Genomic DNA, 57,671 nt, shown 5'->3' with positions numbered 1-57,671 from the left:
GTCAACTACCCAAATTACGAAGCGTTTTTACAGTTCTCCCGCAACACTGTGCGCGCGATGTCGGGGCCTTTCCCCGCGCCGCTGAAATGTGTTGAAGCCGTTGCGGCTTCCATCACGCACAAATTTGACGATGGTATTAAATTTGAGCGAGAGCTGTTTCTTGAGTTGGTCCAAACCACAGAATCTAAAGCCTTACGTCATGCCTTCTTTGGTGAACGTGCCGCCAGCAAACTGCCCGATGTACCGGAAGACACTCCGGTTCGCCCGATTAAATCGGTTGCCGTGATTGGTGCCGGCACCATGGGCGGTGGTATTGCGATGAACTTTGCTAATGCGGGCATCCCAGTGCAAATTCTGGAAATGAAGCAAGAAGCATTGGACAAAGGATTAGCAACGATTCGTAAAAATTACGAAAACACGCTGAAAAAGGGCAAATTGACCCAAGAGAAATTTGATCAGCGGGTTGCGCTGATCACTGGTACTTTATCTTATGAAGCCATCGGCCAAGCGGATATCGTAGTAGAAGCCGTATTTGAAGACATGGGTGTGAAAGAGCAAGTATTCAAAAAGCTCGATGAGGTCATGAAACCTGGTGCAATCTTGGCATCCAACACCTCCACACTCGACGTCGATAAGATTGCCAGTTTTACCAAACGTCCGGAAGATGTGATCGGAACGCATTTCTTCAGCCCAGCCAATGTGATGAAATTGCTGGAAATCGTCCGCGGCAAAAAAACGGCAAAAGACGTACTCGCTACGACCTTAGCATTGTCCAAAAAAATCAAAAAAACGGGCGTAGTTTCTGGTGTCTGCGATGGCTTTATCGGCAATCGTATGATCGAACAATATAGCCGCCAGGCAGGCTTCTTGTTGGAAGAGGGCTGCACTCCGGAGCAGGTTGATAAAGCTGTCGAAAAAATGGGTTTTGCAATGGGCCCGTTCCGCATGGGTGACTTGGCTGGCAATGATATCGGCTGGTATATCCGCAAACGTCGCTATTTGGAAAAGCCAGAAGTAACCTATTCCAAAACGGCAGATCTGCTGTGTGAGTTAGGGCGTTATGGTCAAAAAACCGGTGCAGGCTGGTATGACTACAAACCGGGCGACCGTAAAGCGTATCCATCGCAAATCGTCAACGACATGATCATCAAGCATTCAGCCGATCTTGGTGTAGAGCGCCGTAAAGTCAGCGATCAGGAAATTGTTGAACGCCTGATTTACGCCTTGGTGAACGAAGCTGCACACATTCTGGAAGAGGGCATCGCTACCCGTGCTTCAGATATCGATATGGTCTACTTAACCGGCTACGGCTTCCCTCTGCATCGCGGTGGCCCGATGTTCTACGCTGACACCGTTGGTTTGCCAAACGTCGTCATGGCGATGGACAAATACGCCAAAGGTCGTCATGGCGATGCATGGAAAGTAGCGCCGTTGCTGGCAAAACTGGCAGCAGAAGGAAAAAGCTTCAACGGTTAAATGGTATTGAGTAGTTCAACTGTATTTTTAGTTGAAATTTCGGCTTAAATTTCAACTGAGATAAAAAATGCGCAGCGTAAAACCTGCGCATTTTTTTGTTTTTACAGAATCAAGTCAAGATCGTTGTGGGTAGATTGTTTGTCTGCAATACAGTACTGATACATGTCTTGATGGTTCTGTAGTTTCTCTATCTGTTACAGCTTAAAACTAGTTTGCGATACATATACTCCCCGTGGTTTTTTAAAAATATGCCTGATTGTCCAATGATTATATGGACAATAAAATATACCTACCCATAGTATATGTTTCATGCAAAGAAAGAATGTTGAAGATTATTGAGCTTCCCCAACTTGTTTTGATTGCTTAATTGAACGTTGGGGATCTGTTCTTGACTTGGCTTAACTACGGATGGCGCGCTTCTCAAACAAGACTAATGCGCATGCGGCAGCAATAACAAGACCTGGCGATGCAGCAAGCATCACGCCACCAACACCCGCACCAGTGGCGAGAATTGCCCCGGCAATCAATGGTCCGCCGACTGCGCCCATGCGCCCGATAGTCAACGCCGTGCCGACACCAGTCGCACGGATATAAGTTGAGTATAGTTTGGGTGCCAGCGAATACTGAACCAACTGAGCACCCAAAGCGCAATATCCCGCTAAGCCGCCAGCCAATACCATCACGGCAAAACTATCAGACAATCCCAAGGCTGCAAGTGACAGCAACATACCTGTATAGGTCAATACAACCACCATCGCGGGGCGGGTGCGATCGAGCAGGCGACCAGTCAACAGGGCACCTGCTGCACCACCGAGATTAAAAAATATTTGTACGATACTGGCGTGTGAGCGATCGATTCCTTGCCGCATCAGCAGAGAGGGCAGCCAATTTAATAGCAGATATAAAGTGGTGATCGTAAAAAAGAATCCTAGCCATAGTAGGGTAGTTGAGTGCCACATTTTGTGCCGGAACAGGTCACTAAATGCGGTTTGCGTAGTAGCTTGACGTTGTCCCCGACTAAGGTTCTCTTTTTGAAATGCACGAGATTCCGGTAACCAAATGAGTAATGCTATTGCGACGATAATTGGCAATAAGCCACCGATATAAAAAAGGCTACGCCAGCCATAACCCAGATTTAACATGCCAAACAGAGAGGCTAGCGCGCCGCCTAAAGGTACGCCGCAATAAGTCATGCTGACAGCTGTACTGCGATACTTTTCCTCGAAGGCTTCCGACGATAATAAGATCAGGACTGGTAGCGCTGCACCCAAACCTAGCCCCGTCATTAAGCGAGCTGCCAAAAAACTTGAATAATCCCAGGCATATACAGAAGCGAGTGAAAATACACCAAAAAGAATGACTGAGATGACCAGTATCATTTTGCGGCCGATTTTGTCCGCCAGTCTGCCGCCAACAAAACCACCGGGCAAGAGACCAAGCAAGCCAGCGCTGAACATCCATCCCATTTGTGCCGGGCTTAACTTAAATTCTGCACCGATGCCAGATGCGGCAAGACCAGTGACCTGTAAATCTAGTCCTTCTAGTAAAGCGACTATAAAACATAAAGCTATCGTTCTCACACTTCCTTGCCTGAAATTCGAGTTGGTGGTCATTTTGTCTCCTTTGGACGGCGCTTTTTGCGCCTTATATTTTGTGGATGTTTTTGTGGATATTTATGCGTGTAATTTCAAAAAACTTTTATTGCTGTTTCTGTCGTTGCCTCTACTGCTACTTTTATTTCTGTTGCGGGCTGTCGCTATACTTCGCTTAACTTGCAAGAATGCAGGGCGCATCATCACTGTCATACATCTGGTCAACCAGATCAGCACGGTTGATGAGTACGGCACGCTGGTTAATTGACCCTTTATCGGTAATTTCGCTTTTATTCAGTGATGGTGCTTCCTCCATCAGCATTAAGCGGGCAATACGAGAGGCCGATCCAGTCGCGTTTTCATTTAAACGTTTTAGTAAGTGATGGAAATAAGCGCGAACCGCCGGACTGGAAAATACCTCAGATGCATGTGCATCGGCAGTTAAACCGGCTAAAAGAATGCAATTATCCAGGCGTGGAAAAATGAACAGACCTATCGTGTCCCGGTTGATTCCAGTCACAACAACGTCTTGTATATAAGGCGCTCCCTCGCTAATCACCTTTGCCCTAAGCGGACCGACACTGACAAAAGTACCGCTACTTAACTTAAAATCTTCAGCAATCCGACCATCAAACATGAGTCCAATTTCTGGAGCTGCCGGATCGACAAAACGGACAGCGTCACCGGTCCGGTAAAAGCCTTCTTCATCAAAAGCGTCTGCGGTATTTTGGGCTGCCCGCCAATATCCCGGCATTACATGCGGCCCTTTGAAGCGCACTTCAAATTTGTCACCCAACAAGACAAGTTTTACTTCACAACCGGGCGCAGGTAATCCGACGTAACCTGCCATCATTACCGGACCTGTTGTGAAGGTACATGATGGCGACGTTTCGGTCATTCCCAGTCCGGCCATCATCCGTATCCTCTCGCCACAATGTTGTGCAGTCACGCGGTCAAGACGATTCCATGCAGCTTGAGAGAGTGCGGCTCCGGCAAAGAAAAATAATCGCATGCGTGAATAGAAGCGTTTACACAATGCACTATCTTTTTCCAGTGCCTCAGTTAACAGCTCCCATCCTTTTGGCACATTAAAAAATACGATAGGAGAAATTTCACGCAGATTGCGCAATGTCTTATGGAAGTCTTGCGTGGTAGGTTTGCCATCGTCAACATAGTAACTACCACCATTGTATAAAGCGATACCAAAATTATGGCTACCGCCAAAAGTGTGATTCCAGGGTAGCCAATCCATCAATACAGGGTCTTGCTCACCAAAAAATGGAAACGTCTGCAATAGCATTTGCTGGTTACTGCACAGCATGCGATGTGTGGTAATTACAGCCTTGGGTGAATTAGTGGAGCCAGACGTGAACATAAACTTAGCGATGGTATCTGCAGTCACTGTTGCAGAAACCCTATCTATGCTATCGATTGGCGTTGTCAGTAATGTTTCAAAGTGACAAGTCTCGCGTCCAGCAACTGAACCCTGTTCCAGCACGATGACAACGTCTTCAGGCACAGCACTAAGAATTGCTTTACTAAATAAGCTGCCACTGCTGGCATACACCATGCCGGGCGTGACATGCTGCACCAGCTGCGCCAATTTTCCAAGATCGGTTGCGACGATAGAGTAGGCCGGCGATACCGGGCAATAAGCGATCCCTGCCAGCATGGCACCCATTGCCAGCAGCAAGTGCGGCGCATCGTTCGCTGACAATATCATTAATGGACGTTCTGCCGACAGACCAGCATTGAGCAAGGCTTGTCCAATATGCCGCGCCTGGCGGAATACCTCGCAATAAGTCAGTTTGATCCAATCTCCGTCAGCTCCTCGAGTCGCAAGCAAAATCCGATCTGGGTACTGTTCTGCACCTCGTATCAGGCAGTCACTCAGACGTTCAGGATATTTTTGTAAAGGTTCTGTGGCGTTAATACGCCATAGTCGATCAGACTCTTTTTTTACTGTTGCAATTACCTCTGCCACCGCTACCGGGCGGTACTGCGACAAGTCCAGGTGACTGGCATGTGTCGCATGCTCTCGAACGACTTGGTTCATCGTCATCTCCATTTCAGATCGGATAGTGACGACTACCAGTCTGAATGGTAATCCAGCGCAGTTCGGTGAACTCATTGATAGCAGCTGTGCCACCAAAGCGACCGTAGCCACTTTGCTTTACACCACCAAACGGCATTTGCGCCTCATCATGAACTGTGGGTCCGTTGATATGGCAGATGCCTGATTCGATACGTCTTGCCATTGCAAGGGCGCGCGTAATGTCACGGCTGAAGACTGCCGCAGAAAGCCCATAATCGCTGCTGTTTGCTACTTTAATCGCTTCATCGTCGCTACCGACGCGTAATATTCCTACGACTGGACCGAAAGATTCTTCTGTATAAAGTCGCATGGCCGGCGTCATGTGATCTACAACGGTTGCCTGTACCACATTGCCCTGATGGCGCAATGGTCCGGTAGGTAATATCGCGCCGTTAGCAACGGCGTCTTCTACTGTTGCGACTACGCGATCTGCTGCATGCACATCAACCATGCCGCCCAGAATCGCCTCTGCATGTCCAGATACTTCCGCATGCAGCGTCAAGGCCTTTGCCGTCAGTTTTTGTACGAACAGATCGGCAATCTCATGTTGAACAATAATTCTGTCGGTGGACATGCAAATTTGCCCTTGGTTAAAAAAGGCACCGAAAGCAGCTGCTTCAACTGCTTCGTCAACATCCGCATCGTTTAAGACAATCAGGGCATTTTTCCCACCTAACTCCAGTAATACTGGCTTTAAGTATTTAGCCGCTTGCTGCGCGATGATTTTCCCGACCCTTGTAGAGCCGGTAAAGTTGATACGCTTTACCGCAGGATTGGCAATCAAGCGCTCAACGATCGCTGGGGCATCCTCAGGTGCGTTGGTGATGACATTGACGACACCTTCTGGAAAACCAGCCTCCTGAAAGACTTGTCCGATTAGACTGTGTATCGCCGGACAGATTTCCGATGCCTTTAATATGACAGTATTACCACAAGCCAAAGGCATGGCGATGGCTCGCGTTCCCAAAATGACGGGTGCATTCCAAGGAGCAATCCCAACAACAACGCCACAAGCCTGACGTATTCCCATTGCCATGCTGCCCGGAACATTCGATGGAATGATGTCGCCTTTAATTTGGGTCGTCATTGATGCTGCTTCACGCAACATGCCCGCAGCGAGGGCTACATTGAAATGGTACCAACCGGGCATACCGCCCGCCTCAGCAATCGCTCTGGCTACAAATTCGCTTGCGTACCCCTCCATCACATCCGCTGCTTTGAGTAGCAAACGTCGGCGCTCCGCTGGCAGCATGGCTGACCATGCCGGAAAAGCGGATGCCGCCGCAGTTACTGCAGCATCTGCATCTTCTGGTGTGGCTGCGGATGCGATGCTGGCCAGCTCGCCGTTCGCTGGATTCATCCGTTGATAGGTAGCTTGAGTTGAGGCGGCACGAGTCGCCCCGCCAATGAATAGACGAACATTGAACATACTGAAATCTCCTCGGCAAACAGCCCGGTTGGTCTCGCCTGTATCGACAATCTGGCAGACGTACTGTCTGCCAATATCTGTCTGGCGTTATATATTTTTGAATTGTTTTGAATTGTTTTAAATTGTTTTAATCGTTTTAGACGTGCACTGCTGATCTTTTCAAATCACACTTAGCACATGTCTTCAAGCACGTTTATACGTTTGCAAACCCGGTTTAATCGTTTTTTCGTCCAGGAATTGTTTTAAACCTTCCTGGCGACCTTTTTCAGGGTCACGATGATTAGACTGATCGACTTTTGCATACAGATAGTCTTCGTTTTGCTCCCAATTGAGTTCACGACAACGTTTAAAGCCTTGTTTTGCAAAACGTAAAACCACAGGATTTTTAGCCAATAGTTTTTGTGCGAGCTCAATCACCGCCTCGCGTAATTCTGCACGTGGCACACTTTTGTTCACCAATCCCATTTCAGCTGCCTGCTTACCAGTGAAAGTATCGCCGGTCATAATGTAATGCAAGGCGTTACGATGCCCCATCGTGTCAGCAACCGCTTTACTGACTAAATTCCCGGGAGGAATGCCCCAATTTATTTCAGACAGACCAAAAACAGCCTCATCTGCAGAGATCGCCAGATCGCAGGCAACTAGCGGCGAGAACGCTCCGCCAAAACACCAGCCATTGACCATGGCGATGGTCGCCTTGTTATACATGCGCAATAATTTCCATTGCCATTGAGAGCAATCTCTGCGCATTCTTTCTTGGACGATTTCTGGCTGGCCATCGGTTTCGCGGAAGTATTCTTTTAAATCCATACCTGCTGACCAAGCGTCGCCTTCTCCAGTTAATACCAAAACATCGACGTCAGAATCTAGCTCAAGCGTATCGAGTACATCGATCATTTCGCGATTAAGTGTCGGACTCATTGCATTACGCTTGCTTGGACGGTTTAATGTGACCCAAGCGATACCATCCGCTACATCAACTTTTACAGTGCTCCAGCGCGTGTCATAATTTGCCATAATTTCTCCTCTGTTTTTATAAGGTTTAATATCAGGCTACCTGATACTTAACTTATAATATAACTATTCCAAAACAAATAACAAGAAATATTTGAAATTTTTTTACAATGAAAAAATTGACGACAATAACGACAGCAACGACACCTACAACTGATGTCAAACCAATAGGAATCGCATATCTCATTGGACGGATTGATCATGTGCTGAATCGACGGCTACGCGACAGTCTTGCTGTTTTAGGCCTGACAGCACCGCAATACACAGCCTTGTCGGTATTAAACGCACAAAGCCAATTATCAAACGCACAGTTGGCGGAGCGATCCATGGTGTCACCTCAATCAGCGAATGAGATGGTCAAGACGATGGAGAGTCGAGGATGGATAGAGCGCCAGCCAGATGCTAGCCATGGTCGTATCATTCAGATCAGCTTGACGGAATCTGGACAAAGTTTATTAAAAAACTGTGATATTGCGGTTGCAAAGCTAGAGGTTGCGATGCTTGCAGAACTCGGCGCAGATGAATGTACTGCCTTGCACGGACAGTTAAGAAAATTGTTACGGTCAATAGGGTCCATGATGATAGACCCTGCTCATATGTAAAAAAATAAATAAATCTCAAATCCTATGTCAACACACCGTAGTTCAGACCTTATGTAAATGCGTCAGCGCTGGCGTGGACTTGCACCAGGTTTGTAAAGAGGATCAGCTTTTTTACAAACTTAATGCTTAATCCTTTTCATCAAAATTGGTCATTCATTTGCTTTAAATATTGTCTGAACCAGGTCAGTGCAGGGTCTTTTTCTTTATAGCGATGCCACTGTATCATTTCTATCAGAGCAGGAATCTTGAACGGCAAGGGCACCGATTTGAGCGGTAAATAGTTCATATATTCGTCAGCTAGTTTTTTTTGTACTGTGGCAATGCGATTGGTACCGATAAGGTAGCGTGGCAGACAATTAAAACTGAGAGTAAATATCTCGACCTGTCGTTCTATTTTCATTTGCGCTAAGAACACATCGCCATGTGTGAGTCCGCGTGGCGTACCAGCTTTCACAACGACATGCCCCATACTGCAATATTGCTCTAATGAGCATTCATTCCCGACATACGGATTGTCTTCTGATACGAGGCAAACATAGCTGTCTTCAAATAAAACTTCTGCAGGATGTGTGGAAGAAATCAAACTCTTTGGCATGATGAGCAAATCAATTTCACCTCTATCCAGTGCCTCACTGTGAGTATCTGTCGGTGGCACCATATCAAATGTGATCCCTGGGGAAATTTGTTGTATTTTTCGCAGAGCGCCACTCATCAATACGGTCGATATGTAATCCGACATCATCAAAGTAAAGTTTCGTTTTGCTGTAGCGGGATCAAAATGTGGTCGCAGATCTATCGTCGATTGCACCTGCAACAAAATATCGCCTACCGAACTGGCAATCATGTCCCCCAATGGAGTGGGTACCATTTTTCTGCCGACTAATACCAATATCTCATCATCAAAATACTCACGCAATCTGGCAAGTGCGCCACTCACACTAGACGGGCTTAAATGCAACAACTGACTGGCGCGCGTAATACTTTTTTCTTTTAGTAAAACATCCAGCGCCACCAGTAAATTCAGATCTAGTCCTTTGAAATGCATGTGTATTCCTTCATTGATGAGCATTCGGTTATACCGAAAGTATAGTTCGAAACAAACGATTTCACTGAAACTTCACACTCAACTAAAGTTCGTCAAAGCGATCAATTCGTCACAAAAATAAAGATTGTGCCGACGACATCCATAAAAATGACAACGAGAGACAAATGAGATTAATCACCTACGTTTATGAAGAGCGGATGGAAATCGGCGCTCTGTTTTCTGGCGACACTTGCCTTGTCAGGCTACAGGCTGCTTTCTTCCAGCAGCATGGTAAATCAAGCTTACATTTGGCAACAATGCTCACTTACCTGGCTGGAGACAAGCTCGCGTATGAAGCCGCAATCTCAGCAATGGAATATGGAATACAAAATTCTGCCTCTGAGTTAGTGCTCAACATCACCGCGGTAAAAATGCTGGCGCCAGTTCCTACACCGGAATCGATACGGGAGTTCATGAATTTTGAACAGCACGTCATCAATGCAACGCGTAAATATGGAATGAAACCATGGCGTGCAAAACTTGATCTTTGGATAGAGAAAACCTTTGGTCGTCAACATACGCTGGCTTACACCAGCAGTCTGCCTTGGTATGAGCGGCCGGTTTATTACAAAGGAAATCGTTTTTCTGTCGTCGGTAATAACGCGGATATTGTGATGCCGTCTTACACCAACGTATTTGATTACGAACTTGAATTCGGTATTTATTTATGTAAGCGCGGGTACGATATCAATGTCAATCAGGCTCGCAGCTACATCGGTGGTTACACGATTTTTAATGATTTTTCTGCCCGTGATATTCAAGGTCGAGAAATGGGCGGACGTTTGGGCCCAGCAAAAGGAAAAGACTTTGATACCGGCAATTGTATGGGGCCAGTATTGGTCACGCCGGATGAAATTCCTGATCCCTATGCATTGACAATGAGTGCCCGCATCAATGGCGACGAGGTATCGCGCGGCAATAGTCGTGACATGTATTTCAGCTTTGAAGAAGTGCTTGCCTATGTGTCGAAAAGCGAGACTTTGTATCCGGGAGAATTTTTTGGTTCTGGCACCTGCTCTGGAGCGCAGGGCATGGGATGCGGTCTCGAACACGGTCGCTTTCTGAAGGCGGGGGATGTGATTGAGCTGGAGGTTGAACATATCGGTATATTGCGCAACAAAATCGTCGCATAGGAAAAAATAGAGCAAGAATTTGCGGTGACTCGTAGAGGTACAAAGATGCCCTCACCGCATAGAAAAATTAAACAATGGAGACAAGTATGAAAACAGTAAAACATTATTTATTAGTTGTAGCGGCAGTGGCAATACAGCTATTTAGTGCCACCACCATGGCACAAACACCCGTCGTGTTTGGTTATACCGGGATTTCTGATTTTGCCGCCGCATTTGTTGCAAAAGATAAAGGCTTCTTCAAAAAACGTGGGGTGGATGTTGAGCTTCAATTGATCACCTTAACGTCTAACATTCCGCCTGCACTGCAGTCAGAGTCAATACAGATTGGCGGTATCGCGCCAAGCACCTTGCTCATGGCGACATCGAGCGGCCTTGACTTGGTTACATTTGCAAGTGCCTCGCTTAGTGACAGCAACGCAAAAAATCCTGGGCTACTACTTAAAGCGGGCTCTGACATTCGTACTCCCGCAGATTTCGTCGGTAAAAAAATTGGCGTTCCAGGTCTGAGTGGAGCCTTGCATGTATTGATACGAAAATGGTTTTTCTACAAAGGAGTCGATGCGAAAAAAATCAACTTTATTGAAATTCCATTTCCACAGATGAACGACGTACTGAAAGGTGGAAACGTCGATGCGGTCGTGGTCGCAGATCCTTTCATGAGCCGGATCGAGCAAAGCGGGGTTGGATCAGTCTATGCCAATCTTTCAAAAGATCTGCCTGACGGTTTCTCAGTAGTGGTATATGCAACTACACGTCAGTGGGCCAAGAAAAATCCAGTTGTTCTCAAAAATATTAATGACGCTCTGGCAGAAGCGGTTGAGTTTGCTTTAGCGAATCCGCAGGCAACCCGCGGCATCATCGGGAAATATGTAAAGGTTCCACCACAAGTTCTGGAGACGCTACCCATACCCAAGTTGAGCACTGAGATTACAGCGAATCATCTTAGTTTTTGGGTGAATGCAATGCGTCAGCAAGAAATGTTCAAGACGCCAAATAAAGAAGCCTACAAGAACACGCCTGATCTTGCGTCCATCATTGTCCGGTAAGTTTGCGTTGAATTGGAGACTTCATCATGAGTGCATCAGTTCTGGCATTGCGTACCAATGCGGCTGTCAATTATCCGGCTGCCAGCAGCCAAACCTCAGTCAATACAGAAAATAACCCAGCGCCAACTATTCTTAGATTCAACAAAGTTTCATTAGATCTTGGTGGCCGCCGCATTATCAACGAACTCGATTTCTCGATGGCGAAGGGAGAATTCGTTTGCGTAGTCGGCCCCTCAGGTTGTGGAAAGACGACTTTGCTGCGCTTGATGACGGGGTTGATTACGCCGAGTTCCGGGCAAATATTACGCGGCGATAGCGTGATCACCGGACCGTCCAGAGACGTTGCCATTGTTTTTCAGGATTATGGCAAAGCCTTGCTGCCATGGCGTACTGTCGCGGGAAACGTGGCCTTAGCTTTAGAGGCGATGGGAATGCCGAAGGTAGAGCGTTCTGATCGGATCATGCGCTTACTTGCCAAGGTGGGTTTATCCAAACATGCCGGGAAATATCCTGCAGAGTTATCCGGTGGCATGCAGCAACGAGTACAAATCGCACGTTGTCTTGCGCAAGAGCCAGCCATCCTTCTGATGGATGAACCCTTTGGTGCGCTTGATGCGATGACTCGTCAAGGTTTGCAAGATGAATTGTCCGACATTGTTGCAGAGACTGGCACAACAGTGCTGTTTATCACCCACGACTTGGAAGAGGCGATTTACTTAGGGGATCGCATCATCGCCTTGCGTGCTAATCCGGGGCGTAGCCAAACCAGTTTAGCGCAATCACTATCCGTGTCGCTCCCTCGTCCCAGAGACCAGTTGACAACGCGAGAGGATAGTAATTTCTTAAAGCTACGTCGTGAATTGTTTGATTTTATTCAGGAGCATCACGAATGAAATCACAGTCACAACAACTCAGGCAGCAGTTAGCGTTTCTACGCGGATGGGTAGTTCCTTTTTGTTTACTGATTATTGCTGAAACGGCGATGCGGCAGTCTGGCATACAAAGCGATGCCCTTGCAAAGCCGAGCGATGTCATCGTTGCTTTAAAAAATGCAAGCAATGAGGGAGATTTGTGGCGAGCGACAAAACAAACGCTTGGTGCCGCATTGGCAGGTTTGGCGTTGGGTGGTGGTGTTGGTCTGATGATTGGGTGTTGGTTCGGCTTATCGCCCATTTCTTCGCGTTTAGGTGCTTTAACTGTGCAGTTGCTTATGCCCATTCCGTCGGTAGCATTGATACCCATTGCAATGATGATTTTTGGCTTTGGGTATCGGATGGAAATCATCGTCGTTGCATTCACTTGCTGCTTTCCCATGCTGATATTGACTAAAAATGCTGTAGGTCATGTTGAACGTCAATTATTGGATGTCGCAAAAGTCTTGGGACTATCAAGCCATGATCAGGTGAGAAAAATTATTTTTCCGGCGGCATTGCCACGAATTTTTATCGCATTTCGACTATCAGCAGGAATAGCGCTGGTGGTAGCAATCACGGTTGAAATTGCGGCGAATCCTTACGGACTTGGTTACGCAATGATGTCGGCACAACAGAATCTACAGCCTCAATTAATGCTGGCACTGTTGGCGTGGATAGGCTTGATTGGCTGGGCGATGAATGCATTTCTCGTTCGCTTACAACTCCGTCTTTTCTCACCTCGCATGATAAGAGCAGCAGGATGAATCATTTATCAAACTCATCATTCCGGCTCTTGTGCCATATCGGTAGCGTGTCTGTAACCATAGCCTTGCTTGGTCTTTGGGCATTGATTGCCGAGAAACAGTGGATATCTCCCGTATTTTTACCCGGACCTGCAGCCACATTTTTGTCGCTACAAGATGCCTGGATCAATGGTGATTTACCAGAACTGACACGTGGCACCGTGACGAGGATGTTTTACGGTTGGTTATTAGCTTCTGTGTTCGGCATTGTGCTCGGTACCTTGATCGGTGTTTCTGCAACGATGCGCGCATGGTTGCAACCCTCGTTTGAGTTTATTCGACCACTGCCGGCCTCTGCTCTGGTGCCGGTGGCAATCGCATTGTTTGGTTTATCACCTGCCATGGTCTTATTCGTCATCACCTTCGGCGCGATCTGGCCAGTGTTATTGGGGACGATACATGGGTTCGCAAGTATCGAGCCAAGATTAAACGAGGTATCCAGAGTGCTTGGCCTGTCTCGCTTCGCTTTTATTGTCAAGATTGGCTTACCGAACGCATTAGTTGATGCACTAGCGGGTATGCGGATATCACTAACCATTTCACTCATCCTCGCAGTTGTCGGTGAAATGTTGACATCGCAAAGTGGCTTGGGCACAGCTATTTTGTTGGCTGCACGCTCGTTCCGGGCGGCAGATTTGTTTGCAGGAGTATTGCTACTGGGTGGCATTGGACTAGGAAGTAATTTTCTCTTGTATTTGCTTGAACAACGCCTGTTGATCTGGAAAAGATAAAGCCTGATGCAATGACAAGCAGGCAAAAAATCAATCAACTAATTTTATAAATCAAATTTATCAATTATTTTGGGAGAACATCTTGAATAGTATTACAGCACCCATTCGTCACTTTGTAGACATTTCGATTCATCTGGAAAATGATGTGATTTCTGATCCGCCAGGTCTGGGGCCTAAGATTAATTACACCAATCATGAGATGAGTTTTGAGCAAATTTCTCCCTTCTTCCCAGGTCTTAAAAAAGAAGATTTACCTGATGGTGAAGCCTGGGCCGTGGAGGATGTACAGCTCAATACTCATAATGGTACGCATCTCGATGCACCATATCATTTTCATTCCACGATGAATGAGGGGGAACGTGCCTTATCGATCGATGAAGTTGACCTCAACTGGTGTTTTCAACCCGGTATTAAATTAGATTTTCGTCACTTTCAAGATGGTTATGTAGTCACTGCCCAAGATGTTGAGGATGAACTTACACGTATTGGACATAGCTTAAAACCATTGGACATTGTTCTGGTCAACACCGCTGCCGGTGCACGTTATGGACAGCCAGATTATGTGCGTTCTGGATGCGGGATGGGCTTTGAGGCAACCATGTATTTGTTGGAGCGCGGCGTGCGTCTGACCGGTACCGATGCATGGAGTTGGGATGCACCGTTTGCTCACACTGCTAAAAAATTTGCAGAGACTGGTGATGCCAGTCTGATCTGGGAAGGGCACAAGGCAGGGCGACTAATTGGATATTGTCATCTGGAGAAATTAGGCAATCTGGCCGCACTTCCCGCCAGCGGATTTATGGTTTCCTGCTTCCCGGTAAAGATACGCGGTGCCTCGGCTGGCTGGACGCGCGCAGTCGCTATTTTTGACAATAATTTGATGTCATCAGTCCCGGCCAAACCAGTCTTGGTGACGACCGGTTAAAAAATAGGGCGGATATTTTTATACCGCCCACCCCAGAAAATTTCTTTCCCCAAAAATCAATTGGCTTCATTAAATGAAGCCGGGGATTTTGCCGCAAAAAATAGAGTTTTACTCAAGTAGTGACGGAGGAATGTGCATTAGAACAATGATTTTATTGATTTACCAATTATAAATAAGACGGAGACAAACATGAAAAAAACGACACTCATCACATTACTTGCAGCACTGTTTTCGGGTTCTGCATATGCACAATCGAGCGTTACCGTGAGCGGATTAATTGATGCGAATACTGGCATCACACAATATGCGGGTCAAAAAAGTACAGCCGCCATGAACAGCGGTGGCATGAGCACATCGTACTTGAGTTTTTCAGGTACTGAGGATTTGGGTGGTGGTTTGAGGGCAGGTTTTGATTTGTCCGCTTTCGTCCGTAATGACACAGGGCAGAGCGGACGCTTTTCAGGAATACCTAATGTCGCAGACGACACGCTTTTTTCGCGCCGTGCCGTGGTAACTTTGAACGGCACGTTTGGCGAAGTTCGCCTGGGACGCAATAGCACCCCTTATTTCATGTCGATGATCATATTCAATCCAATGGGAGATTCTTCCGCTTTTGCACCTATATTTTTGCATACCTACACTGGCGGGCAAAATCCCTTATTGGCACCGCCGCTCAATACGCCGGACAGCGGTGCCTCCAATGCCGTGCAATATAGCACTCCCGATTTATCTGGTTTGAAAGGCTCGTTTCAGTACAGTTTTGGAGAAGTAGCAGGCAACAATAGCAAAAATCGCATTAGTGCAAATATGAATTACATCAAAGGGCCGCTTGGTCTGAGCATTGCGCTGGAACAGACCAAAATTCCACTGGCACTCGCCACCGAAGACAAGCAGCAATCCTTGATGCTTGGGGCTTTTTATGATTTGGGCATTGCCAAACTGTATGCACAATTCGCCCAGACTAAGCAGGAATTTACTACAGCCAATTCTGACCGCCGGTTTAATACCAGTCAGCTAGGTGCTGCAATACCGATCAATGCAGAGGGGAAATTGTTAGTATCTTGGGGACATACGTCGATCACATTGCCAGCAACTGGCGTGTCCGCGTATTCTCCTACACCAGTCGCAACACTTCCAGCCGGCACCGTTACATCTGGAGTTAATCCGACCCGCAATACCACCTCTATTGTGTACGATCATTTTATTTCTCGACGCACTGATCTCTATGCGGTATTTCTGGTAGACCAGTACACCGGCCTCGAAAATGGAAAGACTGTCATGTTAGGTATCCGTCACCGTTTCTAGGAAGTTGATTTAGGTCAACGCACCCAAGTCTAAGTACCAAATGCGCAGCCTAAAACCTGCGCATTTTTTTGATCATTATTTCGGTGTTTAAGCTTGGTGCTAGTAATATTCTGGTCTGTGACGGAGTATTGATAGCTGCCCTAAAGTTCTAATAAAATCTCTAGTCAGAGTAGGATTGATATGGCTTAGTACGCATATACTCCCCATAAAATATTGATAATATGGCTGATTGCCCAATAAATATATGGACAATAAAATATACTCATCCATAGTATCTATTTGAAAGAATATAAAATGATTTAATAATTCGAGGCTCAACAAAAACAATTGAAGTCTGCGTATCGCATTAAGCTAGAAAACGAAGTAGATTTAGACAGCGATTTTTAGATGACTTTATATTGGTGTAAAGCCTGAGCAAAGCTCTACATTGTATTTATTTACCTTGAAGTTTGATCGGGTGTGGCCTGGCATGGTGTGATACTTCAGGAGATATGTATTATTTAGTAATAAAATATCAAAAAGGCACGAATCAGATTACACTACGCAAATGATGATCGCTGCAAAAAAAGTACCTCCCAAATTTATGAAGAAATTCTTGTTTCAATTGAGTTGTGCTATTGGATTTGCTTGCCTTAGTGCCAGTGCATGGTCTGGTATAAAAGAGGCGCGGACTGCTTATGCGCAAGGAGATTTCGCTTCAGCACTGACGCAAATCAAGCCACTTGCTGAGGGCGGAGACGCAGAGTCGCAGTTTTTTTAGGTGAGCTTTACGAAAAGGGCGTTGGTGTTGTTCAAGACAATAAGCAAGCGATGGTCTGGTACACAAAAGCAGCGGATAAGGGAAATGTAGATGCCCAGTTTAAGTTGGGTTCACGCTACTCCGCACGTGGTACATCTACAGATATCAAAGCAGCAGTCTTATGGCTTCGTAAAGCATCATTGCAGGGGCATGCGGATGCACAGTTTGAACTGGCTAAGCTATATTCAGCCAATCCTAGTCCGGTTCATGACGATAGTGCCGCCGTTTTATGGATGCGGAAAGCGGCAGAGCGGCAGCATGGTCAGGCTGAGTTAGAGCTAGGGAAATTTTATGCTAGTGGTAAAGGTGTTTCTAAAGACAGTAGGCTAGCTACGATCTGGTACCGGAAAGCAGCAGAATCTGGTCTGTCAGAAGCGCAATTTTTGCTTGCCTCTGCGTTAGAAACAGGATCAGGTATCACACAAAATATACCCGTTGCCGTCGAATGGTATGTCAGAGCAGGGAACCAAGGTGACTTAAAATCTCAGATCAGATTGGCGAAGTTATTCAGTACAGGTCAAGGGATATCCAAAGATGAATCTCAAGCGGCGGGCTGGTATATGAAAGCGGCTGAACAGGGAGATGCCGAATCACAATTTCAAATCGCAAACCTGTACGATAAAGGTGAAGTGGTTCCGCGTAATTTTGCTGCGACATTGAACTGGCTTAAAAAAGCAGCAGAGCAGGGGCATCTTGCAGCGACCTGCAATCTGGCATCGATCTATGCCAAAGGCAGAGGCGTCATCGCCGATCCTCCCGCGGCGGTTTCTTTGTATAGAAAAGCGGCAGATCAGGGCTACCCAGAGGCGCAATATAATTTGGGCTGGATGTATGCAAACGGATTGGGGATTTCAACCGATATCGTGCAGGCACACATGTGGTTTAACCTGGCTGCGACTGCTGGCGATAAAGATGCTCTGAAAAATCGACAACTGGCTGAGACCATGATGAGCCGAGCACAACTAGAAACAGCACAGGCACTTGCCAGAGATTGGCTTGCTAAACGCCGATGAAACCCATTGCCAACTTCGTCAATATCTGTTGGGCATTATTAAACTGAAACTTGATTAACTCACGGCTGGCGTTGATTGTCGGCGTAAAAACACTTTACGGGATTACATACATTATGTTTGACGTTAAAAAATTATTGCAACCGATTAGCGGCCCGACAACCGTTGGGGAGGATTTATCATTTTCCCGCGAACTCGATGCGATCATGGAGGCCCGACGCTTTGAGGATTCGTCTCTCGATCAGGGCGAGTGGTTGACAGAGATTAAAACGGCGGACTGGCCCTTCGTTGTCAAGAATTGCGCTGCTTTAATCGAAACAAAGAGTAAAGATTTACGACTAGCTGTTTGGCTGACGGAGGCAAGTACCAAAATTCATCACTTTGCTGGTCTGGCCGACGGGTATTTATTAGTCGCTGGTTTGTTTGATCAATATTGGGAAGGCATGTATCCGGTTCCAGATGAGGGAGATCAGGAACAACGTATCGGCAATTTGTCTTGGATATTGTCTCGTTCAACGCAATTAGTAAGAGAAATTCCAATTACCGAAGGCCGTGATACTGCCTATTCTATTGTTGACTTTGAGGCAGCACGTGCGCGTGCAGCCAATGCAGAAAAAATTGCGATGGAAGGTGGTCGTCCGGAGGAGGGACCGAAATTGGCAGATATGGAAAGTGCCAGACGTAAAAGCTCAAGAGCATTTTATGAGAAATTACTCTCAGATGCCCAGCGGACTTTACCCGCATTACAGCAGTTGGAGCAATCAATCGATGCCAGATTGGGCGTAGATGGTCCGGGGTTCTCTGCTGCCAGAGAAGTACTGGAAACTGCTTTAAAGTTGATCACTCGTTTTGCGCAAGAGTCTGGAGTACAGACCGGTACTGCGCCATCTCATCAGGAAGATACTGAAGTGAACAATGAAACCTCACAGTCAGTGCCATCATCGTCCGTTCTTGCTATGAATGGAGCGATACAGACCAGGGCGCAAGCATTAGCGCAACTACGTGCAGTAGCTGATTTTTTCAGGCGCACTGAACCGCATAGTCCGGTTGCTTATCTTGCAGATAAAGCGGCACACTGGGGTGATATGCCTTTGCATACATGGTTAAGCACAGTCATCAAAGATGCTGCATCGCTTTCTCATGTGGAGGAGTTATTGGGTTTGAATTCACAAGCGGATAATAAGGGGTAAGCAATTAAATCAACCCGGAAGACTGGTTGGTTAGTGTGGGGTTGAATCAACCTCGCAAAGCTTTACTCCTGCAATACAACAAAAAATATAGTCGCTACTTTTTACAAAATTCCATCAAAACTCCTAATTGGAATTTTGTAAAATAAAGCATCGTTAAAAAAAGCAGGAGAATGTTCTCCTGCTTTTTTATTTGCTACTGAGCGATGCGGAATTCGATACGCCGATTTCGTGCTTTACCATCAGGTGTGTCATTACTTGCGACCGGGCGGTCAGGGCCTTGCCCGGAGGTACTGATCAATTCTCCGGCGATACCTTTTGACGTCAGGTAAGTTTTAACTGCTTCTGCCCGTGCGCTACTCAAGGCGATATTACTTGCTCTTAAGCCTTGATTGTCAGTGTGTCCGATTACTTCCACTTTTTTATCTTTAAGTTTTAACAAAGGTACGGCAAGCTCATCCAGAATCGATTTGCCAACTGGTGTCAGTGTCGCTTTTCCAACTTCGAACTCAATGATGCGATTACCAAGCGCGGCGTCTAGCACATTTTGTTCCGACGCAGAAACCCGAAGACCATTGTTAACAGTGTAAGTAGGATTTAGGCTAGTAGCAATATTACTGGCAATTTGTTGACGTTGGGCTTCGTTCGAGACCTCACCTTTGACGCTTACGGAACTACCATCAATTTTGAGCTGGCCGCGGCTGATCATTTTTAAATTCGGATTGATGAGTTTTTGTACGTAAGTATTCCAGTTAGCAGGTAATACGACAGGTCCGATCGCAATTTGATCAACCACATTCTCTGCACCATACAACTCGCGTACGCGAGCCAATATGCCAGCCTTGGTGGTTTCGTCAGGGACAGTGCCACTGACCAGTATTTGTCCTGGCTTTGGTGTGGCGACAGCAGGCGCTGCTTGCTGTCCCAGCGGTTGCGTCGGTTGTTGAGCCAAGGCGACATTCGATAAAAGCAATAAGACGATGTACAGATAACGCATAGCGTTAAGTTCCAATAAAAGTTGAGCGAAATGAATCGAGGGCCGATTTGAGAGACAGATCAGGTTGAACCAGATAACTGGAAAACTTCTTTAAACCAAAGTCAGCGTTGACCTGATCTTCTACCCACTGGGTATCATCAAACGCGATATGGTGCTCTTCACCGATTTGAGGATCGAGTATGGCGTGCAAAGTACGTGCCGAGGCGCCGCTAAATCCTAATATCATCGCAGGATGTTTTTGCAATTGAGCAAAAAATAACGCTAGCTCAAAATCTGCCCGCAATAAAAACGGGGTGATGATATGCATCCAGAATGCGGCAACCATATACCGATACATGGCATCTTTTGGCAACGGTAATACCAGACTTTTTTCCAGTCGGGTTGTATTGCTAGTCATGACTGGTTGTAACAGCAAGCCCAGTGCTAACAGTAGTTGACGGACATTTCCTTTAAAACCGCTGAGTTGCAGCATATTGTCTAAAGCCCCTAAGGTCTGCATCTCAAGAAAATCAGAGAATGCAGCCTCATAGGCATTACTGCGAAGTTCCAGATCAACTCTGGTCGAGGAGAGATTTTGCAGCGGTATCACGGGGTCAGGAGCGGTCACGATGCTGATGCCCTGAGCTGTTAGCCGATTCCATAGTCGAGACAAAATAACCGGACTGGAGCTGACAAATTCAGCAGGGTCTTCGATTTCCATCGCACTCATCGTCAAAAACGGGAAACGTCTTTGTGCCATATCACTACTGGCGATGATATGTCCTGCGATTGCCCGTTTTTTGCGTGGTCCGATAAAGGCAAAATCCAATGGCTTTGCCTCATCGTAGCCAATTTTCCAGCGAGGATCTGCAGACAGCAGAGTCATTGTTTGCGCTAACCAGTCATCCAGTACATCGATTAGCGGTATATTATCTGCTGCCTTAATAAAATCGCCCCGGCTTGGAATTTTTCCAAAATAGCCTACTTTTGTTTGTGTCGTCGTATTACTCATTTGCTTACTCCCGCAGCTACAGGCGTTGCGCCCACCTCTGTTGTCGTCCCATTAGCAGCACCTGCGACAGGCTCTACAGGGGCAACTGGTCCACCAAGCACCGTATCAGGTAGCTTCATCCCTCGGAAGCCTTTCGCCTGCGGATTACTGCTGTCTGCGGATGCATCTGGCTTACTGATAATTTTGAGGTCAACCGCCACATTGACATTGCCGTTAGCCCAGCTGAGTTCAAATATTCCGCCGTCTTTTTTCTTATTGACCGCGGAATCAATCAAACGTTTGAAACCAAATTTACCCGGGAAATTCACAATTTCGATGACTTTGCCATCAAAGCTTGTTGCCGTAATACGCGCACCCGGCGTGCCTTGCGCGTTTGGCCAGACCAAATTAGTCCATTGCGCCTGAGTATTCCTATATCGCAACTGCTGACCATCAATTTCTACTGTGTATTCAGTGGTTCCCGGCGCTGCCATCGGTAGAATCTGAAATACCCATTGACCCTCGTTACCGTTTGCTGTAGGTACTCCTCCTGCACTCAGTGGTGCGACCCAACTTGCAAAATTATTCGACACAGCGGGAGATACGGTAATTCCCATGTTGGCCCAAGTTCTGGCAGAAAGTGTATCGCCACGACGCACAACCAATGGTCCCATTGATGCATTAACGAATTTTGCGATGGCACCTTCACTGCCAAATATTTGACCGATTTCAGGAGCGCTGGCTTCAACTTTGGAGTCTGTCGCAAATGGGTATTTATTCGATAATGTCTTTTGGAATGGCTCATATACCTGAGCTAGCCAGATTTTATTCATCTCGGCTTCGGTCGGTTTGATGATCACGACAAAGGTTTGCATTAGTGGTCGTACTAGCAGCGGACGTAAAGTTTGCTTTTGCGTGTCGGTCATACCGATCAGCATTTGTTCATCCACATACTTCAGCGTGTCTGCCAACTCTGAGCCGTTACCATCCAGCGTCTGTTGCATTAACTGTTTGGCACCTGGTCCGGTATCACCTTGATTTTTTAACTGGTTAAAGCGACTGCGCAATTTGGATAGATTATCCATATAGCCGCGCATTAAAGAGGCATCTTTATCTTTGACCACGACCAGTTTAGCTATGCCTGAAAACTCTTTACCAATTGGCCCCATTGGAATATCCGATTTAGGTGCGTTGATATCCAGATTGATATTCATTTGCGATGGCTTTTGACGAAGAATTGTTTCTTTAAACCAGCCAATAAAACCACGCTGCGCACGCTGTATTCCCTCATCAACCAAGGATGGATTATCCCAAGAAGTTTCGTTATAGACAGTCGTAATTAATTTATTGATAGGCGAGGATTGCGGATCACCCAAGCGATTCATTGCATTGACTGCCGCATCGAATCCATTGAGATCGGCAACTGTCACGCCCTGCATAAATTTTTGCCATTCTTTGGCATATTCAGTTTTATATTGGTTGACCAGCGCTTTTTGAATTTGCTCTGGGCTACCTTCTAACGTTAAATCGTCTTTTGCTGATGTTTTAAGCACCCAATCCGCACTTTGCAGTTCTTTATTTGCGGCATCTTTAAATGCTTCAGAAATAAATTTACTCCATGCTTCCCTCGTAAAAGTTCCTGGAATCGCATAACTACCGACAATCAATTCTTTGTCTTGATCACCAACGATACGAGCGACAGTTACCGCTGGAAAGCGAGTTGAGGCACGAGCTTTTACGTCAGCATAGACACGATCTCTGGCAGGCATACCTCGTACGACACGACGTAAATTTTCGCGCGATTGATCAACCAGCGAAAGCTTATTATCGATCGTTGGCCATGACGGATCATTGATCTGCGCTAAGTAAAAACTAATTACACGTTCAGCGCTACGGATCATCTCGTCTTTGCTCATCGTGCCGCGGTTACTTTCTAACCATGATCGCCAGAAACGCGTCAGTTGGTCATTCAGATGACCAGGCTCCGCGTGCGATCGATCACTAAGCATTAAGTATGTCTTAAGGGCGTTATAGGCATCTTCTACGTTGGTAGGTGATGCATCCTTATATGGATGAGCAAGACTATTTGCCGGGGTTGCCGCGATGGCAGTGGCTCCCGCTACTCCAGTTGCAGTAGTCGCAGAGCTGGAAACAGCACCGGACTGCGGAGTTTTGGTCATTGGTTCTAATTTGTCATTAGATGCATTCATTTCGGTCAGGAACGCTTCTAAATTAGAACCAACGGGTTGCAGCATGACCTCTTTAATCCCAGAGAAATATTCTTCTCTCAATTTCCTCTCAAGGAGATCACCTTGATATAGCCCAAATCCCAAAGATAAAGGCCGATCGGTGCGATATTTTGTCAGCTGCTCAATTCGCTCCTGCAGCACTTCTAGGGCTTCAAACCGAGATTGCAGATCGAGTTTTTTGTCTTGTAATTTGATCGCCTTATCCAGATCTGCCTGCACGTTCATAGTCAATTGACGATTAGCCACATAAGACCAACTCCATGCGGCAAGAGATAGTCCGACCAGCGCTGTAGCGGCAAAAAATGCTGCATAGCGAAGACGAGTTTTTGTTCTGCTAGCGTATTGCGCAACGAGATTTTTATCGGCAAAAATCACTTTACGGAATAAATCTAATAAGAAAAATCCGTGTTGTGAAGTGATTTCGATTTTTTGAGGACGTACAACTTTGAGGTTAAAGCGGTCTGCAATACGCTCTGATGAGGCGCTGACTGCGCTTCCTTCTTGCAATGCGCTTGTCAAATAAAAGCCACGGAATACCGGTTTAAACTGAAATGGATTTTCTTCAAAAAGAGTGGCGATGAACGCTCGTAACGGATTTTTGATTGATGAAAATTCGATAGGGAAGGTAAAGACCCCTGGTGGCATTCTATCGCCACGATTCATCGACATATTTGCCAGGCTCATTTGTTTTAAGCCATCATACAACTCATCAAAACTTTCATCAAAAAAGTTGAGTACATCCTGATTCGTATTTTTTTGACTGTAAGGTAGCGTTGCACCCCAGACACGGTCTTTTTCACTACGCTCCGTATCCAGAAAAAACTCACTAAAGCCAGCGATTAAATCTGCTTTAGTAAAAACAATATAGACCGGTGCAAATACTTCCAATTTTTCAGTGAGCTCTTGCACGCGCTGGCGCAAGTTCTTTGCGAGATTGATACCAAACTCTGGACGATTATTAGTAAGTTCTGTAATGCTGACTGCGATAATAATGCCATTAATAGGAGCCAGTTTCCGGTGTTTTTTTAAGAGTGATAAAAAGCCAAACCACTCTTCGCGATCTTCTTCATGCACCGCATATCGTCCTGCGGTATCTAAGATAATGCCGTCAGTTGTAAAAAACCAATCGCAATTGCGAGTGCCGCCGATTCCTTGTACTACTTTGCCATTTTTATCCGCAAACGGAAATTGCAAACCTGAATTAGCAATTGCCGTGCTTTTTCCTGCGGCAGGATTGCCGATGATCATGTACCAAGGTAGTTCATACAGTGCGGCTGATCCAGACATCAAACCAAGTTTAGATGTTTTGATAGTGGTGATCGCTTCCAGCATGCGCTTACGTATCGTCTCGACCTCGCTGCTTTTTAAACCGGAAGCTGGGTTCTGCGCCTGATTGGTTTGTTGCTGCAACATATTACCGAGGCTCTCAGCCTCTCGTTTGGCTTTCCAGCGTCGATAGAGTATGGCCAGCAACCAGACAATCAGTGCGATACCCAATAAAATGCCAACCCAAATAGCACCAATTTCAAGGCTGCTTGCACCTATCAATAAGAAGGCGGCAAGTGCCGCAAAACCAATAAAAACCAGGGTGCGGGTACTCGTTAAAAATTGCCAGATTCGTTGCATCATAAGTCTATCTTGTTAAGAAGTAGTGTTAAGTTTTAGTTAAACTCAAGCGGCATTATTCGCCATAGTATTTTTTAAAGAACTAACCAGAGCGACGGCACGTTTGTGACTGTCGTTATTACTGATACACACAGCAATTCCCGAGTTATTGATAACTTCATAGTGTCCCAAAACCAGAGAAAGTAAGCCTGCGGTCGGTCCTATGGTTCCGCAGCTTGCAGCAATTTTCATGTATTGCGTGCTTGGCTCCAGATGGGGCAAGGCTTGGGCTCCAAAATCCATTAATTCCATCATTCTGCTGGGGCGTAGATCTGTGTCTGAAGCGAGCAGTGTTATCTGCTCTGCTGTAACGCCGCTTATTGTAAGAGCTTGTTGGGTTATCTCAATCGTCGTATCGTCAGGCTTAAGGCCAGCATTATCAGCAGATTTTTTTAGTACATTTTGTAAAACCCGGCTTATTTTGGCGCTAATTTCTGGGTTAAGTAATTGTGTTTGTTGATGGTCGCCCAACAATAATGCTGCTGCAGCTTCTCCTGGGATGAAGAGATTGTTTCCTTGCTGATCCACTAATTTTCCAGCACTCTCCCAGCTTTCTACCGTATTTGAACCAATGTGCGACTCACAGGCAATGATGAGGCTAAAGCATGAATGTGATTGCTGGAAAGAATCCAGCATAAGTCGATCAACCGTAGCCAGTACTTTGGTTGGGGAAGATTGACGTTCTGAACGTAAACTCAGCTTTTCAACTGGCCATCCTTGCAGCGTCACCAGATGACTAAACCATTCTGTTACCTGATTACTTTGCTCTGTTGACCAACTCTCTGGCAATAGTGCTATGAGTTGCATTGTCGGTAGCGCAACTGCATCACGCTTGCCTTCGGCTGCTGCTAAATATTTTTCAAGTAAAGTGTGTTGAGTCGATTCTTGCGCAAGTTCAATCACTACTTCACTACCGATAATGATTGCCCGCAATTGCTCTTCAGTCCATTCTTTATTCGAGCGTTGATGTGTACTTGACCATTCGTTAAATGCTGTAATTTGATTAATTACATCAATAGAGGCGATGCGCCCTGAAAGTATTGGGTAGCCTTCAGAATTGGTCAATTCAGGATCAAGCTTAAAAGCTTTTTTACTAGACTTTAAGGTCTCAGCCAACTCTTCTGCCGAGTTGCCGCATGAACTCCTGATAGCGGAGGCTATGATCGCGATTGATAAATTTTTCTCGGAATCAATTCTGTTATCTTGAGCCGAGTCCGTGCCAGCAGATGTGACATCAGAAGTGGGGGATAGATTGACTGTAGTTTTGGCCATTGCAAACGTAATTAATTTACTGATCAGCCAGATACCGATGAGTGCACCAACTGGCATGCCAATAAAATACAGCGCCAGTTCTGAAGAGCTTGGCATGCGATTGCTGGAGCGCCAATAGTAGGCCACTGCCAGCCACACCAGCGCAAAGGTTCCGATAATCACTAAACTACGACTAAGCCAGCTACGCATCAAACTATGTTCCCTATACACATATATTAAAAATTAATCTCATTAAATCAGATCAACGGTCGCTTGCTGGCTCGCAATCAATACTGCACCGCATCCGGTTTTATCACCATCACGTGCAACAGGTTTTCCATCTACGATAAATGTCTGATCGCCACTAACGATAGTGGTTGTCCCGTGACCTTTAATTGGACAAGACACTTTGTCACCAAGCCTTGCAATTGGAATCCCGCCGCTATCACTTTGCGTTGACGCTTCGATCACTACACCGTTATGGGAGGTTTTATCACCCAGGCGAATTACTGGTTTTGACATATTTTCTCCATTTCAATTTATTTTTTCAGGACATTAGGTAAATGTAATTCGGCATGTCCAAAATCCATCATTTTCCAACGCCCACCCCAAGTCAATCCTACTGACTCTGCGACTTCCCCGAATAATTCATACCCTTTCATTGCCCAGGGATCTTTTTCAGAAATCACCAATTTCCCATCGCGGAAAAATGCGCAATCCGCCGCCAAACCATATTGATGATAACTTTGGAAAGCAGAGGCATTGGTCACATTTGCCCCTAGTTTTGCGAGCATATTTTGCCGCTCTGGACTACGATAACCCTCAATGATTGCCATGTCGTAGCCATGTTTTTCCTTCATAATTTTAAAAGCCATTAACAAGCGCTGTTTGAAGTCGCTATTCAAAAGCTCCCAATTGCGGCTTGCACTGCTTAGCATTGGTCTTTCCAGCAATACCTCTTGCGTAGAAAAGATTGCCGGTGGCAGGGGAGCTGGCGCTACAAGTTGCTCGCCTTTAAGCAACTCAGCGATTTGCATATTGACTTCGCGATCAGTTGACTCATATCCGTCCAATGTATTTTGATGACTTAGCATCAGTGCTACTAACGGCGGTATTGCAATAATCGAGATGGCGGCGACGCAAATCAGGTAATGCCGCTTTACCGCTGTTATTGCCTGATTAAATTTTGTCCTTGTTGCGCTTCCCAAAGTAAGCGATTTCTCAGTTGCATTTTGTTCCAGCCTGGAAAATCGTTGTCCTATCAGCAACCCGACGCTCGCTATTGTTGCTGCAAATACTTCGCGTCCCGCAGGGAACAACAATAACCAAGCGGCAAAACAAGCGAGCAAAAAATACAAACCAACGATTAAAAAAAACACGATTACCCTGTCATAACAACATTTATTTGCGGATTACTACTTATTTATATTACATTGCTAATTAAATAATTGGTATTATGATCATGAAAGAACGTAATTTACCATGTATTTACTTTTTAGTAATGCCGTAATTATAACTAATTGCGAGGTAATTTTGTCATTTTGTTACAAGGAGTTTAATTTTGGGCAGTCCTGAAGAAGCAAAAAGTAGCTCGTCAAAGCCTAGTTTGTTATCAACTAGTACCAGTGCAGATAGCGCCAATGTGCAAAGTAGCCGTATTTTGTCTGGACTTGAAAGTAGTGGGCGTATAAACCAAAGCGTAGCCCGACCGAAAAAGCGTCGCAATTGGAGTCTGGGAATTGGTGCTGTTGCTATCGTAATTGCTGGTATTGCTGCTTTTTTTATATTTGACGATTCAACTGAGCCAACACAGGCAGCTCGACCAAGTGATCAACTTGCCACTGCAACGACCGCCACTGTAAATCCTAAAAATATTCCTGCTGCCAGTGCTGAGCCGGCTCCCTTAGCTAATTCCGCCTCTACTGCGCAGACAAATCAAGCTAGTGAACAAGAGACAGGAAAAATCTCTGGCTTGGCCGCGCTGATCGTGAATGACAATGGCGAGCAATCTAAAGCAAATAGTCTCGATAGCATGCTGGCAGCCACAGCTACTGGCACGGCATTAGTTTCAGCGACCAAGAATAAATCAGCTTTGTCAGATGAAAAGAAAAAGAAGAGCTCTGCATCGACCAAAATACTTGCATCGAATGACAAGCAAGAAAAATCAAAATCGGTAGATAAGGCCAAAAAAATAGCAACTTCTACAACGAGCGCTTCATCAGACAAAGTTAAGTCATCATCTCGGTCTTCTAGTCAAGCTGCAGACAGTGATGTCGCTCTGATTGCTGCAATCGTCGCTCATGACAAAGCTTTGCCAGTGCCCGCATCGGATAACAGTAAGGCGAGTTCGGATAAAATTAAAGTGGATGAACGTAGCCGGGATATCGTCGAAAGAAAACCCGGCGATACGACCGAAAGTCTTCTGCAACGCTGTAAGAATCTGGGTTCTTTGGAAGGTGGATTATGCCGCTCTCGTATATGCGCAGGGCGCTGGAGTTCAGATGCAGCGTGCGCCCCTTTTGGCAATGCAGCAAAGGTATCTGAAGCCAATTAATTTAAATGCAAGTTAGTAGATTAATTTGTTCCGAGACATAACCCATATTAATTCTTTGATCGTTAATGTTTGCTGCTAGCAAGTCAAAAAATTATTGGGCATTCTAATTTAAAAGTTTATCAAACCAAATAAGGCTGAACCAGTTGCGTCAGCCATGTCATCCAGCTTTGTGTACGTTTGGGTAAATGGCGGCGGTTGGCGTAAAGCAGGGATAGCGGCATTGCCTCTGCCGTATAGTCGCCTAGGACTTCGATCAAACGACCTTGCTGAATTAGTTCTCGTGTGCCGATTTCCGGTGCCTGAATGATGCCAAAACCAGCCAGGCAGGCTGCTTGATAGGCGTCGCTGTTGTTGACAGTGATGGTGCCCGACATGGCAATCGTTTTTGTTTTGCCGCCGTCCGTGTACTCAAAACCAACTGGCTTGCCACCAAAGTTGCTGGTGTAGTGTATCAATTTGTGCTGCGCCAGATCTTCCAGCTTATGTGGCGTGCCGTATTCTTGTAGGTAAGCTGGGCTGGCGCAATTAATCTGCCGCAAATTTCCCAGCGGACGGGCGATCAATGCGCTATCCGTCAGATTGCCGACCCGCATTACACAATCAAAACCTTCCCTTATCAAATCAACCCGGCGATCGGTGCTGCTTAACTCGACCTCCAAGCGCGGGTGTAGTTGTAAAAATTCTGGCAGATGCGGAATAACGATATTTCTGGCGAAGGCACTCGGCAAATCCATGCGCAAACGTCAGCTGATCTGGCCTTCACCTTGCTGGAATAGCGCTTGCAGTTCTTCCATATCCGCCAGCATGTCTTTGCTGCGTTCATAGAATAGGACGCCATCCTGTGTCATTTGTACGTTACGCGTGGTGCGATGTAGCAAGCGTGTGCCGACCAAGGTCTCCAGTTGTTTTACCGCCGTCGAGATACTCGCTTTGGGCAATCCCAGACTATCTGCCGCCTGAGTGAAACTGGCCAGTTCTGCCACTCGAACATAAATTTGCATAGCCTCTAAACGATTCATCCGCTGCTTTCTTTAGTTTTTACGCTTGTTGACCCTAATCAACGCTGTTGACTGCTATTAGTCGTTTGATGGTCACTTGATTGTTCGCATTAAACGAACAGTGCAATCATTTAACTGGGCTTTATTTGAATAATTCTAATCTATAAACTCGCTTCATCCCATCTGAGATGGGCAAACCCAACCGGAGCAGAATCATGAGCACAATCAATCAAGTACCCACTGGCCAAACTAACGACCAGTCAAGCAGCCACACAAGCGCATTAACAACCACAAAAATCGCTCTCATTACTGGCGGTAGTCGCGGCCTTGGCAAAAGCGCCGCCTTAAAACTGGCACAACAAGGCGTTGATATCATCCTCACTTACCAAAGTAAACAAGCAGACGCCTTAGCTGTCATCTCTCAGATTAAAGCAATGGGTCGTAATGCCGCCGCTTTGCAATTAGATGTGGGTAAGGCCTCGACGTTTGCGGCCTTCACAAATCAGGTCGAACAAACACTAGAACAACAATGGCAGCGCAAGCAGTTTGATTTTTTGCTCAACAACGCTGGCGTCGGCTCACATGCGACTATTGCAGATACGACCGAAGCGCAATTCGACAATCTGGTCAACATACACTTTAAAGGCGTATTTTTCTTGACCCAGCATTTGCTACCGCTGATCGCTGACCACGGACGCATACTCAACGTATCAACAGGTTTAACCAGATTTGCACTGCCAGGCTATGCCGCATATGCCTCGATGAAAGGCGCTATCGAAGTGCTGACTAAATATCTGGCAAAAGAACTGGGTGCACGCGGCATCGCGGTCAACGTCATCGCCCCCGGTGCAATTGAAACCGATTTTAGCGGAGGTGCAGTCAGAGACAATGCGCAGCTAAACAGTTTTGTTGCTAGCCAAACTGCACTCGGAAGAGTAGGGCTGCCAGACGACATCGGCGGCGCAATCGCTGCGCTATTGTCTGAGAATAGTGGCTGGGTGAATGCACAGAGGATTGAGGCTTCTGGTGGGATGTTTTTGTAGGCGACTAAACACCTAGTCAAAAATCGAAAAGAATACCTAGTGTTTGTGGCTTATTGGCTTGTTAATTTCCGCAAAAATTAACAAGCCAGTTTCGTACAATAAAAACGAAAGCTAAATAACACTTAGATCGACTATATTCAGTCTCTCCGAAAGTTATAGCATTTAAATGTAAGCGGGATTAAATGTCAGAGAGCATAAAATTATGCTTGTCTACTAAAATCCATGACCCAGTTTGTCTCCCAAGTCTCGCCAGCGTCTGCAGAAAATGCCTGCTCCCAGCGCGGCATATCCGGTACGGGTTGAGTCCACAGAAATCTAAGTCGAATTGCTTTCCCATTAAAAGTATCCTCGGCGTAAAACCTGCCGATACCATTCTCAAATTGTCCGACCACCGGCACATCCAAATTACCAGGATTACGTCCGTCTAGCCACCAGATTGACCATGTTCCGCTTGCTGGGTTATATGAACGTATCGTTGCTGCGTGATAAGTTCCTTCTGGTAGAACGAGAATATTGTCGTCAAAATTGCCTAGCCCGCCAAGAATTTTTTGAGTAATGCATGAGCCAGTAAATTCAAGCCATTCATTACTGTTTGCTAGTCGTTCTTTAAGGCGTCTATGCGCAACATTCCAGCGACCAATGAAGAAGTCAAAGTCAGATGCATTTGAAGTAGTAATCAGAGTTTCCATCTCTTTCCATTCATAAATTTATGTTCCACAATGGGAGCAAATGTAGGCCTAAAAACCATAGAATATAGGTAATATAGGACAAAATTAGCCCTATTAATCCCATCTTATTGATTTCAATTTTATATATGGCACAAGCTGCAACTCGCGTACTCGCAGCACTAGAATTACTGCAAACGTACGGCCAACTAAGCGGCGCGGAAATGGCTGAAAAACTGGGATTAGATCGACGCACGTTACGACGTTACATCGTGACATTAGAAGAAATCGGTATTCCCATAATGACTGAGCGTGGCCGATATGGCGGGTATTCGCTGATGCCTGGCTACAAGTTACCACCGATGATGTTCACCGATGATGAGGCATTAGCCTTAGCGTTGGGATTACTTGCTGCGCGCAACTTGGGCTTCTCTGGAGCCGTACCGGCCGTAGCCAGTGCTCAAGCGAAATTAGAACGGATCATGCCAGTCAAGCTGCAACAACGTTTAAGAGCAATTGATCAATCAGTCCAACTTGATTTGGTGAGAGCTACTTCACCAGAAGATAACGCGGCACTAGTGACATTGAGTGCTGCGACGATGGAGTTGCGACGGGTTCATCTGCATTATTGCTCCGCGCAAGCTCATCATAGCGAGCGCAATTTTGATCCTTACGGCCTAGTGTTCTATTTAGGTTTTTGGTATGTGATTGGTATGTGTCATTTACGCGCCGGAATACGGACTTTCAGGCTTGACCGCATTAGTGCCGTAGAGCTTTTAAGCGATATTTTTCAACGACCTGTCAGCTTTAATGCATTGAATTATTTACGCGAATCTATGGCAATAATACCGCGTACATTTTCTATTAATGTATTGCTGAAAACTGACCTAACAACAGCACGTGATCATTTGTTTGATGCGATTGGTTTATTGGAGCAGACTGACTTTGGCGTCTTATTGCATAACCAGTCCGACAATTTAAATTGGTTCGCACGACAATTAGTGTCGCTACCTTTTGAGTGGGATATCCAAACTCCAGTAGAGCTGCGTGACGTGGTAATCGCGTTGGCGAAACACATATTGAAATCTGTTTAGTCACAACATAACCAGACAGTATGACTATCGCTAATAATTCGTGAGCATATGTCATTTAAGCGGATAAGTTTGTTTTCAATCAATCGATAAAAATTTTAAAAATGCTTTCTAATCAAACAAAATCCCTACAAGCCATGCTAGCTCTGCATCTTGCCGTATTTTTATTCGGTAGTGCAGGCGTATTGGGCAAGGCTTTGGCGGTGAGTTCTTTGTTGCTGGTATTTGGACGTACTTTGTTTGCCGCCTTGAGTTTGCTGCCCGTCCTGTTGGTGCAGCGGCAGTTGTCCTTACGCGGCATTCCTAAAACCGTGATCTTGTGCGGGGTGTTGCTGGCGGTGCATTGGCTGAGTTTTTTTGCGTCGCTGAAGGTGGCTCCGGTCGCTTATGGTTTGATGGGTTTTGCGAGTTTTCCCCTGTTTGTGGCTTGGCTAGAACCTTGGTTGTTTAAAGAAAAGCGGCTTGGTAGTGATTGGATCTCGGCGCTAGCGGTGGTGATCGGTATGGCGGTGATGGTGAGCGATTCAGGACCGTTGGTAGATGGTTTGCCAGGGCAGGGCGATGCGGTGCTTGGTTTATTATTGGGTGTGGTATCGGGTTTGAGCTTTGCTTTACTGGCGCTGGCAAACCGGTGGCAGGGCGAAGACATTCCGCCTTTTAAACTGGCATTTTTGCAAAACAGCGTGGCTTGTCTGAGCTTGTTACCATTTGTGATTTTTTACGACGCCGTCCTTAATGTGTCGATGGGCGTCTGGTGGGGATTGATTTTGCTTGGCGTGGTGTTCACCGCCTTATCGCATGGTTTGTTTATGTTTAGTTTGCGTCATGTGCCTACCCGATTTGCGAGTTTAATGACTTCGCTGGAACCAGTGTATGGAATTATGCTGGCATTTTTTATCTTGAATGAGGTGCCGTCAGTGCAGGCAATGATCGGTTGTGTGATCGTCTTGCTGGCGACGACGGTGGCAACTTATTGGCATTCTCGCGTAGATTTTTCTGATATAAATAAGAGAGAATTTTAATATACTCCCCATTAAATATTAAAGATATTGGCTATAGACCAATGATCTTATGGACAGTTAATATATACATACTGGGAGTATATTTTACCTATTGCATAGTTTGAATGTTGGTTGAAAAAAAGCGTGTCGCTCTTAATAGAGCCGACACGCTTTTTGTAATATGCCTTCCAGCATGATCAACTGATCAATTACGAACGAGTAATAGGCAAGCTCAATTCTTCGCCAGGTAGTGACATGTGTTTTGCCAGCTCTAATTTGGCGATCGCATTCCGGTGCACTTCATCCGGGCCGTCGGCCAGACGCAAGGTACGGTTGCCTGCCCATTGCGCTGCAAGTGGGAAGTCGCCCGATACGCCGCCTGCGCCGTGCGCCTGAATTGCCCAGTCCAGTACCTGTTGAGTCACATTCGGTGCTAATACTTTGATCATAGCGATTTCTGCCTGGGCAAACTTATTACCGACGGTATCCATCAGGTACGCTGCTTTCATCGTCAACAAACGTGCTGTGTCGATCTGAATACGGGATTCTGCTATCCGCTCACGCCAGATACTTTGCTCCGAGACTTTTTTACCAAAAGCGACCCGGCTGTTCAGACGTTTACACATCAGTTCCAGCGCACGCTCTGCAACGCCGATGGCACGCATACAGTGGTGAATACGGCCAGGGCCAAGACGACCTTGAGCGATTTCAAAACCACGGCCTTCACCTAGCAATAGATTGGATGCCGGCACCCGTACGTTTTCAAACAAAATTTCACAATGGCCATGTGGTGCATCGTCATAACCAAAGACCGGCAGAGGACGTACGACAGTAATGCCAGGTGTTTTGGCATCAACCAGTATCATTGATTGTTGTGAATGACGTGCCGCATTGAAATCGGTTTTGCCCATCAAAATATAGACGGAGCAGCGTGGATCGCCCGCGCCAGAGATCCACCATTTGTGGCCATTGATCACATAATGATCGCCATCGCGGTCGATGCGGGTTTCAATATTAGTGGCGTCGGATGAGGCGACGCCAGGTTCTGTCATGGCAAATGCAGAGCGGATTTCACCGCGCAGCAAAGGCTCTAGCCATTGTTTTTTATGTTCTTCGGAACCATAGCGTTCGATGGTTTCCATATTGCCGGTATCGGGTGCGGAACAATTGAATACTTCGGGTGCCCAACTGACTTTACCCATGATTTCGCACAACGGTGCGTAATCCAGATTGGATAAACCTTCTGGCGCGCGCGCTGATTTTGGCAGGAACAGATTCCACAAACCTTGCTCACGTGCTTTTGGCTTGAGGTCTTCAATGATTTTAGTAGCAATCCAGCGATTACCTTTTTCTGTGCCGTTGCGGTCGATTTCTTCTTTGTAGGCTTTCTCGTTCGGATAGATATGCTGATCCATGAACTTGAGTAATTTACTTTGTAGTTCCTTGCAACGGTCTGAGTATTCAAATTCCATGCTTGTCTCCTGATGGGTTTGTCTTGCTATTATTGCTGTTGATATGCATTTTTTTAACTGCTTGCTTTGTTTCTTTAGGCTCGTTCAACATTTGCCTTAAAGCCTATTACTTATTCGCGTAACTCCAGCCCAATTCCGCCATAGGACGCGCGGCTTCGCCAGATTTTTTGGCTTGTGCGCTGGATGCTGTGCCATCGACATAACGCTTCATAATGCCTTGCAAAATACCTGCCATACGGAACATGTTGTAGGCGAGATAGAAGCTGAAATCCTCCTGACGTATCGTCTTACCCGTACGCTCGCAATATTTGGCGATATATTCTTGCTCGCTAGGGATGCCGAGCGCTTGATGATCCAGACCTTTAATGCCACGGAACTGCCCAGCGGTGACATGCCAGCTCATGCAGTGATAAGAGAAGTCTGCAAGCGGATGGCCGAGGGTAGATAATTCCCAATCCAATACCGCCAAAATGCGTGGTTCAGTTTTATGGAACATCATATTATCCAGACGATAATCACCGTGAACGATGCTGGTGTCGTCGCCAGGAGGAATATTATTAGGCAACCAGGCGATCAGGTTATCCATTGCCTCAATTTTTTCGGTTTCTGACGCTTTATATTGCTTGGTCCAGCGATCAATCTGGCGTGCAAAATAATTGCCAGGTCGGCCATAGTCTGCCAAACCAATTGCGGCGTAATCAATCGTATGCAATTGCGAGATAACGCGGTTCATCTCATCATAAATCTCGGCTCGTTGGGATGGCGTCATACCAGGCAAGGATTGATCCCATAGTACGCGGCCATCGACAAATTCCATGATATAAAAAGCGCGACCGATGACGTCTTCATCAGTGCACAATGCATATTGTTTAGCAGCGGGGAAACCCGCCTTATTCAACGCATTCATGACTTTAAACTCACGTTCAATTGCATGTGCTGAGGGAAGTAATTTAGCGACCGGACCGGGTTTGGCACGCATTACATACCGTTGGCTGGGTTGATTGCCAGCGGTGATTTTGAAAGTGGGATTGGACTGACCGCCTTTGAATTGCTCTACCGTCATGCCATCTGCGGCTTTTGCATCAAAGCCTTCTACATGCTGGCGCATGTAATCCGCCAGTGTAGCTACATCAAATTTTTGGCGATCGGCAACGGGCATTGTGCCCATAAATTCTTCAAACATCTTGTCTCCTGTTTTACTGCAGTTTGGTGTTTTTATTTTATGAGGAATTAAGTAAAACCGCGCCAGTTGCGTTGTAGCTCCAAGTATTAGTCACATCGGTAGGATGTGTACCGTCGCCGCTATGCTTTAATGGAATAATTTTACGTAAGTCTTACTTATAAAACTATTTTAGCTCAAAAAATCGTACGTCCGTACTATTTTTATTTCGTGTACTACTAAGGCAAAAAAATAGACCAAAAAAAGCCCGCTTAAAGACGGGCTATTTATTTTTATAGTCAGCTGATTTTATTCCTGATGAAAAGCATGTAAGACATTCAGCATCCCATCCAGGCCCACAAAGTTAAGCGCCACATCTGCTTGTGCTCTGACGATAGGTTTTGCGCGAAAGGCGACTGACATGCCTGAGATACTCATCATCTTCAAATCATTGGCACCATCACCCATGACGATGACTTGATCGGTGGTGATACCCATTTCGGCGGCGACACGTTCTACCGTATTTTGTTTTTCTATTGCGTCGACGATGCCACCGACGACCTTACCGGTCAGTTTGCCTTGATCAATTTCCAGCACGTTTGCATGGGTATAGTCCAGGTTCAAACGAGTCTTCATGCGGTCGGTAAAGAAGGTAAATCCACCAGAGACCAGCAAAGTTTTCAACCCGGCTTGCTGTACCGTCTTCAGCATCTTTTCTACGCCTGACGATAACTGCAAACGCTCGTCATAGACTTTTTGCAACGCGCCAGCATCCAGACCTTTTAATAGCGCAACCCGACGCGTCAGACTTTCTTGAAATTCAATCTCACCACGCATGGCAGCTTCGGTAATTTCCGATACTTGTGGTTTCAGCCCTTGCATATCAGCGATTTCATCAATGCATTCAATCGTAATCAAGGTGGAATCCATATCCATCGCGACCAGCTTAAAGTCAGCTAAGGTACGAGGCAGGTCGCTAAAACTCACATCAAGATGCGCTGCAAGGCAATCTGCTTCAATTTGCGCTTTCAGCACGTTAAGCTCTTTATCGCAGCGCAGATTGTCGAGGCGGACTGCATGCGTTCCAATCGCAAGAATGCGTTCTGCATGGGTTATGCTGGCGATATGCTTGATCAGCGCAAGATCGCTTTTTAAAATTTGCCGTAAGCCTTGTATCGTTAAATGCATTTTTATTTTGAGTGATGTAAGTTGATATTAGGAGCTTAATGCAATGCACGTAAGGTTGCTTTAATTTGTGCAACCCGCGCTGCCAAGTCTGGCATATTGGCAGTAATGCGCAATTTGTCCTGACCATTAATTTTAATATGCTTATTTTTTTGCACCAATTCGATAATCTTCATCGCATCAATCGGCGGTTTGGGTTCGAATTGCAAGGTGGCGGCTTCGGTATGAGCATCAATTTTGATGATACCTAAAGGTTTGGCCGCGACACGCAGTCGGTGCGTTTCTAGTAAAGATTTCACCGGTTCTGGCAATTTGCCAAAGCGATCAATCATTTCTTCTTGCAAATTGTCGATGGCGTCTTGCTTGGTGCAATTGGCGAGACGTTTATAGATCGATAGCCTCTCATTAACATCACCGCAAAAGTCGTTTGGTAGCAGGGCAGGGATGTGCAGATTAATTTCTGTCGTGCTGGATAAAGGTGCAGCCAGATCCGGTTCTTTACCATTTTTGAGCGAGCGCACTGCTTCGTTCAACATGTCTGAGTAAAGTTGGAAGCCGATCTCATGCATTTCGCCAGACTGGTTATCGCCTAAGACTTCACCCGCACCGCGGATTTCTAAATCGTGCATAGCCAGATAAAAACCGCTACCCAGCTCTTCCATCTGCTGAATCGCTTCCAGCCGTCGATCCGCTTGTTTGGTCAGGGTTTGTACGTCGTTCACCAGCAGGTAAGCATAAGCCTGATGATGTGAGCGGCCCACACGTCCACGCAATTGATGCAGCTGTGCCAGACCAAATTTATCTGCCCGGTGCATGATGATGGTATTGGCTGTTGGAACGTCGATACCCGTCTCAATAATCGTGGTGCAGAGCAAAATATTATGGCGCTGGGCGACAAAATCACGCATGACTTTTTCCAGATCGCGCTCATGCATTTGACCATGGGCGACTACCACACGGGCCTCTGGAATAAGGGCCTCTAACATCGCTTTGCGGTTTTGTATCGTATCGACTTCGTTGTGCAGGAAATACACTTGTCCGCCGCGTTTTAGCTCGCGCAGACAGGCCTCACGTATAACAGAATCGTTCTCGCTACGCACAAAAGTTTTGATCGCTAGTCGTTTTTGCGGCGCCGTCGCGATGATGGAGAAATCACGCAAGCCTTCTAGCGCCATGCCCAAAGTACGTGGAATTGGCGTAGCAGTTAGTGTTAATACATCGACTTCCGCGCGTAGCGATTTAAGCGCTTCTTTCTGACGCACACCAAAGCGGTGTTCTTCGTCAATAATCACTAATCCCAGACGTGAAAATTTGACATCATTAGACAGTAATTTATGAGTGCCAATCACAATATCCAAAGTGCCGTCGCCCATGCCTTTGATCGCAAGGGCGATTTCTTTACCAGAGCGGAAACGCGATAACTCGGCAATTTTTACAGGCCAGTTAGCAAAACGATCGGCAAATGTCTGCGCATGCTGTTCGGCTAATAGTGTGGTCGGCGCGAGGATGGCGACTTGTTTGCCGCCCATGACCGCGACAAAGGCAGCACGTAAAGCGACTTCTGTTTTGCCAAAACCAACGTCGCCGCAAATCAGTCGGTCCATTGGTTTGCCGGACGTCATGTCACCGATGACGGCGGTAATGGCAGCAGCCTGATCAACGGTTTCTTCAAAGCCAAAGCTGTCGGCAAAGGCTTCGTAATCTTTGTGTGAATACTCGAACGCATGGCCTTGGCGCAAAGCGCGGCGCGCATACAAGTTGAGTAATTCTGCGGCGGTATCGCGGATTTGTTGCGCTGCTTTGCGTTTGGCTTTTTCCCATTGACCAGAACCTAGGCTATGCAATGGCGCATCATCAGGCGAAGCGCCGGAGTAGCGGGAGATGACATGCAACTGCGATACGGGCACATACAGTTTGGTATCTTTGGCGTATTCCAGATGCAAAAACTCCGTTTCGCCTTCGCCCAGATCCATGCTGATCAAGCCCATATAGCGACCGATACCGTGATTGCTGTGTACCACCGGATCACCGATTTTTAGCTCGGACAAATCGCGCACCATGTGCTCGACCTGAGTGACAGCTTCTTGCTTTTTACGACCAATACGCTTGCCCGATCCGGCGTATAACTCGGCTTCGGTGATGAAGGCAACGCCATCGGCTAATATAAAGCCCGAATGCAAAGGCGCAACGCCCAGCATAAGTTTGTCGCTGCCTGTGATGAAGTCATCATAGCCTTCACACAGCGTCAGGCGAATATCGTATTCATTGAAATATTGTTGCAGCGTCTCGCGTCGGCCTAAGGTTTCCGCGCAGATCATTACGCGTTTGTCTGTTTGCAACAAAAATGAGCGCAAATTGGTGAGCGGATCATCGGCGCGACGATTGACGGCAATATCAGGCAACAGACCAGAAATTTCTGAATTGGCCTTGGATACAGCGTCGCCAGTCGTGATCACCCAGCGCGACAATGACTTCAGTTCAGTAAAAAAATTCTCGTCACTTAAGAAAATTGATTCTGGCGGTAAAACCGGACGTTCGCGGTCGGATTTGAGAAATTGATAACGTGAGCGGGTATCTACCCAAAAGCGCTGGATGGCTTCATCAATCTCACCGATCAGTGTGAAGTGCGTATGTTTTGGCAGATAGTCGAATAAGGTCGCGCTTTCTTCAAAAAACAGCGGCAGATAATATTCAATCCCGGCAGAAGCTATGCCGCTGCCGATATCTTTGTACACCATGGAGCGCGAAGGGTCGCCTTCAAAGGTCTCGCGCCAGCGACCACGGAACGCCGTTCGAGCCGCTTCGTCCATAGGGAATTCACGACCTGGCAATAAACGTACTTCACGCACCGGATACAAAGAGCGCTGCGTATCGGCATCAAAAGTGCGGATGGTTTCGATGCTGTCACCGAATAAATCGAGTCGATACGGCAGGACCGAGCCCATAGGGAACAAATCGATCAAACCGCCACGCACTGAGTATTCGCCAGGCGACATCACTTGCGATACGTGGGTATAACCTGCCAGCGTTAGTTGCGTTTTAAGCTTGGCTTCATTCAGGGTTTCGCCCTGTTTGAAGAAAAACGTGTAGGCAGCTAAAAATGAGGGAGGTGCCATCCGCACCAGCGCTGTGGTAGCAGGCACTAGCAAAACATCACAATTACCATTTTGGATTTCATGCAGGGTCGATAATCGTTCCGACACCAGATCCTGGTGCGGTGAAAACGCATCGTAAGGCAAGGTCTCCCAATCAGGCAGCAAATGGCAGCGTAGCGTCGGCACAAACCAGGGGATTTCATCCAGCAGACGTTGTGCATCTGCCGGATTGGCGACCACCACGCTGAGCATGCGCTGCTGCGCTTTGAGTGCAATTGCCGCTTGCGCTAATGCATAAGCGTCGGCGGAACCATGTAATGTGGGGAGTACAAAGCGATTGCCCGCTTTAGGAAGCGACTTAACGAGATCAAATGACATTGCGGAGTTGGTTGGCTATTCTGTGTGGCTGGGGGTATCGCACTATAAGATAGGAGCATGGTAACAATTGATTAATATTGAAACTATTACTGTTCATGCCCGCAAATGCGTTTTGCCACCAAGATGTTGGAGGTTAAAATGTGTCCCAATTATAAACGAAGCTGAACCAGCTTTTTTGGAGCATCCTGCTTTGATGACATCTGTCCCGAAAATTACAACACCAACGGCTCCAGTGACTTACTTTGCGCTAATCCCCGCCGCAGGTATTGGCGCCCGCATGGGTGGCGCTGTGCCTAAACAGTACCTGACCGTCGCCGGTCAAACCATTTTGCGCCACACGGTGCAGGCATTTTTGGCCTCACCGCTGATCAGCCACACCTATGTAGTGGTCAGCGCGGAAGATGTTTATGTGGAACAGGCGCTGGCCGGACTGGATAAGGTCAGCATCCTGCGCTGTGGTGGTGCGACACGGCGTGAAACCGTGCGGAATGGACTCGATGCTATAGAGTCTCATAACAAGCTAATTGGCAAAATCGGCGAACAAGATTGGGTATTGGTCCATGACGCGGCACGTCCGGGATTGACGCCGGCTCTGATCAGCAAGTTGATTGAGCAAGTCGGCAACCATACAACTGGAGGTTTGCTGGCGCTACCGGTGGTCGATACAGTCAAACGTATGGCCAATGGCAAAGTCACGACGATTAGCCGAGACGGGTTGTGGCTGGCGCAAACGCCGCAAATGTTTCGGCATGCTGCGCTGAGTGCTGCGTTAGATGCAAGCTTACATGCCGCAGTCGAAATAACCGATGAATCCAGCGCGATGGAAGCTACCGGACAGATTCCTATGCTGGTCGAAGGGCATGCCTGTAATCTGAAGGTGACCTTGCCTAGCGATCTGGCTTTGCTTGAATCCTATCTAATTTCTTCTTAAAGCGTATATTTATACTGGGATGTAGTATTATTTATTGTCCATGTGATATAAGGACATAAATGCCATTTACTGCCTATACTCCCCTAATTTGACATATTTTGTATTTTAAGAATGCTATGACTGAACCATCGAACAGAATTGAAGCTTCCGCTGAAACACCTACCTTTCCGCCATTCAGAATCGGCCAGGGATACGATTGCCATGCCTTAGTAACAGGGCGTAAATTGATTATTGGCGGTGTCGATATTCCACATACAATCGGTTTGCTTGGGCATTCAGACGCGGATGTGTTGCTGCATGCAATTACGGATGCATTGTTTGGTGCAGCTGCTTTGGGGGATATTGGCCGCCATTTTCCAGATACCGACAAACAATTTTCCGGTGCGGATTCGCGCGTGCTCTTGCGTGAAGCGGTTGCACGTCTGCGCAAGGCCGGCTATCAGGTGGGCAATCTCGATGCGACCATCATCGCACAAGCACCTAAAATGGCCCCTCATATACCCGGTATGGTTGCCAATATTGCCGCAGACTTACAAATCAGCATTGCCCAAGTCAATATCAAAGCAAAAACCAACGAGCGTCTTGGCTACCTGGGCAGGGAAGAGGGCATCGCCGCCGAGGCAGTGGTGCTGGTGTTTCGTAACTGACGGGACTACACTGAATACAGAATCATTGACTGGAGAACTAAAAATGGACAAACAAAACCTGAAAGATTTGCTCAAGCAATTACACGAAGGTTTGCAAGAAGGTGCAGGAACGGGCGGGCAAGAGGGCGCACAAGTAGTGGACACGGCAGATGTCGAACTGAGATCGTTGTTAAAAGAACTCAGTAATGATATTCATCATGTTTTAGATAAAGATGACAGCCCGGACGATCCGGTCTTTGCCGCCTTAAGCGAAAGATCGCAAGAACTATCAGCAAAATTTGCAGCGCAACATCCTAAGCTGGAACCAGTCTTACGTGAGCTTGGTGGTATGTTAGAGAAAATTGGGATTTGATTTTTAACATCTGATTTCCAAAGTGAGTAAAAATAAAAAGCCCGAAGTCGATTCGGGCTTTTTATTTGAGGTATCGACATAAATCGATGCAGGTATACGCAATCCGTAGCTGCCATTTTCTATCACTGGCATCGCTCATTTTTTACAGAGTTAAGTGACAGATCCGTTGTTTTTAATGAACTTCCATAATCCGCCAATCACCAGCGAACCAACTCCTGCACCAACGCCCAGTAAAACAATCGCGTTGAGATGATTGTGAATCAATGGAATATTGCCAAAAAAGTACCCACCCAACACCAGCGAAATCACCCAGATCGCAGCACCTGCAACATTAAATAATTGAAATTTAGAAAAAGTCATATTCGAAACGCCGGCAATAAACGGGGCAAAGGTGCGAACCACCGCAATGAAAGGCGACATGATGAAGGTGACTCCTCCATGATTCTCATAAAACGTATGAGTTTTTTGCAGCGCGGAACGATTGAGCCATTTGTAATTTTTGGCAAATACTTTCTGTCCGATCGCATGACCGATCCAGTAGTTGATTGTGCTGCCAGTAACAGCGGCGATAAATAATAGTGGTATCAGTACGCCGGCATGCAATGTGCCGGTAGCGCAAAACGTGCCGCTGATGAAGAGTAAAGGGTCTCCCGGAAGAAAAAATAACGGCAATACCGCCATTTCTAAAAATACGATGGCAAATATGACGCCATATACCAGAGCGCCATATCGATCGCTAATGGCTCCGAGGTAATGATCAAAGTGCAAGACGAGGTCGCCCAGTTGCGTGAAGTTCATTTTTTCCTCAAATTTAATTATTCTGAATCAAGCTATGTCACTCAGATCACTCAGACTTAATGTTATTTCATCTTACTCACAATATTTTATGTAATCCCTTTTGTCCATATCCAATTGATCATGACCATCAATACAAGGGATATTAAGTAACTGAATAAGTGACTGAATTAAGTTATCCTGAGCACATAACGATCATTTAATTTATTACAATTTCTGAGGGGAATTTGGATGGCTTCTTTATCTCTGCGTAACAAGCTCATTGCTATTTGCGTTTCTATCGTGATGCTGGGGATGTTTTCTATCGTCCTCGCCAACTTTTTCACGACAAAGTCCCGCATGCTGGAGTCATTGAATAGTCAGATGACCCAGTTATCACAGAATAATGCGTCAACGATTGCAGAATGGGTCAAATCTCAAAAAACCGTGGTGTCTTCTATTAAGCTTGCTGTGGATGCGCCTGATCCTATTCCGGCATTAAAAGCAGCGCAGCAGGCTGGTGGTTTTGATCTTTCATATATTGGCTACGCGGATAAACATCACGCTTTTTCAGAACAGCGCACTCGCGCTGCTGACTATGACCCAACGGCACGTCCTTGGTACGTTAAGGCTGCTCAGATCAGCGGCCCGGTAGTGACTTCTCCTTACACCAGCGCCAGTACCGGTAAATTATTAGTCACCTTTGCCGAGGCAATCGGATCTGCCGGTCAAGTATCAGCGGTAGTGGCATCAGATGTATTACTAGACTCGGTAGTGAGCAACGTAAAAGCGATTAAGCCGACGCCAAACAGCTTTGCATTTTTGGTTGATAAGAGTAAAGGCAACATCATTGCGCATCCCAATCAAGATCTGATGCTTAAACCATTGGCGGATATGGATCCCTCACTATCCGTCAAACGGCTAGAAGAAATCAACACATCAAAAGGCAGTAGCGAAGCGAATTTTGGTGGTCGTGAGGATTTGCTCTATGTGACCCAGATCGCTGGTACCGATTGGCTGTTGGCGATTGCACTCGATAAGTCAGAGGCGACCCAAGTGTTGAGTGCCTTGCTGGTGTCCTCTGCGGTAACTGCAATTGTACTGACCGTATTAGCGGTGTTGCTATTGACGGTGCTGGTATCGCAGTCACTCAAACGGATGGCGCTGGTGCGTGATGCAATGACTGAGATCGCCTCAGGCGATGGCGATTTAACTCGCCGTCTTGACACCGAAGGTGGTGACGAGCTAGCGCAAATTTCAAGCGCATTTAATCGTTTCGTCGATAAGATCGAATCGGTTTTAATCGAGATCCGGACTGCCAGTGAATCGGTCAAAGGTGCATCGGGCGAGATTGCTGCTGGCAATGCTGATTTGTCTGCACGTACAGAGGCACAGGCAGGGTCGCTGGAAGAAACCGCCAGCACCATGGAGGAATTGACTTCAACCGTCAAAATCAATGCTGAGAATGCGCACCAGGCAAACAAACTCGCGGTATCCGCATCTGATGTTGCCGCATCTGGTGGCAAGGTGGTGGCGCGCGTGGTTGAGACTATGGGCTCAATCAAAGACAGCTCACGCAAGGTGGTCGATATTATTGGCGTAATTGATGGCATTGCGTTTCAAACTAATATTTTGGCATTGAATGCAGCGGTCGAAGCAGCACGTGCTGGCGAGCAGGGGCGTGGCTTTCCGGTGGTCGCATCTGAGGTGCGTAATCTGGCACAACGATCCGCTAGTGCTGCAAAAGAAATTAAAGCCCTGATTGGTGACTCGGTTGATAAAGTCGACATTGGAAGTGCGCTGGTAGATGAAGCAGGCAAAACGATGCAAGAGATTGTGTCGTCTATTCAACGTGTTGCCGATATCATGAATGAGATTACCGCAGCAAGTCAGGAGCAAAGCACCGGGATTGAAGAAGTCAACGGTGCCATCACCCATATGGATGATATGACGCAGCAAAATGCGGCTTTAGTAGAACAAGCGGCGGCGGCAGCACAAAGTCTGCAAGAGCAGGCAGTCAATTTATCCAGAACAGTTGCGGTATTTAAACTGGGTAGCAATGAAGTTGTAAAACGGGTGGACTCACAGAGCAAATTAAATAGCAGTAAAAGTAAGCAGAAATTATTAATCAGATAGGTTTGAAAATTCAAGCTAGTAACATTTGACTGGCAATATAGCCTGCAAATAAATTAAAAAATAAATCTAAAAATATCCAATTGGAGTGAGACATGAACATGAAATTGCGACCTGATCGAAAGGTATTACCGGTTTCGCTGATGTTACTAAGTGCTGGCATCGCCGGTTGTGGAGAAATGCAACCGCGTGCGTCAGATTCTGGTGCTCCTGTTGTTATCGCCAAGCCGATCAGCTGTGCAGAATTGGGCGCGCTGATAGTTTCACCCAAATCGATCTCATTGCCGACGACGGGTGCCGTGATCAACAGTGCAACGACGATTCCGGCTGCCGGTTCTGGTGCAACTGCTTTAGGTGAATATTGCAAAATCATCGGTGCGATCAAGCCTGTTGACCCTGCTGCGCCACAGATTAAATTTCAGCTGAATCTGCCGACTGCATGGAACAACAAAGCCATGATGTTTGGTGGTGGTGGCTATAACGGCAGTATTGCCACTGGAGTTGGCAATGTACCGGCAGGACCCGTTGATAAATTGTTGCCATTAGGACGAGGCTATGCGACCTACGGCAGCGATTCTGGTCATCAGGCCAATGCCAACGGAAGTCGTGACGGCACTTTTGGTGTCAACGACGAGGCCTTAAAGAATTTCTCCAGCGATGCGCTGAAAAAAACTCATGATGTTGCAACGTACTTAATTCAACAACGCTATGGCGTAGCACCGGTAAAAACCTATTTTGCCGGTGGCTCTACCGGAGGGCGCGAAGCACTCATAGCAGTAACAAATTGGCCGCAAGACTTTGATGGCGCGATTGTTTTATATCCGGCCTGGAATGCCGCTAGCCTGGATTTGCAGTTTGGACGTATCACCAGAGAGCTGGCCAAGCCGGGCGCGTATTCCAACAGAACCAAAAGAAAAGTTCTATATGATGCGGCGATGGCAGCTTGCGATAATTTAGACGGCGTAGCTGACGGCTTGATCAGCAACGTCTCCACCTGTAGCGCAACGTTTAATCCCGCAATTGTGCGCTGTGCCGGAGGTGCTGATACGGGCGACACTTGCTTGTCGGATGCGCAGATATCCGCGTTCAACGTAGTCAACACACCGCTAACACTCAATTACACACTGGCTACTGGCGAAACCCAATATCCGGGCTTTAACACCTGGGGTACGGATTTCGGTATTCCCAATAAAAGTCCGCTACAACCGACTGTCCTGACCTTAGCCTACGGTACCGAGCAACCTGCCAACCCGATGCCGTCAGTCACTGCCAGCACAAGCCCACCTTACGGCAGTACGTTCTGGGATCAATGGGTGAAGTATTTCGTTACTCGTGACGCTAGTTTTAATAGCTTACTTTTTGATCCACAAAACCCCGGCACTTTTAAATCGCGTGTAATCGCACTGACGGCAATTCAAGATGTGACCAAGTTTGACTTGTCTGCATTTAAGGCAAAGGGCGGCAAAATATTGATGGCACATGGCATGGCAGACGCCTTAGTTAGTACCAGAGCGACCGAGCAATACTATGAGCATGTGAAACAAGTCATGGGTACGGCGAAGGTAGATAGCTTCATGCGTTATTACGAGATTCCGGGTTATGGCCATGCTGTTAGTAGCGTATTCAATGCCTCATGGGATTCTTTAACGACGCTGGAGAACTGGGTTGAAAACAACACACCACCGGCACCACAAATAGTGGCTGATAGTGCCGGGGTGCCTGGCCGCACCCGACCCCTGTGCGAGTACCCAAGCTGGCCCAAATATGCAGGGCAGGGCGATGTTAACCTGGCTGCAAGCTATGCTTGCTCGATAAAGTAATTTTAATTTGGCACGTGACTCGTTAACGCTTAATACTTAACGCTGATTTTTTAATGTCTCATTTGGAGAATTTTGATGAAAACTAAAAGCATAGTTAAAACTTCCATTCTTAGTAATCTGATCGTTATGATTTTTTGTACTGTGAGTCTGACTGCCTCTGCTGTAGCCGCAGAGGCTACGGTAAAAATTACGCCCTTAGGTAGCCATGATGGTGAGTTCTGTGCGGCCGATCGCGCTTTGATTTTTGAAGACCCCGATGGCACTCGTATTCTTTACGATGCCGGTCGTACGGTGCGCGGTGGAACTGACACGCGATTAGGCAAAATTGATGGTGTCCTGCTGAGTCATGTGCATGGCGACCATCTGGGTGATGTGCATCAGGCGGCAGCCAACGCGGGTACTTGTGCGGCCCCTGATTTCTCAGTAAAAAGTATTCCATCATCGGTGATGGAAGAGGTGGTCTTGAGTAAGAAGGCGAAACTATTTGTTGGCGGTGAGATGGCTAGCTTTTTCTCCCGCAGAATTAAAGAAGCCGGAGGTAGTACCGACCTTGTTCAGCTAGTCCGGTTCGGTGGGCAGAGCAAAATCGGCGGAGTCAAAATTGCGAGTGTCCCTGCCGCTCACTCTAACGGATTGGATTCTAAGTTCCTGGCAGCACCTCTTTCAGATACACTGTCCAGTAATGGCCTGACCGCGTATGTCGGCCCTGCTGGCGGTTACGTTCTGACATTTTCAAACGGACTCGTCGTCTACTTGTCGGGAGATACCGGCATCATCGCCGATCAGGAGGCCGTTGTGCGACGGTTTTATAAAGCCAAGCTGGCGGTATTAAATATTGGCGGCACTTTTTCAACTGGCCCTCAAGAGGCTGCCTATGTGATTAATGATCTGGTTAAACCGAATGCCGTGATCGCATCACACGCAAATGAGGCCGCGACTAAGGAGGGAAAATTAATCGAAGGAAGTAAAACCATGGAATTTAAAACTGCGGTCAAAGTACCGACCTACGTTCCCTTAAGCGGAAAAACCATGGAGTTTGATAAAGAGGCTAAATGCGTAGCGGGTTGCTAAGCTTCCATTACGTACTCAAGTAAAGAATAAAAAATGGAGTGCTATACAGATACAGCACTCCATTTTTAATTTTTATGACAAAAAGAGAATTACAGACGTCCGCTAATCGTCACAAATAATTGACGTGGAGCACCAGTCAGCAAGGTCTGGAAAGTGCCAGTTGGATCAGATGTAGTAAAACCATTTGAGCCTATCGTGCTGAAATACTGTTTGTCTAATAAGTTCTCAACATTGACTTGTACAGAGAAGTCTTTCAGACCCATAAAGCTCTTTTGTTTGTAACCCGCAGACAAATTCATGATCACGTAAGAAGGAACCTGTGCATCATTGGTGTAGGTATAGAAACGCTTGTCTGTGAACTTACCGCCAAGTCGGGTAAACCAGACTGGATTCTCATACGACACTTCTGTCTTAAACATAACTTTTGGTGAGTCAACAACTTGCTTGCCTTCGATGTTTACGACTTTTCCGTTGTCCAGATAGTTAGATTTATATTGAGAATTGTTGTACGTCAGCGAGTTAAACCAGGACCAGTCTTTCATCAAAGTCCACATCGCCGCAGCTTCTACACCGCTAGTCTGAACTTTACCGACGTTGACGAAGGTACTTGGGCAACCGACGATCCCTGCACAAGTAGCGACCTGCAACAGGCGGTCATCAAAGTTCGCGTAATAAGCTGCTACAGAGCCAACCAGATTGTCACGCTTAAAGCGATAACCCAAATCAAGTGTAGTAGATGTTTCTGGCTTGATCGTTGCGGAGCTTAAATTAAATGCAGTCTGTGTCTGTGAGAACGGACCATTCACACCGGGCTGGAAAGCACGCATATTTTGAGACAAACTAGTAAATAGCTCATCATTTTTATTCAGCGAATAGCTTAAGCCCAACTGAGGCAAAAAGGTTTTCTTCGCCACAATCTGACCTGCCGCACGTGTACCGATCAGGCTAGTCGAGTCAATCGTGACTTTCGGTGTTTTAAAACCAAAGTTCAGCTTTAACTGATCTGCCATTAAAGACACTGTGTCCTGCGCATAGAACTGTGTCGTCGTCGTTGTAAAGTCTTGCTTGAATCCGGTGCTGGTCGGATTACTTAAGAAATAATTGGTGTCTTGCGGTCCGCTGACATCATAAAAATTTCTGGTCAGAGTATGCAGGCTGCGCTCACCCCAAAAACCAGCGTTCACTGAATGTTGGCCGACATCCCATGTCACATCAGAGATCAATCCATCACGGCTGATTGAATACTCGGTGGTGCGAATAGAAATAGGAATACCGTTGGTAGATGGCGTGTACGGTGTGTACCAGTGGCCTTGACCTTCATTGCTATGATGGTAAACCGTCGTTTTTAAATACGTCGATTCACCTAATTTATTGTCTAAGGTCGCACCAAACAAATAATCTTTACGCAGGCCGCTACCAAGATAATACGCGTCGTCCAGACTATTTACGCCACCGGTAAAGATACCTTTTGCGGCGTTGACGGCACGCTGCCAATCAGGTTGGTAATTGTCCCACTTGTACCCAAGACGCTTAACCATTTCTATGGACATATCTTGATAGTCAGTCTCGCGACGATCAGAATAATTGAAAAAAGCCGTCAGTTTATTCTCGCCAAAAACATGAACCAGTTTTGAATTAAATTGATCTTGATCTTGCGGACCCGCGCCTTTCCATTTGTCTGCACGTTGACGTGTAACGCTGAAATACGCTTTGGTACCAGTGGATAACAAACCGGTATCAACACGGGCAAAGGTGCGGTAGGTGCTGTCACTGCCAACTGTTTGCGCTGCGCTGAAATCCATATCGTTCGTCGGATCCGACGAGAAAAATTGAACTGTGCCACCTAAGTTACTGGTCGATGCTGTACCAACGGCACCCGCGCCTTGAGATAAAGTTACTCGGCCAATATTTTCAGAAGAAATCGCACGGCTGATATGAAGGCCGTTGTTATTGCCGTAGCTCATGTCACCCAATGGCACATTGTCTAAGGTAAATCCCATTTGATTCTGATTGAATCCACGTACGCTGAAACGGGTCGACCATTCATACGCGCCAAAAGGATCGGCGGACTGGAATGACACGCCAGGTAATTTGTCCAATGTCTTTAAAGGGCTTGATCCTGGCAAAACCTTCATCAAATCATCTTTGGTAATGTCTTGTACTTGGCGTGTTTTACCTTGGCCAAAAATTGTGACATTGATTGGCTCATTTTGCGTATCTTGCGCAAATGCGTTGCTTGCAAAAGCTTGCAACAAAATCAGATAAAGAGGCGTGTATCGAAAATTGCGAAAATTGTGTGACACAGTTCTATCCCTTCAGTGGATAAATAGTTGATCTGAATTGGTGTAATGGTGTTCGTGAAGTAGTAGACTAAAATTGACCTCAACGCAGCGCACTGTAGCGCGGTGATATGACGAAAAAATGACACTCGCAACAAATAGGCACCAATCAACTTTTTCACCACAGTTTGATGTTAGTTTGTAGTCTCGTCATTTCAGTGACATAAACTTAGGGTAAAAGAGGCAGTAAAATTAATGCCGGATGCAATGCTGTCGCCGCTAAAAATTTAGCTAAAAATTTAGCTAAAAATGCGCGGCAATGATGTGGCTTAGTGACGCAAAGCAGTAACGAAAGTAGTCCCTAAAATTGAGCCGTCAGATATAAACATGTTGCAGATCCGCTCATAGAAAAAATAGGGAGTATTATTTATTGTCCATATAATCATTGGACAATAAGCCTTATTTATTAAAATAATGGGGGAGTATATTAAAATTCCTGCTTTTTCAATCCTTACAAACAAACTTGTGCTGTTTTGCTCGGACGCCCGTCAGGCAGACATCGGAACTTCATTTCAAAAGGTCTAAAAGATATATATGCTGAAATTTGGCTTAGTTGGATTTATGTTGTTGTCGTGTCTCGCCATCGATGTGAGTGCTGAGGACAATCATATCGATACGATACGCCCTGATGCGCCAGAACTTGCACACTACGGCAAGTTTTCTATCGGGGTGAAGACGTTTAATTTTACTAATCCACACCAGCTGGATATCGTCCATGCCAAGCCGGGATTACCAACACCGTATTACGACCGGCCAGTTACGGTAGAAGTCTGGTATCCAGCAAAGCTAGAGAAAGATCAGCCTAATTCGGGTGATTTACGCGTCATGACACGAGACGGTAAAACAGAAGTGACCTTGCATGGCAAAGCGGTACGCAATGCCGCAGCGGATCGTTCTGGCGGGCCCTATCCTTTACTGATTGTGTCGCATGGCTATCCGGGCAATCGTTTTTTGCTAAGCCACTTAGCAGAAAATTTATCAAGCAAAGGCTATGTTGTTGCGTCGATTGATCATGCTGATAGTACCTATAGCGATCAAGGTGCTTTTGGCAGCACACTATTAAATCGTTCACTGGATCAGTTGTTCGTACTTAATGCGATGGCAAAACTCAACAATGATTCGACCGATTCTCTCAAAGGCATGATCAATGCGGATATGACTGGATTGATCGGTTATTCCATGGGTGGGTATGGCGCGCTGAACACCATTGGTGCCGGGGTTACGGCTGCGAGTGTCGGTTTTTCATGGGGTACACCGAACGGTGCTTTAGCGGTGCGTCAATCGGGTAACGCCGACTATGTCGCCTCAATTGATACTCGCATTAAAGCGGCAGTGGTATTTGCCCCCTGGGGATGGAATGCCGGTTTCTGGGATGCATCAGGATTAGCGGGGATCAAAATCCCAGTATTTTTTGTTGCAGGTAGCGCAGATGATGTGTCTGGTTATTCGCCGGGGGTAAGAAATATTTTTGAGGCCAGCGTCAATGCGCCACGTTATTTGCTCACCTATGAAAACGCTAACCACAATGCAGGTGCACCTATACCTGCCCCTAAAGAAACCTGGTTGCCGGTCCCTAATCTTAAAGTTATTCCGGCCGAACATTATATCGACGCAGTATGGGATAACACCCGGATGAATAATATTGCGCAGCATTTTAGTACGGTTTTTTTAGGTAAATATTTGAAAAAAGAATCCGCTATGGATTCCTACCTGAGCTTGGTAGAGAACGCTAAAGACGGCAAATGGTCAGCTGAACCTAACGGCACGTTTAAAAGTGATCACACTTATTGGAAAGGTTTTCCGGCCCGCAGCGCGGTTGGTCTGCGCCTTGAACAACGTGCGCCAGCTGCCACCAAATAGTCCTCACACAAGCGTCTTAGTGCTGAAGTGCAGGGCACAACTTTAGGATTGCTTGACTCAACTCATTTGTACTGTATTGGAAAAAATTTGAATCCCTGGCTCTTACTCATGTTGACCATTTTGAGCGAAGTCATCGCGACGATTAATTTACGTCTGTCAGATGGTTTTACCAAAATTATTCCATCCTCGATTGTGGTGGTTGGCTATGGATTGGCATTTTGGGGATTGTCAGTTGTCATGCGTCGTTTAGAAATCGGCATAGCCTATGCCGTCTGGTCGGGAGTAGGGACGGTAGCTACGTCCATTTTAGGTGTGTTCTTGTTTAATGAGGGTGTCAGCATACCCAAAATCATCGGCATACTACTGATCATTGCTGGCGTCGTATTGCTGCATTCCAGCACGAATACTTAGACATCGCATTAATAACCTGTTGATCTTAGTGTTCAATGTTGACGCAACAAGACACGAGTTCACTCACAGATTGATAAAAAACCTTTTGGTCATCAGAGGGTCATATCTGTATGAAAAAATATTGGGTTATTTGCCGCTCTCTAGGGAAACATCCATGTATTTTGCCAATGTATTGACCGCCCGAAAAATATCGTTCGTCCTCGCTGCTGTCGCAATGTCTCTTTCTCAGACAGGTATCGCCGCAGAAAAGCTCCGCTTATTAACTTGGGCGGATTACGCTCCCAAAGAAATTACCGAGCAATTTACCAAAGAAACTGGCATCGTCGTCGAAGTCACTATCTCTAATAATGAGGAAATGATTTCGAAGTTACGTGCCACAGGTGGTGCCGGTTTTGATCTTGCTCAGCCAAGTCAGGACAGGATCATCGGACCACTTTCTGAGTTCGGCATGTATAAGCCGCTTGATCTCACAAAAATAAAAACAGATCGTTTTTTACCAGAAATGTTTGAGGCCTCAAAAAAGGTCACGACGTATCAAGGTAAATCCTATGGCGTACCATTTTTCTGGGGAACAGATGGATTAGTCGTAGCAACCAACAAAGCAAAAATTGTAGACTACCTCGATTTATGCCGTCCTGAATATAGCGGAAAAGTCGCAGTACGATTAAAACGCCCGAGTCTGATTGCAGTTGCGTTTTCGATGGGACAGGACCCGTTTAAGGCGTACGGAAACCCTAAACAATATGAACAAATCATGCAGGCAGCAGGCGAAAAAATGATGGCATGTAAGAAGAATTATAAATATTTTTGGGAAAGCAAAGATCAGTTATTAAATGATTTACGTAGCGGCGAATTGGTTGCCGCACAGATGTGGGACAGCGGCGGATGGAAATTGAATCGCGAATTACCTGCACTTAAATTCATTGCGCCAAAGTCAGGCGCGTTGGGCTGGATTGACGCCTATGCTATTCCTGCGAAGGGCAAAAATGATGCTGCGGCCTACGCATGGATTAATTTTGTCACCCGCCCAGAAATCGCAGCACGCATGGCGCAAATTTCAGGCAGTTTTACTGCGGTAAAAGGGGCTGATAGTTTTATGGATGCCAAGATGAAATCACAATTGAATGACTCATTTTCGCCTGATGCATTTAAAAACATCAAATGGTATCCCGCTATTCCCGCCGGCTTGGAAGAAATCGACGGAAAAATCCTTGATCGTATTAAAGCGAGTTCCTAATCGATTTTTTTCTAACCTGGCAGCTCACTTTTGCAAGAGTACATGAGTCATATTTCTAATAAAAAAATCGATTTAGCGGTCTGTAACGTCACTAAACAATATACGTATCAAAACCAGTTATTTACCGCAGTTGATAACGTATCTCTTGAAGTTCCGAAGGGGAGTTTCTGTTCCATATTAGGACCTTCCGGCTGTGGAAAAACTACCTTGCTTCGTATGATTGCTGGATTTATTCAGCCAAATCAGGGGGATATTCTCATTGGTGGAAAAAGCATGCTGCAGCTTGCTCCCAATGCTCGTCCAGTGAACATGATTTTTCAGCACCTGGCTTTATTTCCCATGATGACGGTGGGTGAGAATGTCGCCTACGGATTGGAACGACGCTCTATCAAGCGAGCAGAGATCAAACAAAAAGTCGCCGATATGTTACGCCGGGTTGGCTTGCCTGATGCGTCGGATAAGCGCATCGACCAGCTTTCTGGTGGACAAAAACAGAGGGTTGCGATTGCACGCTCGCTAATTCTCGATCCTACCTTGCTATTACTTGACGAGCCATTAGGCGCGCTTGACCTTAAGTTACGCGAACACATGAAGTTGGAGTTAAAGCAGTTGCAAGCAGAAATTGGCACCACATTTATCTACATCACCCATGATCAGTCTGAGGCATTAGTCATGTCCGATTTTGTTGGCGTGATGAATAAAGGGAAGTTTGAACAGCTGGGATCGCCACAAGATTTGTATTATCGGCCGCAAACCGCGTTCGTCGCCAGCTTTGTGGGTAATAGCAATCAGTTGTCAGGTCATGTCGCTGTCGCGAACGATAAGCTACTTGAAATAAAGATAGATAAAAATACCTTTATTCGTTCTGCTAACGTACAAAAATTAAATGACGGTATAGCTGCCTCACTATTTATTCGGCCTGAAAACATCAGTATGTCTTTGACGCGGCCAACGGATATCGTTAGTGACAATCAATTGGCAGGAAAAATCGGCAATGTTTTATTTGACGGCGCTAATTCATCGGTTGAAGTCAAGATCGCGCACACCGATTTGTCCGTTAAGGTAGCGATGCCTCACACCGGGTTAAGTAATGCATTCCAGTCTGGTACGCATGTTTATTTGAGCTTTAATGCCGAGCATGTGCATGCATTTGCTATCGATGCGACTCAGCACGGAAAACATTAAACAGCCAATGATGAAAACCAATAATTCGCCCGTATTGCTCTGGGTTCTATTGGCACCAGCAGTAATCTGGTTGTCGATGCTGATTATATTTCCCCACCTGGAGATGCTGTTTCTCTCTTTGCAAACACGCGCCGGACCACAGGCATTTCATTTCAGCTTAAAGCAATACCAGACGTTTATAGATGAGCCTTTGTATTGGTATACCTTTCTGCGTACGGCACTGATGTCGTTATCTGCAACCGTGATTACTTTGGTACTGACATTTCCTGTCGCCTGGTATATCGCAAAAATAGCCGCTGGACGATCAAAGTTATTTTTAATGACGGTCATCGTTTTGCCATTTTGGGTCAGCGAAATGGTAAGAACACTGGGGTGGATGATTCTTCTGCGCAGCAATGGTGTTATTCCCCAAGTGCTGTATCGGCTAGGTCTGACAGATCATCCTGTTGACCTTTTGTATAGCGATGGAACAGTCATGCTCGGCTTGGTCTATTCATCCTTACTCTTTATGTTGATCCCATTGGTCAATGCCTTAGAAACATTGGATAACAGCTTGGTAGAGGCGGCATACGATCTGGGCGGAAGCCGTCTTAATATTTTGCGGCAGATACTCATACCGCACGCCGCCCCTGGGATTGCTGCCGGATGCATCATGGTATTTATGCTGACCTTGGGTAATTATTTAACACCCGTGCTGTTGGGCGGCAAAAATTCTATGTGGTTCACAGAGCAGATTTATACGCAGTTCATTACCCGTTTTAATTGGGAGCAGGGTGCCGCACTGGCTTTTATTCTCTTAGGATTGTCCAGCTGTTTTGTCTGGTTGGGCCTGAAATTGAGCGGCCAATCATTTGATGAAGTAATGAGGCGTTCATGATCCCCAGTATTCGACAATCGCGTTTCACGCAATTCATCAGAAGCAGTTACCTGGTTTATTTTTTCATTTTTCTGTTCCTGCCTTTATCCATTGTTGCGGTCTTTTCGTTTAATGATGCTCCTTACCCTTTGCCACCTTGGAAAGGTTTTACCTGGGACTGGTTTTTTGCCAACGGAACAGGCGAGAGAACAGGTTTATTTTTTGACCAGGAGATTTTGGATAGCCTAATCAATAGCGGCAAGGTGGCTTTGGGCGTGACATTTTTTAGTGTTCTTGTGGGCACGGGAAATGCATTTTTACTGGAGCGATTCCGATTTCGCGGGCAACAATTGCTATCGCAGATGATGTTGATCCCGCTGGTTATTCCTGGTGTCATTTTAGGAATTTCTATTTTGTCGCTGATGAGCAAACTCGCTCAGTTTGCTGATGATGTATTTGGATGGGAGCTAGATTTTTTAAGGCCCGGTTTGTTTCTGGTCGCGTTAGGGCAATTCTCTTATATCGTCGCCATCGCAACACTGACGATCAGCGCCCGCTTAAAGCGTCTGGATATGAGCCTGGAAGAAGCTGCAATGAACTTAGGTGCCAACAAACGCGCCATCTTTTTAACCATCACGCTACCCTATTTAAAACCAGCGATTTGGGGCGCTGTACTGATGTCATTCCTACTGTCTTTTGAAAACTTCAATACGACGTACATGCTTGCCGGAAGTGACGCACCGCTCACTGTCTTAATGTATGGACGAATGAAGGAGGGCGCAACTCCGGTAGTCAATGCCATTAGCCTGATGATGATGTTGCTGTCTGGTGTCGTTGCAATGACACTATATTTTGGTGGAAGGAAGAAAACCTGACCGCCCTAACGGCGTATCAAGGGCAAATGAGAAGGCTAAGCAACGATAAAATCTCCTGAGATCGCAATGCTCCTCGTATCAAATAATAATGCGATCTAAGCAATGCCCATAAATATACTCCATCCCAGTAATTTTAGTCGTCCATATATTCATTGGATATCAAGGTAGGCGGATTCAGCTACGAAGAGCAACGGGAGGTAAGTTTTAGTGGGAGTATATCCAAATTATAAAAAACCTCAAACGGCGTTCGATAGCCGAGGCA

45 protein-coding genes and 2 pseudogenes (1 of these 47 running past the window's edge) are annotated in these 57,671 nt (G+C 46.3%); 28 read left to right on the top strand and 19 right to left on the bottom strand.

From position 1 onward, the window contains the following. Nucleotides 1-1,476, top strand: the 3' portion of a protein-coding gene (locus tag AAKU61_RS11830) for a 3-hydroxyacyl-CoA dehydrogenase NAD-binding domain-containing protein (protein ID WP_354332439.1). It extends 606 nt beyond the left edge of the window; only the last 1,476 of its 2,082 coding nucleotides appear in the window; the start codon falls outside the window, past its left edge; the stop codon is at nucleotides 1,474-1,476. A gap of 398 nt (nucleotides 1,477-1,874) precedes the next feature. Here AAKU61_RS11830 and mhpT read toward each other — a convergent pair whose 3' ends face one another. The 4 genes from mhpT to AAKU61_RS11810 form a co-directional block, all read right to left on the bottom strand. Next, nucleotides 1,875-3,089 (bottom strand): 3-(3-hydroxy-phenyl)propionate transporter MhpT, encoded by a 1,215-nt coding sequence (mhpT, locus tag AAKU61_RS11825; protein ID WP_354332438.1) that lies wholly within the window; start codon nucleotides 3,087-3,089, stop codon nucleotides 1,875-1,877. A 154-nt stretch (nucleotides 3,090-3,243) separates the two neighbouring features. After that, nucleotides 3,244-5,124: a feruloyl-CoA synthase gene (locus AAKU61_RS11820; RefSeq protein ID WP_354332436.1), complete on the bottom strand. Its 1,881-nt coding sequence runs from the start codon at nucleotides 5,122-5,124 to the stop codon at nucleotides 3,244-3,246. A 13-nt stretch (nucleotides 5,125-5,137) separates the two neighbouring features. Further along, nucleotides 5,138-6,592, bottom strand: a complete 1,455-nt coding sequence (locus AAKU61_RS11815) for an aldehyde dehydrogenase (RefSeq protein ID WP_354332434.1) — start codon at nucleotides 6,590-6,592, stop codon at nucleotides 5,138-5,140. Between the two features lie 183 nt (nucleotides 6,593-6,775). Continuing rightward, complete coding sequence (locus AAKU61_RS11810; RefSeq protein ID WP_354332432.1) at nucleotides 6,776-7,609, bottom strand: p-hydroxycinnamoyl CoA hydratase/lyase; 834 nt, start codon at nucleotides 7,607-7,609, stop codon at nucleotides 6,776-6,778. A gap of 107 nt (nucleotides 7,610-7,716) precedes the next feature. Between AAKU61_RS11810 and AAKU61_RS11805 the strand changes: the two genes are divergently transcribed. Further along, nucleotides 7,717-8,208: a MarR family winged helix-turn-helix transcriptional regulator gene (locus AAKU61_RS11805; RefSeq protein WP_503012603.1), complete on the top strand. Its 492-nt coding sequence runs from the start codon at nucleotides 7,717-7,719 to the stop codon at nucleotides 8,206-8,208. A gap of 139 nt (nucleotides 8,209-8,347) precedes the next feature. On the opposite strand, the gene AAKU61_RS11800 is transcribed toward AAKU61_RS11805, so the two are convergent. After that, nucleotides 8,348-9,253 (bottom strand): LysR family transcriptional regulator, encoded by a 906-nt coding sequence (locus tag AAKU61_RS11800; RefSeq protein ID WP_354332430.1) that lies wholly within the window; start codon nucleotides 9,251-9,253, stop codon nucleotides 8,348-8,350. Between the two features lie 164 nt (nucleotides 9,254-9,417). Here AAKU61_RS11800 and AAKU61_RS11795 point away from each other — a divergent pair, with 164 nt between their 5' ends. The 10 genes and pseudogenes from AAKU61_RS11795 (at nucleotide 9,418) to tssA (ending at nucleotide 19,148) form a co-directional block, all read left to right on the top strand. Continuing rightward, entirely contained in the window at nucleotides 9,418-10,425 is a 1,008-nt protein-coding gene (locus AAKU61_RS11795) for a fumarylacetoacetate hydrolase family protein (protein WP_354332428.1), read from the top strand. Nucleotides 10,426-10,511: 86 nt separating this feature from the next. Continuing rightward, complete coding sequence (locus AAKU61_RS11790; RefSeq protein ID WP_354332427.1) at nucleotides 10,512-11,471, top strand: ABC transporter substrate-binding protein; 960 nt, start codon at nucleotides 10,512-10,514, stop codon at nucleotides 11,469-11,471. Between the two features lie 26 nt (nucleotides 11,472-11,497). Continuing rightward, complete coding sequence (locus AAKU61_RS11785; protein ID WP_354332425.1) at nucleotides 11,498-12,364, top strand: ABC transporter ATP-binding protein; 867 nt, start codon at nucleotides 11,498-11,500, stop codon at nucleotides 12,362-12,364. After that, complete coding sequence (locus tag AAKU61_RS11780; RefSeq protein ID WP_354332423.1) at nucleotides 12,361-13,149, top strand: ABC transporter permease; 789 nt, start codon at nucleotides 12,361-12,363, stop codon at nucleotides 13,147-13,149. Before AAKU61_RS11785 ends, AAKU61_RS11780 begins: the two co-directional genes overlap by 4 nt. After that, the gene (locus AAKU61_RS11775; RefSeq protein WP_354332421.1) at nucleotides 13,146-13,919 is read left to right on the top strand and encodes an ABC transporter permease; all 774 of its coding nucleotides are present in this window, start codon (nucleotides 13,146-13,148) and stop codon (nucleotides 13,917-13,919) included. Before AAKU61_RS11780 ends, AAKU61_RS11775 begins: the two co-directional genes overlap by 4 nt. Before the next feature lie 82 nt (nucleotides 13,920-14,001). Then, nucleotides 14,002-14,844, top strand: a complete 843-nt coding sequence (locus AAKU61_RS11770; RefSeq protein ID WP_354332419.1) for a cyclase family protein — start codon at nucleotides 14,002-14,004, stop codon at nucleotides 14,842-14,844. Nucleotides 14,845-15,033: 189 nt separating this feature from the next. Further along, nucleotides 15,034-16,149, top strand: a complete 1,116-nt coding sequence (locus AAKU61_RS11765; RefSeq protein WP_354332417.1) for a porin — start codon at nucleotides 15,034-15,036, stop codon at nucleotides 16,147-16,149. A gap of 765 nt (nucleotides 16,150-16,914) precedes the next feature. Then, a pseudogene (locus AAKU61_RS11760) lies at nucleotides 16,915-16,983 on the top strand (SEL1-like repeat protein); the annotation flags it as partial. Beyond that, nucleotides 16,960-17,961: a tetratricopeptide repeat protein gene (locus tag AAKU61_RS11755; RefSeq protein WP_354332415.1), complete on the top strand. Its 1,002-nt coding sequence runs from the start codon at nucleotides 16,960-16,962 to the stop codon at nucleotides 17,959-17,961. The pseudogene AAKU61_RS11760 and the gene AAKU61_RS11755, both read left to right, overlap by 24 nt. Before the next feature lie 113 nt (nucleotides 17,962-18,074). Further along, nucleotides 18,075-19,148: a type VI secretion system protein TssA gene (gene tssA / locus AAKU61_RS11750; protein ID WP_354332413.1), complete on the top strand. Its 1,074-nt coding sequence runs from the start codon at nucleotides 18,075-18,077 to the stop codon at nucleotides 19,146-19,148. 193 nt (nucleotides 19,149-19,341) lie between these two features. Here tssA and AAKU61_RS11745 read toward each other — a convergent pair whose 3' ends face one another. Genes AAKU61_RS11745 through AAKU61_RS11720 form a run of 6 tightly spaced genes read right to left on the bottom strand, consistent with a single transcriptional unit; the run spans nucleotide 19,342 to nucleotide 27,656 of the window. Then, on the bottom strand, nucleotides 19,342-20,142 hold the full coding sequence (locus AAKU61_RS11745; RefSeq protein ID WP_354332411.1) for an OmpA family protein: 801 nt from the start codon (nucleotides 20,140-20,142) through the stop codon (nucleotides 19,342-19,344). A 4-nt stretch (nucleotides 20,143-20,146) separates the two neighbouring features. Further along, nucleotides 20,147-21,133, bottom strand: a complete 987-nt coding sequence (tagF, locus tag AAKU61_RS11740) for a type VI secretion system-associated protein TagF (protein WP_354332409.1) — start codon at nucleotides 21,131-21,133, stop codon at nucleotides 20,147-20,149. Then, nucleotides 21,130-24,987 (bottom strand): type VI secretion system membrane subunit TssM, encoded by a 3,858-nt coding sequence (gene tssM / locus AAKU61_RS11735; protein ID WP_354332477.1) that lies wholly within the window; start codon nucleotides 24,985-24,987, stop codon nucleotides 21,130-21,132. The genes tagF and tssM overlap by 4 nt, the downstream gene beginning before the upstream one ends. A gap of 45 nt (nucleotides 24,988-25,032) precedes the next feature. After that, complete coding sequence (locus tag AAKU61_RS11730; protein ID WP_354332407.1) at nucleotides 25,033-26,487, bottom strand: hypothetical protein; 1,455 nt, start codon at nucleotides 26,485-26,487, stop codon at nucleotides 25,033-25,035. Nucleotides 26,488-26,529: 42 nt separating this feature from the next. Beyond that, a complete protein-coding gene (locus tag AAKU61_RS11725) occupies nucleotides 26,530-26,799 on the bottom strand; it encodes a PAAR domain-containing protein (RefSeq protein WP_354332405.1) in 270 nt (89 codons plus the stop codon). Between the two features lie 17 nt (nucleotides 26,800-26,816). Further along, nucleotides 26,817-27,656 carry a M15 family metallopeptidase gene (locus AAKU61_RS11720; RefSeq protein ID WP_354332403.1) on the bottom strand — a complete coding sequence of 280 codons (840 nt, stop codon included), beginning with the start codon at nucleotides 27,654-27,656 and terminating at the stop codon, nucleotides 26,817-26,819. Between the two features lie 182 nt (nucleotides 27,657-27,838). Between AAKU61_RS11720 and AAKU61_RS11715 the strand changes: the two genes are divergently transcribed. Continuing rightward, nucleotides 27,839-28,831: a hypothetical protein gene (locus AAKU61_RS11715; RefSeq protein WP_354332401.1), complete on the top strand. Its 993-nt coding sequence runs from the start codon at nucleotides 27,839-27,841 to the stop codon at nucleotides 28,829-28,831. A gap of 119 nt (nucleotides 28,832-28,950) precedes the next feature. Here the strand turns inward: AAKU61_RS11715 and AAKU61_RS11710 are convergent. Then, a pseudogene (locus AAKU61_RS11710) lies at nucleotides 28,951-29,850 on the bottom strand (LysR family transcriptional regulator). A gap of 194 nt (nucleotides 29,851-30,044) precedes the next feature. Between AAKU61_RS11710 and AAKU61_RS11705 the strand changes: the two are divergent. Next, on the top strand, nucleotides 30,045-30,872 hold the full coding sequence (locus AAKU61_RS11705) for an SDR family NAD(P)-dependent oxidoreductase (protein WP_354332399.1): 828 nt from the start codon (nucleotides 30,045-30,047) through the stop codon (nucleotides 30,870-30,872). Nucleotides 30,873-31,072: 200 nt separating this feature from the next. On the opposite strand, the gene AAKU61_RS11700 is transcribed toward AAKU61_RS11705, so the two are convergent. Beyond that, complete coding sequence (locus tag AAKU61_RS11700) at nucleotides 31,073-31,561, bottom strand: DUF1579 domain-containing protein (RefSeq protein WP_354332397.1); 489 nt, start codon at nucleotides 31,559-31,561, stop codon at nucleotides 31,073-31,075. A 125-nt stretch (nucleotides 31,562-31,686) separates the two neighbouring features. Here AAKU61_RS11700 and AAKU61_RS11695 point away from each other — a divergent pair, with 125 nt between their 5' ends. Beyond that, nucleotides 31,687-32,631: a helix-turn-helix transcriptional regulator gene (locus tag AAKU61_RS11695; RefSeq protein ID WP_354332395.1), complete on the top strand. Its 945-nt coding sequence runs from the start codon at nucleotides 31,687-31,689 to the stop codon at nucleotides 32,629-32,631. A gap of 134 nt (nucleotides 32,632-32,765) precedes the next feature. Beyond that, a complete protein-coding gene (locus tag AAKU61_RS11690) occupies nucleotides 32,766-33,650 on the top strand; it encodes a DMT family transporter (protein WP_354332393.1) in 885 nt (294 codons plus the stop codon). Between the two features lie 188 nt (nucleotides 33,651-33,838). Here the strand turns inward: AAKU61_RS11690 and AAKU61_RS11685 are convergent, their stop codons facing one another. The 4 genes from AAKU61_RS11685 to mfd all read right to left on the bottom strand — a co-directional run bounded on the left by AAKU61_RS11685 (nucleotide 33,839) and on the right by mfd (nucleotide 40,918). After that, on the bottom strand, nucleotides 33,839-35,101 hold the full coding sequence (locus AAKU61_RS11685; protein WP_322118879.1) for an acyl-CoA dehydrogenase family protein: 1,263 nt from the start codon (nucleotides 35,099-35,101) through the stop codon (nucleotides 33,839-33,841). 106 nt (nucleotides 35,102-35,207) lie between these two features. Then, a complete protein-coding gene (locus AAKU61_RS11680) occupies nucleotides 35,208-36,284 on the bottom strand; it encodes a phosphotransferase (RefSeq protein ID WP_354332391.1) in 1,077 nt (358 codons plus the stop codon). Nucleotides 36,285-36,569: 285 nt separating this feature from the next. Further along, the gene (gene serB, locus AAKU61_RS11675) at nucleotides 36,570-37,448 is read right to left on the bottom strand and encodes a phosphoserine phosphatase SerB (RefSeq protein WP_354332389.1); all 879 of its coding nucleotides are present in this window, start codon (nucleotides 37,446-37,448) and stop codon (nucleotides 36,570-36,572) included. Nucleotides 37,449-37,483: 35 nt separating this feature from the next. After that, on the bottom strand, nucleotides 37,484-40,918 hold the full coding sequence (gene mfd, locus AAKU61_RS11670) for a transcription-repair coupling factor (protein WP_354332387.1): 3,435 nt from the start codon (nucleotides 40,916-40,918) through the stop codon (nucleotides 37,484-37,486). Nucleotides 40,919-41,111: 193 nt separating this feature from the next. Between mfd and ispD the strand changes: the two genes are divergently transcribed. From ispD to AAKU61_RS11655, 3 genes are all read left to right on the top strand, one after another. Continuing rightward, nucleotides 41,112-41,849 (top strand): 2-C-methyl-D-erythritol 4-phosphate cytidylyltransferase, encoded by a 738-nt coding sequence (gene ispD / locus AAKU61_RS11665; protein WP_354332475.1) that lies wholly within the window; start codon nucleotides 41,112-41,114, stop codon nucleotides 41,847-41,849. 116 nt (nucleotides 41,850-41,965) lie between these two features. After that, nucleotides 41,966-42,496 carry a 2-C-methyl-D-erythritol 2,4-cyclodiphosphate synthase gene (gene ispF, locus AAKU61_RS11660; protein ID WP_354332385.1) on the top strand — a complete coding sequence of 177 codons (531 nt, stop codon included), beginning with the start codon at nucleotides 41,966-41,968 and terminating at the stop codon, nucleotides 42,494-42,496. Between the two features lie 43 nt (nucleotides 42,497-42,539). Continuing rightward, the gene (locus AAKU61_RS11655) at nucleotides 42,540-42,848 is read left to right on the top strand and encodes a DUF4404 family protein (protein WP_354332383.1); all 309 of its coding nucleotides are present in this window, start codon (nucleotides 42,540-42,542) and stop codon (nucleotides 42,846-42,848) included. Between the two features lie 150 nt (nucleotides 42,849-42,998). On the opposite strand, the gene AAKU61_RS11650 is transcribed toward AAKU61_RS11655, so the two are convergent. Next, nucleotides 42,999-43,646 (bottom strand): VTT domain-containing protein, encoded by a 648-nt coding sequence (locus AAKU61_RS11650; RefSeq protein ID WP_354332381.1) that lies wholly within the window; start codon nucleotides 43,644-43,646, stop codon nucleotides 42,999-43,001. Between the two features lie 228 nt (nucleotides 43,647-43,874). Between AAKU61_RS11650 and AAKU61_RS11645 the strand changes: the two genes are divergently transcribed. From AAKU61_RS11645 to AAKU61_RS11635, 3 genes are all read left to right on the top strand, one after another. Continuing rightward, complete coding sequence (locus AAKU61_RS11645) at nucleotides 43,875-45,758, top strand: methyl-accepting chemotaxis protein (protein WP_354332379.1); 1,884 nt, start codon at nucleotides 43,875-43,877, stop codon at nucleotides 45,756-45,758. A gap of 92 nt (nucleotides 45,759-45,850) precedes the next feature. After that, the gene (locus tag AAKU61_RS11640) at nucleotides 45,851-47,575 is read left to right on the top strand and encodes a tannase/feruloyl esterase family alpha/beta hydrolase (protein ID WP_354332377.1); all 1,725 of its coding nucleotides are present in this window, start codon (nucleotides 45,851-45,853) and stop codon (nucleotides 47,573-47,575) included. A gap of 75 nt (nucleotides 47,576-47,650) precedes the next feature. After that, complete coding sequence (locus tag AAKU61_RS11635) at nucleotides 47,651-48,646, top strand: MBL fold metallo-hydrolase (protein WP_354332375.1); 996 nt, start codon at nucleotides 47,651-47,653, stop codon at nucleotides 48,644-48,646. An 89-nt stretch (nucleotides 48,647-48,735) separates the two neighbouring features. On the opposite strand, the gene AAKU61_RS11630 is transcribed toward AAKU61_RS11635, so the two are convergent. Further along, the gene (locus tag AAKU61_RS11630; RefSeq protein WP_354332373.1) at nucleotides 48,736-50,949 is read right to left on the bottom strand and encodes a TonB-dependent receptor; all 2,214 of its coding nucleotides are present in this window, start codon (nucleotides 50,947-50,949) and stop codon (nucleotides 48,736-48,738) included. Between the two features lie 570 nt (nucleotides 50,950-51,519). Here AAKU61_RS11630 and AAKU61_RS11625 point away from each other — a divergent pair. From AAKU61_RS11625 to AAKU61_RS11600, 6 genes are all read left to right on the top strand, one after another. Continuing rightward, on the top strand, nucleotides 51,520-52,845 hold the full coding sequence (locus tag AAKU61_RS11625) for an alpha/beta hydrolase family protein (RefSeq protein ID WP_354332371.1): 1,326 nt from the start codon (nucleotides 51,520-51,522) through the stop codon (nucleotides 52,843-52,845). Between the two features lie 27 nt (nucleotides 52,846-52,872). Beyond that, nucleotides 52,873-53,256 (top strand): DMT family transporter, encoded by a 384-nt coding sequence (locus AAKU61_RS11620; protein WP_354332370.1) that lies wholly within the window; start codon nucleotides 52,873-52,875, stop codon nucleotides 53,254-53,256. 154 nt (nucleotides 53,257-53,410) lie between these two features. After that, a complete protein-coding gene (locus tag AAKU61_RS11615) occupies nucleotides 53,411-54,493 on the top strand; it encodes an extracellular solute-binding protein (protein ID WP_354332368.1) in 1,083 nt (360 codons plus the stop codon). A gap of 42 nt (nucleotides 54,494-54,535) precedes the next feature. Beyond that, nucleotides 54,536-55,678 carry an ABC transporter ATP-binding protein gene (locus tag AAKU61_RS11610; protein WP_503012602.1) on the top strand — a complete coding sequence of 381 codons (1,143 nt, stop codon included), beginning with the start codon at nucleotides 54,536-54,538 and terminating at the stop codon, nucleotides 55,676-55,678. A gap of 10 nt (nucleotides 55,679-55,688) precedes the next feature. Beyond that, nucleotides 55,689-56,555 (top strand): ABC transporter permease, encoded by an 867-nt coding sequence (locus AAKU61_RS11605; RefSeq protein WP_354332366.1) that lies wholly within the window; start codon nucleotides 55,689-55,691, stop codon nucleotides 56,553-56,555. After that, nucleotides 56,552-57,409 carry an ABC transporter permease gene (locus tag AAKU61_RS11600; RefSeq protein ID WP_354332364.1) on the top strand — a complete coding sequence of 286 codons (858 nt, stop codon included), beginning with the start codon at nucleotides 56,552-56,554 and terminating at the stop codon, nucleotides 57,407-57,409. The genes AAKU61_RS11605 and AAKU61_RS11600 overlap by 4 nt, the downstream gene beginning before the upstream one ends. Nucleotides 57,410-57,671: the final 262 nt, after the last annotated feature.

It is taken from the genome of Undibacterium sp. GrIS 1.2, assembly GCF_040544435.1.
Classification (GTDB): domain Bacteria; phylum Pseudomonadota; class Gammaproteobacteria; order Burkholderiales; family Burkholderiaceae_D; genus Undibacterium.
Note: the sequence above shows the minus strand (reverse complement) of the source record. Positions and strands in the feature narration are given on the sequence as shown.

Excerpts from the sequence above, each read along its gene's own strand:
- AAKU61_RS11805 (WP_503012603.1), top strand. The coding sequence starts at position 7,717 with ATGAAAAAATTGACGACAATAACGACAGCAACGACACCTACAACTGAT.
- AAKU61_RS11820 (WP_354332436.1), bottom strand. The coding sequence starts at position 5,124 with ATGAACCAAGTCGTTCGAGAGCATGCGACACATGCCAGTCACCTGGAC.
- AAKU61_RS11690 (WP_354332393.1), top strand. The coding sequence starts at position 32,766 with ATGCTAGCTCTGCATCTTGCCGTATTTTTATTCGGTAGTGCAGGCGTA.
- AAKU61_RS11785 (WP_354332425.1), top strand. The coding sequence starts at position 11,498 with ATGAGTGCATCAGTTCTGGCATTGCGTACCAATGCGGCTGTCAATTAT.
- AAKU61_RS11615 (WP_354332368.1), top strand. The coding sequence starts at position 53,411 with ATGTATTTTGCCAATGTATTGACCGCCCGAAAAATATCGTTCGTCCTC.
- AAKU61_RS11745 (WP_354332411.1), bottom strand. The coding sequence starts at position 20,142 with ATGCGTTATCTGTACATCGTCTTATTGCTTTTATCGAATGTCGCCTTG.
- AAKU61_RS11795 (WP_354332428.1), top strand. The coding sequence starts at position 9,418 with ATGAGATTAATCACCTACGTTTATGAAGAGCGGATGGAAATCGGCGCT.
- serB (WP_354332389.1), bottom strand. The coding sequence starts at position 37,448 with ATGCATTTAACGATACAAGGCTTACGGCAAATTTTAAAAAGCGATCTT.
- AAKU61_RS11765 (WP_354332417.1), top strand. The coding sequence starts at position 15,034 with ATGAAAAAAACGACACTCATCACATTACTTGCAGCACTGTTTTCGGGT.
- AAKU61_RS11650 (WP_354332381.1), bottom strand. The coding sequence starts at position 43,646 with ATGAACTTCACGCAACTGGGCGACCTCGTCTTGCACTTTGATCATTAC.
- AAKU61_RS11705 (WP_354332399.1), top strand. The coding sequence starts at position 30,045 with ATGAGCACAATCAATCAAGTACCCACTGGCCAAACTAACGACCAGTCA.
- AAKU61_RS11685 (WP_322118879.1), bottom strand. The coding sequence starts at position 35,101 with ATGGAATTTGAATACTCAGACCGTTGCAAGGAACTACAAAGTAAATTA.
- ispD (WP_354332475.1), top strand. The coding sequence starts at position 41,112 with ATGACATCTGTCCCGAAAATTACAACACCAACGGCTCCAGTGACTTAC.
- AAKU61_RS11780 (WP_354332423.1), top strand. The coding sequence starts at position 12,361 with ATGAAATCACAGTCACAACAACTCAGGCAGCAGTTAGCGTTTCTACGC.
- AAKU61_RS11730 (WP_354332407.1), bottom strand. The coding sequence starts at position 26,487 with ATGCGTAGCTGGCTTAGTCGTAGTTTAGTGATTATCGGAACCTTTGCG.
- AAKU61_RS11775 (WP_354332421.1), top strand. The coding sequence starts at position 13,146 with ATGAATCATTTATCAAACTCATCATTCCGGCTCTTGTGCCATATCGGT.
- AAKU61_RS11755 (WP_354332415.1), top strand. The coding sequence starts at position 16,960 with ATGGTCTGGTACACAAAAGCAGCGGATAAGGGAAATGTAGATGCCCAG.
- AAKU61_RS11790 (WP_354332427.1), top strand. The coding sequence starts at position 10,512 with ATGAAAACAGTAAAACATTATTTATTAGTTGTAGCGGCAGTGGCAATA.
- AAKU61_RS11605 (WP_354332366.1), top strand. The coding sequence starts at position 55,689 with ATGAAAACCAATAATTCGCCCGTATTGCTCTGGGTTCTATTGGCACCA.
- AAKU61_RS11640 (WP_354332377.1), top strand. The coding sequence starts at position 45,851 with ATGAACATGAAATTGCGACCTGATCGAAAGGTATTACCGGTTTCGCTG.
- AAKU61_RS11695 (WP_354332395.1), top strand. The coding sequence starts at position 31,687 with ATGGCACAAGCTGCAACTCGCGTACTCGCAGCACTAGAATTACTGCAA.
- tssA (WP_354332413.1), top strand. The coding sequence starts at position 18,075 with ATGTTTGACGTTAAAAAATTATTGCAACCGATTAGCGGCCCGACAACC.
- AAKU61_RS11725 (WP_354332405.1), bottom strand. The coding sequence starts at position 26,799 with ATGTCAAAACCAGTAATTCGCCTGGGTGATAAAACCTCCCATAACGGT.
- AAKU61_RS11600 (WP_354332364.1), top strand. The coding sequence starts at position 56,552 with ATGATCCCCAGTATTCGACAATCGCGTTTCACGCAATTCATCAGAAGC.
- AAKU61_RS11635 (WP_354332375.1), top strand. The coding sequence starts at position 47,651 with ATGAAAACTAAAAGCATAGTTAAAACTTCCATTCTTAGTAATCTGATC.
- tagF (WP_354332409.1), bottom strand. The coding sequence starts at position 21,133 with ATGAGTAATACGACGACACAAACAAAAGTAGGCTATTTTGGAAAAATT.
- ispF (WP_354332385.1), top strand. The coding sequence starts at position 41,966 with ATGACTGAACCATCGAACAGAATTGAAGCTTCCGCTGAAACACCTACC.
- mfd (WP_354332387.1), bottom strand. The coding sequence starts at position 40,918 with ATGTCATTTGATCTCGTTAAGTCGCTTCCTAAAGCGGGCAATCGCTTT.
- AAKU61_RS11655 (WP_354332383.1), top strand. The coding sequence starts at position 42,540 with ATGGACAAACAAAACCTGAAAGATTTGCTCAAGCAATTACACGAAGGT.
- AAKU61_RS11810 (WP_354332432.1), bottom strand. The coding sequence starts at position 7,609 with ATGGCAAATTATGACACGCGCTGGAGCACTGTAAAAGTTGATGTAGCG.
- mhpT (WP_354332438.1), bottom strand. The coding sequence starts at position 3,089 with ATGACCACCAACTCGAATTTCAGGCAAGGAAGTGTGAGAACGATAGCT.
- AAKU61_RS11680 (WP_354332391.1), bottom strand. The coding sequence starts at position 36,284 with ATGTTTGAAGAATTTATGGGCACAATGCCCGTTGCCGATCGCCAAAAA.
- AAKU61_RS11645 (WP_354332379.1), top strand. The coding sequence starts at position 43,875 with ATGGCTTCTTTATCTCTGCGTAACAAGCTCATTGCTATTTGCGTTTCT.
- AAKU61_RS11625 (WP_354332371.1), top strand. The coding sequence starts at position 51,520 with ATGCTGAAATTTGGCTTAGTTGGATTTATGTTGTTGTCGTGTCTCGCC.
- AAKU61_RS11800 (WP_354332430.1), bottom strand. The coding sequence starts at position 9,253 with ATGCATTTCAAAGGACTAGATCTGAATTTACTGGTGGCGCTGGATGTT.
- AAKU61_RS11700 (WP_354332397.1), bottom strand. The coding sequence starts at position 31,561 with ATGGAAACTCTGATTACTACTTCAAATGCATCTGACTTTGACTTCTTC.
- AAKU61_RS11815 (WP_354332434.1), bottom strand. The coding sequence starts at position 6,592 with ATGTTCAATGTTCGTCTATTCATTGGCGGGGCGACTCGTGCCGCCTCA.
- AAKU61_RS11610 (WP_503012602.1), top strand. The coding sequence starts at position 54,536 with ATGAGTCATATTTCTAATAAAAAAATCGATTTAGCGGTCTGTAACGTC.
- tssM (WP_354332477.1), bottom strand. The coding sequence starts at position 24,987 with ATGCAACGAATCTGGCAATTTTTAACGAGTACCCGCACCCTGGTTTTT.